The sequence below is a fragment of the Nakamurella sp. A5-74 genome (assembly GCF_040438885.1).
Taxonomy (GTDB): Bacteria; Actinomycetota; Actinomycetes; order Mycobacteriales; family Nakamurellaceae; genus Nakamurella.
In genome coordinates this window covers 341,293-398,963 of the sequence record NZ_CP159218.1, presented here as the reverse complement: position 1 = coordinate 398,963, position 57,671 = coordinate 341,293, and the positions used below count along the sequence as shown (strand labels likewise).

Here is a 57,671-nt window from a genome sequence, read left to right as displayed (position 1 = left end):
GGAGCGCGAGTTCGGGTAGCCATTGCCTCCGAAGCATGCTGGCCAGCAGCGGTCCGACAGCTTCTGTTGGGTCGAGGGTCCAGTGGCCGGTGGTGTCGTCGCGTCCGAGTGGGTCGTTCCACAGCAGCGGGCTGTGGTCGAGCATGCCGTGTGCTCGTCCACGGACCGTGTCGTAGCCGTGGGTGTTGACGCCGAGCAGCACCCACACTGCCAGCTGGTCCGGTTCCGTTTCGATGGTGGAGAAGTTGATGCGCTGGCTGCCGCCGGGGAAGGTTCGAAGGTAGGTGGTGCCGTTGTGGAGGAATCCGGCGCGGCGCAGCAGCGGCGTGATGTGGGCGGCGAGCATGGTCGCCAGTAGCGAGTCGGTTTTCACAGTTCGGCAGTGTTGCTCGGGGGTGTGACAGAGCGCCAGTCAGTGCGTAGACGGACACGCGAAAGTCGGAGGCACGCATGAAAAGTGCCGCGAGGGAACGCTTATGCAACTGTGTCGCTTGACTTGTCGGCTAGTGATGCCACACTGGCGTGGAACATTCGGACCTACAGCGGGAGTTACGTCAGTGGCACAGCAGATCATCGAATACCTCACCTCGGATCTTTCCGGTGACGACATTCCCGCCGACTCGAATGGTGGAACGGTGGAGTTCACGGTTTCCGGTATCCCGTACGCGGTGGATCTGACCGAGGCCGAGTTGGAGACTTTCAACTCGGTGCTGCAGCCCTATGTCGACGCGGCGCAGCAACTGTCGCGGTCGGGTGCGCCGGTGACGCGGACACGGGTGGCGTCGTCGGGTGCCGGGAAACGGTCGAAGGAGCAACTCGCGGCGATCCGCACCTGGGCGAAGAAGAACGGGTACATCGTGTCCGAGCGGGGCCGAGTCGCGGCCCCGGTGTTGGAAGCGTTCGACGCCGCCCACTGATGTCCGACAGCGTGTGCCCGTATTGCGGCGGTGCGGTGCGGACCGGGGCTGCCCTGTGCAGCGAATGTAGGCGGCACCGACCCGCCGGGTGCACAGAGATCGTCCGTGTTGGTACCACCTACGCGGCTGGGCGTACGGCAGACGGACGCGCCGGGGTGTGGGACGTAGCTCGAGGTGGTCCCCCGGTCGAAAAGTTCCCGGACGACAAGGCCGGGTGGGCTGCGTTGTGGAAGTCGTTCGACAACGCAGACACACCCGCTCCTGTGCCCGCAGGGCGTTCGGAATCGGCGCGCTGGCTAAGGTTCGCGGTCACCGTCGTCGTCCTCGTGGTGGCGTACATCGTGATCCACTCCGTCGTCTATTCCGGGTGCCTGAACTCCCCAGGGCTGTTTGAGTGGGGTACCTGCTACAAGCTGTGAACTGGCGTCGGTTCGCCGCTGTCAGGTACCGGTTCGCCCGGATTGCTGGTCTAGCCATTCGCGGACCCACCGGTCTCCTTGGACCCCTGCAATTGCTCGGTCGAGGCGCTCTGATGGTCCGGCGTCGAGAAGCAGAAATAGGTCAGCGTGCGCGCCAGCTGGCCCGACCCAAGCTTGGTAGCCGGGCGTCAAAGGCTCGTTCTGCTCGAGATAGGCGAGCATGTTCGCCGGTGTCGACAGCTCCAGCAGTTTCGGGATCCATACTTCGAGTGTCTTCCGCATGACCCTGCCGGTGAGCGCTTGGCCGTCGACGTCGTGGTTGTCGCAGACCCACCGACTGAAGTGGTCGACGCCGTCCTCGACAGGTTCGGGCGGGGTCAGGCGCGTCCACCAACAGCTGTGGATGTTGTGTTTCGAGTCGGGGTCGACATCGTTCAGGTACCGCTGGCGGGACGCGGGGGTGATCCCTACTTCGAAAAAGAACCTGTAAGCCGCCCAATCGGAGGTGTCGCTGCCGACGATGGTGACGTAGGCGAGGTTGCCGTCGCCGTCGTCGCGCACCCACGATCGGCGGGCGTTCTTCTTGAATCCGTTCGCCTTCAGCAGCGGGGCGATCCACTCCCGAAGTATCAAGTCGATAGGTTCCGGCATGCTACCCAGTGTCCCTCAGCCTGTCCCGATGATGATGGCGGCACCTGCCGCGCCGGGCGGACCAGCCACGATGAACCCAAGGCCGATGAGCGCAGCCCCGGTGAGGAGCTCGCCAAACCCGGTCAGAACCGGCTCGCGTGGCGTCACCTTCACGAGCCTCGGTTCCGGCACGGGCTCCGGCGCAGGTATCGGAACCGGAACCGGGACGGGAACGGGGACCGGCGGGTCCGGTGAGATCGGCGGGCGTTCATCTTTAGGCTTTTCCGGCTTGAGGGTCCGTACCGGCGGCGGACGGCCCTTCTCCCACTCCTCGGTCGTGTAGATGATCGCGCCCGGTGTCGTGCCGTTCTTCACCAACAGCAGCTCCGGCGTCGGTCCGGCCCGTGGGGTGAACACTGTGGTGACCACATCCCTACTGATCCGCCATCCCGGCACATTCTTGTAATTATCATTAGTCGGTGATGCGTTTTGCTTGGCGATGTAATGAACGACTTCGCTGGACGCGAGCGTACTCAAGGTTTGTTCCATTGCAGGAGTGACGGGTCGGACGGCGGTGCCCTTCACTTCCCACACGTACCGCGTCTTGTTCTTGACGTCGATGTACACAATGTCGATGGAACCCTCTCTACCCGTGCCCTTCTTGCTTCCCCCTACAACCTCGAACTCCGTTTGCACGTTGTTTGGGTCTCCGCCCATCTCCGCCACCTCGTACCTGACTTGCTTCGCGGCGGCGTCACGGGCCTTGTTGTGACGCGAACCGTTGTCGATCCAAGGAGGCTCCCCCGGCCCCGACCAAGGCTTATTCGACCATTCGTTCTTCCACCCAGAGATAGAAGCGGACGGCACGGTGCGCACCGCGCTGAACTTGCTAGCCCAAGGCGCTGCCGTCCAGGTAGCGCGTCCGCCGAAGATGCCCAGCAGGCCGTCCACCACGACCGCCGATGACATGGCGGCTGTCCGCAGACCCGTTGCCACTCCCGCGCTGGGAGAACCTGTAAGCGCGGGCACCGACTGCAGCCACCGACCGGATCCGCCTGCCGTCGCGGTGACCGCAGTCCCTGCGATGCCGGGTTGGTTGGGGCGCAGTGTCTTGGCGACATCAATGCGGGCGCAGCAGTGACGTACAGCGTCGTCGTGCCGTTCGCGGACCTGCGCGGCCCGTGTGTGTAGCGCTTGAAGCGATTGCTGCGCGTCCGCTACCCGCATGCTTAGCGCCGGGGTGTCCGAGACGTAGGCGGGTCCGTCGGCCACCATCAGCGCACCGGCACCGGCCAGCGCGGCCCGGTCACGTTCGGCACCGTCCGCGTCTTGGGATGCGGTGACCCGCGTGCCGAGCGCCGCGATCTGTGAGCGGTCGTCAGCCGCCATCGAAGCGAGCTTCTTCAGCTCCGTCTGGCAGTCCTCCAACACCACCGAGAACCCGTTCAGCGCCTCCCCGACCCGACCCCAAGCGTCCCCCACCGTCTGCAACGTGGGTGCGATGCGGTCCGTCAGCCACGCGCCATGCGCTTCACCTTCGTCGCCGAGGAACGTCGCCGCCCGAACACCCGCAACTTCCGCACCGCCCGCTGTCGCGGACACCGCCGACTGCATCCAGCGCCCCGCCGACGCGCGCACCGCCAACGGATCACCACCCAACACGAACACCGCGCCGTCCATCCGAGCCTCCCCAAGTTCGACCACAAGGAGCATCTCAGAAACCCACGACAGCGGCATCCCGGCGTCCACAAACCCCAGGTCAAGGGGTGCAACGAACCTCAGTGGTATGCGTCCCGTCCCGGCAGTCAGGTGTCACTACTGCGCGTTGGACTGCTCGATCGCAGCCACAACGTCCTCGAGCGGCGCTGCCCGGCCCGCTAACTTACGGGTCACCGCTAGCTCGTGCTCCAACCACCGGGTGTAGCTGCCGATCTTCCGCCCGAACACGAACAGTGCCATCTCCACCTGCTCCGGGTGCCTAGACGCGGCAGCGGCAACGTCGCTGACCTTCACACAGAACGACTCGTAGTCCACTGACCGTGGTTCAACCGGTAGCCGATCGCCGGTCAGCGCTCGCCATGCCGTGCGTACCCGGTCGTCCAGGATCACGGCCTGCAGCTTCGACTTGTTCGCCGGGTCAGTGGTGAAGGCCAGAAACTTCGTGAAGAACGCCGGTCCCCAGTAGGGGACGACACGGACCAAGGTGCGGAAGGCGTTCCGCACATCCCCTGAGAACGAGCACTGCTGCGCCCTGACCAGGCGGTCGACTACCTCGCGGCGACGGGTCTCGATCCCGGCGGCAATGCGTGGGATCCGTCGCCGATCCGAACCCGACCCCCACACCAGGACGTTCCAGAACAAGTTCAAGACGTTCTCGTCGGTCGGTGCGCGCAGCGACAGGTCAGCGAGCCGCCGCAGCTCAGAACGATCCAACGTGTCCCCGTCGGCGGGCAACGTCACCGGATACGACAGCCCGGCCAGCGTTGCGTCCCAGTTAGACACTTTGACGAGCTGCGCGGCTGCCTCATCGCCAGGCGAACCGGTTACACAGGTGAAGAGACGATCCAGCTGATCGCTATTCAAGTTCGACCGCCTCCAACAAATCCGGGTCCGCTTCCGTCGGAAGTTTCGCAACCCGCTCCCGTAGCACTTCAGCTTCAACCTCAGAGAGTCCGAATATGGCAGGGGCCAGCTCATCCAGGTCTTCATCATACTTCGCCGTGTCATGGCCTGCCGAGGCCGCTGCAGCCGCGCCCCGAGCAATGTTGACCAGCTGCCTATGATCGCTCAAGTCAGGGTCGAACCGAGGAATTGCAAGATTTTCCATCACTGAGGGAAGGCCAAAGCTCTTCCCTGTTCCGTAGGCCATCGAGATGGCAGATGCCACCGCACTGTTCATCATCGCGCAGAAGTAGTGAGCCTCGTCTTCAGACTCGACCGAAACCACGGAAACCACATGCTGAGTTTGGGGGAGTTTGTCACCCAAGAACTCATCATCGGACGCCGTGACTACCGCCGCACTGATGCGGGGTACCATTTGCCGCCAAACCACTCGATGCTTTGACAAACTGGCAGTCTGGAAGTTGTACACAGAGTAGAAGGGATCGCCGTCTTCCAACGAGAAATAGCGACGCATCCCAGACCGCTGTTCGAGCAGGCCTTCAAACTTCTTGAGATACTTGTAGGTCAGCGGGTGTTCGGTCCGCATCAAAGACTCCGGTATGCCGGTCTTCGCAGCGGCGTCCTGCGGTATGACGATGTACGCACTTGGTGTCGCCTTCCAGCGCTTGATATCCCGCGATCTGATCAACGGGTAGACAAGATCGGGCTCCACGACTGCTTGAACCCTCAAAGGGGCATGCGCTTGGTCCTTTGCCACATCGCTTCTGTTTTCCACACGGAGCATTCCTGAGCTGGTTGACCCGGAAGGAGCAACCCAGAAGACTCCGTTCGCCCAAGTGCATACGCCGATGAACGCTTTGTAAGCGGACTTGCCGATGGCTGGGGTGAGCGCTTTGAAGACCTCCGGGGTGGAGGTGAACCAAGGCCCGAGTGGGTCTGCCGCATTCACAGGGTTCGCTACGCCGGTTTCTAAATCGCATCCACCTTCGACTTCTGAAAGTGTGCCGGACATCGCAAGACGGGATCGGCGAGTGGTGCGGGTCCAGGTGACGTACTCGACGGGGTACTTGGTTGGGTTTCCCTTTCGGATGACCATGACGACTGTCTTGGTGCTAGCGCCTTCGAAGGGTTGCAACGCTGAGAGATCGTGAACAACCTTGACGGACAGATTCGCGCCGTCCGATCCGATCTTGAATCTCCTGAACCCTTCGCTGGCCTTCTTGCCCTTCAGGAGGCTCTGGGTTACAACAAATCCGAGGGTGCCGCCAGATCGCAGGTAGGCGTCACATGCTCGGTAGGTGAACAGGGCTGCCAAGTCTTTCTTGCCTCCTCCCATTCGGGCCTGGGCGCCAGTTAGGGTGAAGAGACCGTACTGGGTCCACAGCGATTGAGTTGCCTTCCTGTAGGACAGGGACAGGGACTGCCAGTTCACCCAAGGGGGGTTGCCCACGACAAAGTCAAAAACTCCGCTAAGTAAGGGCGCGAACGCGTTTCGGATAATTCGGGGCCACACGCCATCTCGGCCTTCGACCTTCAGTTTTTGGATCTGCACGAACAGGGCCACGAGAAGATCTCGTTCTGGCTCGCTGAGACCTGCCAGTTGCCGTTTGATCAGCTTGCGAAACTCTGAAGGTTCGTAGTCACCGTTCAAAGCGTCTTCGAGCAGCGCTGTGGCAGTCGGCAGCAGTCCGTCGGATAGAAGCGATGCTGGGATCTCGAACGTTCCGACACTTGTGCTCAGAGTGTAGGTTTCACCCAGTAGACCGAGGTCCGTCGTGGTTGGCGCGAGGACCGAGTCGCACAGGTAAACAGGGATCTCGAACCGATCGAGGTCGCGGACTTGATCACCCAACGCCAGCAGATAGTTGGTGCGGGCTGCGATCACAGCGAGCGGATTAAGCTCGAAACCTATTACATCTGCGAGGAGATCGGCGATAGGTTCTCGTTCGGACGCTGGGGTTGCGTTACGTTTAGCGACACGCCGGTTGACTACCTGGATCAGGAAACTGCCTGTTCCGCACGCAGGGTCGAGAACTCTTGCTTTCTGCCCGTCGTAACCGGCGTTGTTTAGGGTCAGTTCGACTAGCCAGTCCGGCGTGTAATACTCGCCGAGATCGTGACGAATCTCCTTGGGCACCAAATACTGGTACAACTTCTTGAGAAGATCTCTCGTGGGTGCGGGGTCCAGGACACCGGTGGCAGGCTCAAATGTCGCCATCGAGCGAGCCATGTGACGAACACTGTCGGCCAGGTCCGCGTCCCAAAGCTTCAAGTACCAGCCGAAGAAGTCGGCTTCGAGAAAGTTTTGCAGCATGTAGTGCGAAAAGATCTCACCTGATTCAACGGCTCCCATCATAGCCCTAGTCGTTTCGTCGTCAGCGACGGCGAGTTTGTCGATGAACGACTCGATCAAGGATTCGCGTTGCATGGAAACCAGTTCCGCAGCTAGAAGCTTCATGAGGATGGCGTAATAGGTATGGATAGCGAATAGCAGGGGGCAGTGTCATAGCGTCGTAGCAACGTCCCTGGTCAGGGGGTGGTGACTGGCGGGGGCGGGCGCGGATGGCACGGCGGATGGTGACGATCGAGGATCGGGTGGTGATCGCAGCTGGGTTGAAGGCGAAGCTCACGTTGACGGCGATCGCTGCTGAGCTGGACCGGTCGGTGTCTGTGATCAGCAGGGACATCCGCCGGCATCGGGTCGGCCCGGCCGGCTACGGCCCTGTGTCCGCGGACTCGACCGCACGGCTTGCACGTTCCCGGCCACAGCAGCGCAAGATCGATGCGGATCCTGTCCTGGCGGCACGGGTGAGGGCTGATCTGCGGCACTCCCGGACGCCGCGGCAGATCGCCGGCCGGTTGCATCTGGAGGCCGGCGACGCAACGGTGGGGCTCATGGGTTCTTCCCCGGACGCGCAGGGCCGGCTGGTGTCGCACGAAGCGATCTACCGGTGGATCTATGCGCTGCCCAAGGGTGAGTTGGCCCGGCAGGGGATCATGTTGCGCAGCAAACGATCTGCCCGGCAGCGGCGCCGCCCGGTCGGGGAACGCAGCTGGGATCGAATCGTCGGAATGGTGTCCATCGACGACCGTCCCGAACACGTCGCCGACCGTAAGGTACCCGGTTGGTGGGAGGGTGACCTGATCGTCGGTAAGGGCGGGAAGTCGGCCGCTGCAACGCTTGTCGAACGCACCACCCGATACACCCTGATCCTCGGCCTGCCGCAGGGGAAAAAAGCTGATGGCCTGGCCGACGCTTTGATCGATCACCTGCAGGGCCTGCCGAACTTCATGCGGCAGGGCTTGACCTGGGACCAGGGCACCGAGATGGCCCGCCACGCGTCGGTGACCATCGCCGCGGACCTGCCGATCTACTTCGCACACCCCCACAGTCCATGGGAACGACCCACCAACGAGAACACCAACGGCCTGATCCGCGACTACCTACCCAAGGGCGATCACATCACCAGCCACCAGCCCTACCTCGACGCCATCGCCGCTGAACTCAACGAACGACCCCGAGCCGTCCTCGGATACCTCACCCCACGAGAAGCCTTCGAACGCCTACTCCTAGCCAACGTTGCTTCCACGGGTTGACACTGCCGGGGCTTGAAAGTAGCCGTCGCTGTTGGAATGGCGTAAGCCGAACATAGCACTTCGAGGTGCTTCCCTGCCTTCCCCAGGTCGTCGCCGTACACAATGCCGAAAATCCTATCCCACTCGCGATAAAGGGTGGACGGCAGGGGTTCAGCTCTGTTCGCGCTAAAGACTTCAAAGAGGTGCCCGACGAGTTTCTTCGCGCACGGACCGGATGGCCCAAACTCCTTCGACAGACCCTCAGCTGTCAACCGGCTGCGGTGGGCGGCACGCAGGTACACGAAAAACTTCTGCAGTGCCGGAGCGTCAATCCAGTATGGTCCGTCGATGACCGGTTTGGCGATCTGTCCGGGAGCAGAAGTGAACTCGTCAATTGGCAGCACGCCCTGCATTTCATCCAGCTGGATCGGCTGTGTCTGCGCTTCGCTGGTTTGGAACCGGAGAAAAAAGATCTGATGCCCGTCGATTCCAACCCCGACAACCCGTTGCAAAACTGCCGGATCGTCGCTGTTAGCCACCTCGGCGCGAAGGTACCTATCGAGTTGATCTGCGGCGTGGTCGACTCCACTCTTGCGGGATAACGCCCCGACAGCCTCGTACTCGATCACAACCCGTCCGTATACGGCGTCAGAACGCCCCCCGTGATCTGCGTAAGAACGTTCGTACTTCGGAGTTGTAGACATTCCGATCTTTGACAGTGCGGCCTGCAAGAGGGTCTCCCCTGCTATGCGGAGGTCTTCCTCTGAGCTCGCAAGTTGTGCGGCTTCGTGCAGCCCGTCGGCGTACTCCTGCGCAACCTCCGTACGGATCGTCGCTACGCCGCCGAATACTTCATCCCCACCGCTCTGTGTCATGAGTCATGACCATAGCCGGATCGAGACCCGGAACGGAGGGTTGGAGGCGCGATGCGGTGTTGCTGAACCCGCATTCGGTGTCCGGGGGCACCTGAGCGGGGTTGCTGCCAACGGTGGTCGTGTTGACGCCAGTGCCGGTAGGAGCAGACGACGGGGGTGCGACCGTGTCGACCCGGTGGTACCCCCGTCGTGTCGCTACTTGACGTTGGCGGTGAAGGTGAGGGGCTTGGGGTTGTATGTCTGTGGTTCGTTGTTGATGCCGGTCTCGAAGTAGGTGAACTTCGTCGTGAGGGTGCCGTCGATGGTGGTGGTGTCGGCGGGCACGGGGTAGGTGAGCGCAACGTCCCGGTCGGTGTTGGCGGCGTCCGCGTTGACGGCGGTGACGGGTTTGCCGTTGGCGGTGACTTTCCAGCCGGTGGTGTCGAGGGTGATTTCCCCGCCGTGCTCAAACTCGTGGTTCACGACCATTTCGGCCCACATTTGGCCGTCGGGTGCCCACCCTGCGGTGGGGTCGTAGGGGGTGAACGCAACACTTTTGACGGTGAGCGTGTAGCCGATGGTGTTGGGGGCGGATTCGGATTTGTAGGTGGCGGTGAACTTCGGGGCGGACTCGTTGACGGCGATGACCGGGTTCTGCAGGTACAGGCCGGGCAGTTCGGTGGTGCGGGAAGCGGCGGTCAGGTCCAGCATTTGGGGGTGCCCGTCCTGGTCGACGGTGAGGGTCGGCTTCGCGCCCGTGGGGACGCTGAAGGCGAGTGTGGTTGACGCGGCAGCTTCGCCGCTGTTTTCCGGGATCAGCTTGCCGGTCAGATCCGTTTTGGTGTCCCCGACTTGCAGGGTAACGGTGACAGCGCCGGGTTCGCCGTCACCGGCGAGGTCACCCAGCGCAGTGATCGCTGTCGAAGGTTGCGGGTCGCTGCCGAGGGTGACGAACATCAGCTGCTGCCCGGCGGCGGGCACATACGTTTTCCCTTCGGTCACGTCACCGGACAGTGCGGTCGTGACGCCGGTGAGCTGATCGAGGTTGCCCGCCGCCGTCACGGTAAACGTCCGCGTCGGGGTGATGATCGTGTTCTTCGACATGTCCACGGTCACCGGGTCCACCGGTTTCACGGCGCTGGCGTCCACAACCGCAACGGTCCCGGCGGGCGCTTCCGGCTTCGGCGGTTCGGGTAGCTGGTCGGCGTCGGCAGCTGGGGTGGCGCCGTCCGGGCGGTACAGCGTGCCCTCCGGTCGCGTCGCCCCTTCCTTCGCCGGGCTTGCCTCCGTCAGACCGGTGGTGGCGTTGTCCACCCGTGCGGTGAACATGTCCCACACAGCACCTTCCGCCGTGTCGGCGCGGCGGATCGGGCCGCACGCGATCAGCTCCATGAACGACCCCGCCTGGTCGGTGACGAAGTAGCACCGCGCCGTGTCTGCCACGTTCGCGTCGGTCTTGGTCAACTGCGCAATCGATGATCGCCACTGCTGGTCCGTGTCCGCCATGTAGGCGCCCGCCCCGGTTACGGACCCGGCGCCCACCTTTAACGCGTCCGACGACGGCGCAGGGTTCGAGGACACAGACGCGACGGTCGCCTCGGTACCGCCCGGTGGAGGCACGGGTTGAGCTGGGTCGCTGGTGCACGCGGCAACAGCAAACAGGGTGATGGCGGCGGCGATGACCGCACGGTTGGTGCGCATGACGAGGCTCCCCTACGTGTTCCGGGCAGGGGCAGATCCCGATGGTGTGGTGGCTCCGCGAATCCGACGGTTCGGGTCAGCGGGGTGGTGTGTGGCCCCCGGTGTGACTTGACGCAAGGCGCATCAGTGTTGCGCTTGCGCTACTGACCATCTGTAGCGCAAGCGCAACGATCAAGTCAACATGCCCACCGACTCGTCTCGTCTCGACGCCGACCAGCTGCGTAGGCGGGATGCTCGCCGACGGGCATTGGGGTTCTGGGTTCGGGTCTTGCGGACGGACGCCGGTTTGACGCAGGAGCAGCTGGCCCACGCGTCGGGTCTGGACCGGACGACGATCGTCCACTTGGAAGCCGGGCGTCGTCCGCTGCTCACCGACCGGTTGTGGGACTTGACGGCGGCGCTGAACGTCACGCTCGCTGAGTTCTTTGAGGCTGTCGATCACGATCTGGGCGTCGATGTGCGGTCGCGGGCGCCAATCACACTGGCGATGTTCGACCGACCCGCCGTTGAGGGTTCGGAGTGACCGAACGCAGCGGTCGGCAGGGATTGGGGCACCTTTGATGCCGAGCCTGATCCTGCGTGACGCAAAGTAGTTTCGGGTTTTCACCTGTTAGGCGAGAGCACCGCTCTCCCGCTACGCTGTATATACATTCACCGATCTACTCACAATCATTGCAGTGCAATAGGTCTCAGCGGTTCGGAAGTCACGCGTGCGCCGAAAACCGCAGACACTAAAGAGTTTCGCCCTACGCGATCGCACTGAAGCGCCGATCAGAGACGCCGCAACTCCTGATTTCCAGGCTTACCGTTGCCGTGACCACATCACCCGGCAACAGGAGAACTATCAATGTCAACCCGCTTTCGCGGGCAACGACATCCGTCTCACGAACTGAAGGCCCGGCCCCCGCGACGTAGGACTCGCGGTGGGGACCGGAACCAACAGCACTTCACCGGCAACGGCAGTGCCTACGGTAACTCTCCTTCAGCGTTTAGGAGGCAGATTCGTGCCCACTTCATCGACCTTTTCCCGGTCCGGCCACAACTGCAGACCGAGCGCCTGTTCAATTGCGGCGAGCGCCGGTACGTCCAAATAGGTCTCGCCCGACAACGCGCGGCCGATGGTCGTATGCGCGATGTTCGCGCGGCGACCCAGATCGCGGTTGGTGATCTTCTGGCCTTCCAGTTCGGCCTTGAGTCGTCGGGCGACGTGTTGGGCAACGACAGCGCCGGGCGGTGCGTCGTTGACAAGTTTGCCGGTCGGCCAGGTGCCGGACGCCAGGTAGCTGGCGGGCGCGGCGACCGTCCGGGTGGGCATGACGCGATCGTATCGGTGCTGGCCGCGAGACCATCCGACTTGACAGATCGGGGATTCCAGCTAGACAGTGGTGCGGTACCGCACCATCTGCCAAAGGGGTCTAAGCCGTGCGTCCGATCCACATCCGAGGTGTCCTTGTGACCACCCCGGAGGAGGTCGTCGCGCAGTACCGACCCAACGGGGTCGACCCCGAGACGTGGCAACAGATTGGGCCGTTGGTCCGTGAGGTCGTGACCCGGACCGGGTTTCGCGCGCTGAGCACCTACATCCGTGCGATGAGCGTTGCGACCGGGCTTGTTGGATGGGCGCAACGCGAGGGCATCGATCTTGACATCGAGTCGGTGTTCTCCCCGGCCACGGTTGACCGGTACACCGCCGTCGGCATGCCGCAGTACACCGACCGTGCACGATCAACCCGACGGGCAATGCTCCGCACCGTTGCACGCGCCGTGACGAAGAAGGCCCCGTGGGAACCGAAACCGGAAACGTTGGCACGCAACACCATGCGCGCCCCGTACAGCAACACCGAGATCGATCGGCTGTGGGAGATCGCGGGGCAGCAACCCGACGGGCAGCGGCAGCGCAGCGCCAAAACGCTGTTCACACTCGGTCTCGGCGCCGGTCTCACTCCGGTCGATCTGCTCCACGTCACCGCCGCCGACGTTCGCCGCGAACACCGGGCCGTTGTTGTTCGTACCCCCGGCGAGCTTGGCCGCGACGTGCCCGTCCGCGCCCGGTGGGCACCCGAACTGCTGAAGTTGGCCGACCAGTACCCGGACGGGCCGCTGGTCGGGCCGCTCGGCACATCCCGGAACCGGCTCAACGTCCTGCTGTCGAGGATCGTCCGTACCCCGGACATGCCGAACCTAAGCGTCCACCGACTGCGCACCACCTGGATGATCCACGTTCTCAACTCCGGCACCCCGGTCTCGGAGTTCATGCGCGCCGCCGGATGGTCAACCGGATCACGGCTCGGCGAACTACTCCCCTACCTGACTGTGCGGGAACCCGAAAAGTCGTGGCCGCAACTGGCGGGCAACCATGACTGAACCCCTCGTGCAGGCCCACCGCGCCGTCTGGAAGTACCTGTCCCCCACCGCCGCGTACCGCCGTGCCGTCGCCGTCATCGACCGCTCCGGGCTGCTCCCGATCGTGGAACACAACCTCAACGCGACCACCGGACGGCCACGCACGTTCACCGCCCGCGCGCTGCTCGTAGGGATGACGCTGCACGCTGTCACCGGCTCCAGGACGATGGTGATGACCGACATCGTGGGCACTCTGCGGAACCTTGGTCCGTCACAACGAGCCGATCTCGGTGTCGGCGCCGACGTCACCTACCCGATGCTGTGGCACGCCTTCGCCAAGATCGCCGCCCAACTTGATGACGGCGGGCTGCGCGTCCCCGGCAGCGACGACCGTCTCACCGTGCAGCAGTTCGCCGACCGACTCCTCGCCGCGTCCCTGCCCGCCAACTACAACCTCACTGGCTCCGCTGCCATCGACGGAACCGACCTCGAGGCGTGGGCACGTCGCCGATCCTGGGCCAACAAGAAGGACCTGCCGACAGCCGGAACCGAGATCCCCGACGGGACCAACCTCGGCCCATCGAAGCCGGTCAACGAACCGGGCTGGCCGATCTGGGATGACGACGGACGCCCCCAAAACTCCTGCGACCCCGAGGCCCGCGACGGTTATCGCTCCGGTCACAACGGACGACCCGGCGACATTTACGTCGGCTTCGAGCTTCACCTTGCAACCCAGATCCCCACCATCGGCGGCACGGTCGTACCGCACCTCGTCACCGGCATGACGCTGACCCCCGCCGGATCACACCGTGGCGAAGCCGCCGTCCGCACCATCGACGGCATGACCGCCGCCGGAACCACCACCACCGACCTGTGCGTCGACCGGGGCTACAACTTCTGCCTCCCTGAAACGTTCGCCTACCCCATGTGGGCCAGAAACGTCGACGTGTGGGGCGACCTGCACCCAAACCAGCGCGGTCAACGGCCCGGACCGATCCCCGGCACCATCTGGATCGACGGCACCCTGTTCACCGAAGCGTTGCCCCGGCTGCTGCGGAACCTCACCCCGCCCGGCGCGTACGCCACCACCGCCGAGGCCGAGGCCGCGCAGGCCGACTTCGACCGGCGCCGCGCCTACGCGTTCACCCCGCTCACCAAACGCGACCCCGACGGGTACCAGCGTCTCAAGGGACCGGCGCTTGCCGGGCAGGTCCGCTGCCCCAACGTCCCCCAGTCGCTGCGCCTCGCGCACACCCGCCCCACCACCCACTGCTCACAGTCCACGCCGTGCGCGTGCGGCAAAACCGTCACGATCACACCCGACCAGTCACCCCGCGAACGGATGCCGCAACCCTGGGGCACCACCGACTGGGCAGCCGCCTACTATCGCCGGTCCGCCATCGAATCGACTAACGCCGAACTGAAGAACCACCGCCTCGACATCGGCAAGGGCTTCACCCGCGTCTTCGGCGTTGTCCGCAACACCCTGCTGTGTGCGTTCGCGTTCGCTGGGATGAACGTCCGCCTGCTCCGCGACTGGCATGCCATCCGGCACTTGTCCGACCCGTGGGCCGTCGCCCTCGGTGAAGCTGACCTCGGTGACGGCGCCGCCGCTCTCCGCGCGAAGAAGACCCGCGCCCGACGACGCACCCGGACCCTCCCGGAACTCCTCGGTGAACCGCCACCCGACATCCGGGACGGGACTGGAGGCCCGTCATGACGACACTGCACCGCACCACCTGAAAACCGGTCTCACAGCCGTACCCGGAATCGCCCGCCAACCCAGTTGGCGGGCGATTTTCGTTCCCCGGACCAGCCTGTCCCTGGTCAGGTCGGCCCTACCATCCGGTCGATCGCCCCTGGACAACGAGAAACCCCGCCGGGACGGATCCCGGCGGGGTTATCTGACGATGCTCGGCCGACTTGGCTGAACATCCCGTGGTGGGCAAGGGGGGAGTTGAACCCCCACATCCTTTCGGATACACGGACCTGAACCGTGCGCGTCTGCCATTTCGCCACTTGCCCTGGAGACGGGAACAAGGTTAACACGCAGTGACAGCAGGACCCGACCGCTCACGATGCGCTCGGGCTGCGTCCGGAATGTCGGCCCGACGGCCGAGGTTGCAGCTGTCAGAACGCCGCCCAGCTCGGGCGGGAGCGCAGCGGAAGGCAGCCATGCAGATCGAGATCTTCTCCGACGTCGTGTGCCCGTGGTGCTACGTCGGCACCCGGCGACTGCAGGAGGCGCTGTCCACCTTCCCGCAAGCGGACGACGTCACCATCACCTATCGCAGCTACCAGCTCGATCCGAGCTCGCCGCAACAGTCCGAGCAGACCCTCGACGAGATGCTGGCCGCCAAGTACGGCCGCACCCTCGCGGAGGCCCAGGCGATGAACCAGCAGATGACCGATGTCGCCGCGACCGTCGGCCTCGAGTTCCACCTCGACATCGCGCACCCGGCCAACACGTTCGACGCCCACCGGCTGCTGCACCTGGCGCTCGCCCACGGCAAGCAGCTCGAGCTGAAGGAGCGGCTCCTGCTCGGCTACTTCTCCGAAGGACTGCCGGTGGGTGATCACGAGGAGCTCGCCCGGGTGGCCGTCGAGGTAGGCCTGCCCGCCGACGAGGTCAGTGCGGTGCTGGCCGGCGACCGGTACTCGGGCGACGTCCGCGCCGACATCGAGCTGGCCCGCAGCTTCGGTGCCACCGGGGTCCCGTTCTTCGTCGTCGACCGCGCCTACGGGGTCAGCGGCGCGCAGGAGTCGACCGTCTTCACCGACGTCCTGCAGCAAGCCTGGAAGGCCGCCCACCCGGTCCCGCTCGTCACCACCTCCGGTGACGCGCCGGTGTGCGCCGACTCCTCGTGCGAGGTCCAGCAGGGCTGAACGCGCTGGGTCGCCGTCGGCTCGGGCGGCGCGGTCGGGGCCGGTAGCGTTTGAAGCACCATGAGCGCAACCCTCCAGGCCATCAACTTGTCCGCCGGTCACGGCGGCCGGGTGCTGTTCGACGGTCTCGACCTGGTGGTCGCCCCTGGTGACGTCATCGGCCTCGTCGGCGCCAACGGGGCCGGCAAGACCACCCTGCTACGCCTGCTGGCCGGCGAGGACGCCCCGCTGGACGGCCGGATCAGCGTCAGCCCACCCACCGCCACCATCGGCCACCTGCACCAGGAGCCGGAGCGGCGGGAGGGCGAGACGATCGCCGCGTTCATCGCGCGCCGCACCGGCGTCAGCGCAGCCCTGGAGGCGATGGACCGGGCCGCCGTCGCGCTCGCCGAGGGGACGCCGGACGCGGACGATGTCTATGCCGCAGCGCTGGAGCGTTGGCTGGCACTGGGCGGCGCCGACCTGGAGCAGCGCATCGGGTCTGTCGCCGCCGACGTCGGTCTCGCGCTCGACACCCCGGCGGACCTCGACCGCCCGATGACCGCACTGTCCGGCGGGCAGGCCGCCCGCGTCGGCTTGGCGGCGCTGCTGCTGTCCCGGTACGACGTGCTGCTGCTCGACGAGCCGACCAACGACCTGGATCTCGACGGGCTGGCACTGCTGGAGAAGTTCGTCCAGGGCCTGCGGTCGCCGGCCGTGATCGTCAGCCACGACCGGGAGTTCCTGGCGCGCACCGTTTCCGGGATCGTCGAGCTCGATCTGGCGCAGCACTCGATCGGCATCTACGAGGGCGGGTACGACGCCTACCTGCACGAGCGGGACGTGGCCAGACGTCATGCGCGGGCGGAGTTCGAGGAGTACGACGACAAGCTCGGATCGCTCAAGGACCGCGCCCAGATGCAACGGAACTGGATGGCCCAGGGTGTCCGCAACGCCCGCCGGAAGGCGCCGGACAACGACAAGATCGGCAAGGCGCACCGGCTGGAGAGCAGCGAGAAGCAGGCGGCCAAGGCGCGTCAGACGCAGCGGATGATCGAACGGCTCGACGTGGTCGAGGAGCCGCGCAAGGAGTGGCAGCTCCAGATGACGATCGGCGCTGCCCCGCGCTCCGGAAGCGTGGTCGCGACGGCGAACGCAGCCGTGGTGCGCCGCGGCGCCTTCACCCTCGGACCTGTTGACGCGCAAGTGGATTTCGCGGATCGGATCGTCATCACCGGGAGCAACGGCTCCGGCAAGACGACGCTGATCGGCGCACTGCTGGGCCGGATCCCGGTGGACGCAGGCAGTGTGTCGCTCGGATCAGGTGTGCGGATCGGCGAGATCGACCAGGCCCGCGGGCTGTTCCTCGGCGACCAGCCGCTGGCGCGCGCGTTCGGCGACGCCGTCCCGGACTGGCCTGATGCCGAGGTGCGCACACTGCTCGCGAAGTTCGGCCTCACTCGCGACCACGTCCTGCGGCCTGCCGGTTCGCTGTCGCCGGGCGAGCGGACGAGGGCGGCGCTGGCCCTGCTGCAGGCCACCGAGGTCAACCTGCTGGTGCTGGACGAGCCGACGAATCACCTCGACCTGCCCGCCATCGAGCAGCTCGAGCAGGCGATCGACAGCTTCGACGGCACCCTGCTGCTGGTGACCCACGACCGGCGGATGTCGGCCGAGGTACGCGGCACCCGGCGCTGGCACCTCGATGCGGGACGGCTGACCGAATCCCGCTGAGGTCCGGCCGGGCGGCAGACCAGCCATCGAATCGGCACGAACGCGTGCTGGATCGCTCGGCTCGGCGTAAAAACGCCGAACGGATGGACGGGGGAACGCAGAAGACGGGTGCCCGGATCACTCCGGGCACCCGTCCTGGGTACTGCCGTGCGGTTCAGCCGCACGTGGTCAGCCGCACGTGGTCAGCCGCGCGCCTGACCGTGTGGCCCGAATCCGCGACCGGCGAACCCGCGACCGGCACCGGGTCCGAACCGCGGGCCGCGGCGTCGACCACGGACGAGGCCGACGATCAGCATGATCACCAGCACCGGCACGATCAGGTGCAGGGCCACCGCAATGACGCCGACGACGATGCTCACCACCAGCATCAGCGCAGCAACGCCGACCACCGCAGCGATGACCGCTCCGACGGGTGAGCGGCGGGCCGCCTGCCGCATCCCGGAACGCGTTGCGGCAGATCGAATTCCGCCGGCCAGCGATCCCGCGCCGGCCATCGGCCCGCTGAACGCGGACTGGAACGGGCCGGCGAACGAGCCGCCGAACTGTCCACCCCTGGCGTATCCGGAGCCACCGGGCAGGTCGCCGAACACCTCATCGATCTCGTCCAGATAGGTTGCGCGGTAGGCCTTCTGGACCCGCTCGTCGTACTCGTCGGTGGTCAGCCGACCACTGCCGACGTGCTGCGCCAACAGGTCGGCGGCTTCCTGACGGTCGGTGTCGGCCGCCCGCATCCGTGTATTCATCGCTCGTCCTTCGTCTCGTCGTGGCTCACTGCACCATCGTGGGCACCGTCTTCGGCACCGTCGTGCGCACCGTCACCGGCACCGTCGTGACCCTCGGCCGCATCCGGGAGCTCGCCCGTCGCAGCCGTGGCACCGTCTTCGCCGAGCACCTTGTACAGGTCCGCTCGGGTCCGGGCGAGGATTTCCCTGGCCTGGTCCCGCTGCGTCGCCGTACCGGTGGTGCACACGTGGAAGAACGCCGTCGCCACCCCGAAGATCAACTCTCCCAGGTGGTCTCCGCCCTCGGCCGGCTCCGGGGCGACCGATGCCCAGAGCTGGGCGATCTCCTCGGACTTGGTCGCGACGTAGGCCGAGCCTTCGTCGGTGAGCTTGAAGACCCGGCGGCCGTCGACGTCCTCGGCGCGAATCAGCGCCTCGTCCTCGAGTTGCTGCAGCGTGGGATACACCGAGCCGGGGCTGGGCTTCCAGCTCCCGCCGGAGCGGGTCTCGATCTCCTGGATCATCTGGTAGCCGTGCCGGGGTTCCTCGGCGAGCAGTGCGAGCACTGCCAACCGCACCTCACCGCGACCGCGGCGCGGTCCGCGCCCGGGCCAGCCGCCGCCGGGTCCGCCGAACAGGCCGGCAAACTGCGGGCCGAAATCTCGTCCGAAGCCCTGACCGAACGGGCCGCGACCGCGACCGCCCCGGGGGCCACCGCCGCGCGGACCACCTCGGTGGCCACCACCGCGAGGACCGCGGTCGTCGTCAGCCCAGGCGCCGAACGGGCCGTCCGACGGCGGACGACGGCGGTGGCCGCGCTCACCGGCGTCGCCGGGTACTCCTGGCTCGTCGGTCCGGGCGGCGCGATCCCCGCCGAAGCCGTTCTCACTCAGGAACTGCTTGATCATCTGGGGCAGCTCTGCCGGGTCGAAACCCTGACGACGCCCCTGCATCCATTCACTCATGGTGTGTCTCCTTCTACGTCCGGACCTCACGGTTCGGAGCTTGTTGGTCGAATCGCCGGGTTCCGCAGTGATCAGCTCCGGTGCCGCTCGTTCCGCTGGTCGTGCTCGGCACTGCTGCCGTCGATCTGCGGTTCGTAGCTGTTCGGCGATAGTTCAACGATATATCGCAAGTCTCTGACCTGCCAGGACGGACGGCAACTCTCAGGGAAATCTCAGGGTTCTCCCCGAAGGTCCCCCGGCTGCACCGCGGCTCGCGGAGGCCGGCACGTCCTGCGGCACAGCTGCCGCAGCGGGATCACCCGATCCGGGTGCGGCGTGGGGTTCGTTGCGACAACACTGCTGGTCGGCGAGCTCGGGGCAGTGCGCCAGCGGCCCCGGGAAGCCCCTCACCGGCACCGCCGGCGCCCCCCAGCGGGACGATCCGGCCACGACGGACCTCCTCACCACTACCATCGAGCCTTGACGTGCGGCGGTCCGCGCCAGCACAGCCGCCCGTCCGACCGACAGCCGATCAACGCGAGGAGAGCAGGTGACGACCCGGTGAGCCTTCTGCAGAACTTCGAGCGACGCCTCCAGGGCGCCGTCGCCGGCACGTTCGCCCGACTGTTCGGCGGCTCGGTCCATCCGACCGAGGTGGCGGAGGCGCTCCAGCACGAGGCCGCTGACCACGTGCAGCGCCAGGGCAGTGCGTCGGTGGCGCCGAACCACTACGTCGTGCGGATGGGCCCGTCCGATTCCTCCGACATCGGCGATGCCAAGAATCGCGTCGCGGGCGCGCTCTCGGGGATGATCGACGAGTATCTGACCGAGCAGGGTTGGCAGACCTTCGGTGACGTGGTGGTGACGATCGAGGAATCGCCGGCGCTGCACACCGGACAGTTCAAGATCAGCTCCGAGGTCGACCCGGACGTCGACCGACATGGCAACAGTCGCAGCCGCAGCACCCGTTCCAGCAGCACCGAGCACCGCGACACCAAGAGCAGTGACACCAAGAGCAGTGACACGAAGGACGGCACCCGACTCCCGGGGCACCCGCAGGCGAACCACCGACCGACAGGAGTGGCACAGATGAGTCAGCACCCGGACTCGGAGCGGCCGTACCCGGAGCAGTCCCGGCCCGAGGGTGGAGCCGCTCCCACCCCTGACGGCTACCAGCAGTACGGCCAGCCCGCCCGGGACCAGGGCCAGCAGCAGTACGCACCGCCCGCCCAGGGTCAGGATCCGCAGCAGCACGGCCAGTACCCACAGCAGCCGGCACCGGTGTACGGCCAACCGCCACAGCAGGGCCACGAGCAGTACGGCGGGCAGGGCGGCCCTGACCCGCAGTACGGCCAGTACCCGCAGCAGGGTTACGACCAATACGGCCAGCCCGCCCAGCAGGGCCACGGCCAGCAGCCCGGCCACGAGCAGCAGAGCCACGGCCAGCAGGGCTACCAGCAGCCCGGCCATGAGCAGCAGGGTTACGACCAGTACGGCCAGCCGGCCCAGCAGGGCTACGGCCAGCAGCCCGGTCACGACCAGCAGGGCTACCGCCAGCAGCCCGGGTACGATCAGTACGGCCAGCCCGCCCAGCAGGGCTACGGCCAGCCCGGGTACGACCAGCCCGCCTACGGCCAGCAGGGCTACGGCCAGCAGGGCTACGGCCAGCAGGGCTACGGACAGCAGGGCTACGGCCAGCAGGGCTACGGCCAGCAGCCGGGCTACGGCCAGCCGGATTACGGGCAGCCGGGCTACGGGCAGCAGGGCTACGGGCAGCCGCCCGCCGCCCCGGAGGCCTACCAGCCGCCCGACTCCTATCAGCACTACGGCCAGCCTGCGGCACCCGCCGACCAGGGCCAGGCCTACCCGCAGTACGGCGGCGCCCCCGCGGATTCCTACCAGCAGTACGGTCAGCCCGCAGGGGCCCCGGTCGGCTACCCCGGCGGCCAGCAGCAGTACGAGCAGCCCGCCGCCGTCGCCGACGCCACCGCCGTGCTCACCGTCGACGACGGCTCGCACCGCTCCTACCAACTGCAGCGTGGATCGAACATCGTCGGACGCGGGCAGGACGCCTCGTTCCGGCTGCCCGACACCAGCGTCAGCCGTCGGCACATCGACATCTACTTCGACGGCCAGACGGCGGTGCTGCACGACCTCGGCTCGACCAACGGTTCGACCGTGAACGGTTCGTCCGTGCAGACCTGGCAGCTCGCCGAGGGAGACGTCATCCGGATCGGTCACTCGACGGTCGTCTTCTCCACCCGCGGGTAAGGCGGAGAACAGAAGTGCCGGCACTGATTCTGCAGCTCACCCGGGTGGGCTTCCTGCTACTGCTGTGCCTGTTCGTGTGGGCGGCGATCCGGGTCATCCGGGCCGACCTCCGCACGGCGGGCGGAGCGGTGACCAAGGCGTCGGCCCGCGGCGAGCGCAAGGCAGCGAAGCAGGCGGAGAAGCAGGCAGGACAACAGTTCCGTGGCGCCGCCCCGCTGCCGCCTGCCACCCTCGTGGTGACGGCCGGGTCGCTGTCGGGTACCCGGCTGCGCCTGGGTGAGGCGCCGATCCTGATCGGTCGCGCCGACGATTCGACGCTGGTGCTCGACGACGACTACGCCTCGACCCGGCACGCCAGGATCAGCCGCGAGGGCGCGACCTTCTACCTGGAGGACCTGGGCTCGACGAACGGCACCTACCTCGATCGGCAGCGCATCAACTCGCCGATGGCCGTTCCGGTAGGGGTGCCGATCCGGATCGGCCGGACCGTCATCGAGTTGCGCCCATGACCCATCGGCTGCGCTATGCCGCGCGCAGCGACCGCGGTCTGGTCAGGGCCAACAACCAGGACTCGGTCTACGCCGGTGATCGGCTGCTGGTCGTCGCCGACGGCATGGGCGGTCACGCCGCCGGCGACCTCGCGTCCAGAGTGGTGGTCGCGGCGTTCACCGACCTGGATTCCGACACCCCCGGCGACGACCTCACCAATCCACTGCACCAGGCGGTCCGGTCGGGCAACGAGGCGATCGCCGAACTCGTCGACGAGGATCCCGACCTCGACGGGATGGGCACCACCGTCACCGCCATGCTGTTCGACGGCGACCGGATGGCGTTGGCGCACATCGGCGATTCACGCGCCTACCTCTACCGCGACGGGGTGCTCCACCAGCTCAGCCACGACGACACCTTCGTCCAGTCGCTCGTCGACGAGGGCCGCATCACCGAGGAGGAAGCGACCCACCACCCGCAACGCAACCTGCTGCTGCGGGCGCTCAACGGCTCCGATGCCGACCCCATGTTGTCGCTGCGACAGATCCACGTCGGCGATCGCTACATGCTGTGCTCGGACGGGCTGTCGTCGGTGATCGCGGCCGAGGCCATCGCGGACGGCCTCGCCGAACCGGACGCCGACACCGCCGCCGACCGTCTGGTGGAGCTGGCCCTGGTGGCCGGCGGCCCGGACAACGTCACCGTCATCGTCGCGGACGTGCTGGAAGTCGGAGCGCGCTCCACGATCCCCACCGGGGTGTACGACCCGGAGGCAACTGGTCCGATGCGGCCGCTGCACGAGACGCAGCGAATGCCCAGAGTGCCGCTGTCGCCGCTGGAGGAGGCGAGGCTCGGGGTTCCGCCGGGTCGGTCGGACGACGAGGACGACCTCGACGACGACACCCCCGAGGACGAGCAGGACGACGAACCGTCACCGGCGGCCCGGCGCCGGAAGATCCGCTTCCGCCTGGCGCTCGCCGCGGCGATCGTCGTCGCGCTCGCCGCCACCGTCGCCGGACTCGTCGTCTGGGGTCGCGACCAGTACTACGTCGGGGTCGCGGACGACGGCACCGTGGTGGTCTATCGCGGGCTGAACGGCAACATCCTGGGATTCACCTTCTCCGACGTCGCGGAGACCTCGTGCGTGGTGGACCCGGCGGCCCCCGGCACGCCGTGTGGCCCGTTGTACGCCGACGACCTGCAGCAGTCGGCCAAGGACCTGGTCAACGCCGGTTCACCCTCGGGCGATCTGCTCGCTGCCAGGGACGTCATCGGGCAACTGCGGGCGCGGCTGCTCCCGCTGTGCACGGAGCCCACCGGGGACATCCCGTCCTCCTCGAGCGGCCGGCCGAGTACACCGCCCGCCAGCACGCCGCCGTCGACCACCGGCCCCAGATCATCCGGTGAATCCTCCCGCAGCAACACCCCCCGCAGCAGCACCTCCCGCAGCGCGACGGGCGACACCCGATCGAGTGGCGGTGGACCCCGCGCGTCGACGTCCACCCGCCCCACCGATCCCAAGAACCGGTTGCGGGCCGGCGCCACGGCGATGAGCACAGCCGCATTCGACGAGCCGGCACCGGCCGCTGCCGGACGAGCCGTCGACCGTGCGCTGCGGTCGGTCGACGAGCTGCGTCGCGCCGAACGGCAGGGGGTCGGGACCACCGCCTCCGCGGAGTCCACCCAGCCCACCAGCACGCCGGCCAGCACGCTGGATCCGAACGTGCCGGGGACCCCGCCCCCCTGCCGGGTGCGCCGATGAGCAGTGCCCCCATGACTCCCCCGCGCGGCACCCGGCTCGCCCGGACCGGCCGCGCCGCGGAGCTCGGCCTCCTGGTGTTCGCCGCCGTCATCGTCACCTCGGCGATGGTGATCGTCGAGCTGAACCAGAACCGCAGCCTGACCTGGGACCTCGCCTGGTACGGGGGCGGATACCTGCTCTCGCTCGTCATCACCCATCTCGCGGTGCGCAGGTTCGCGCCCTACGCCGACCCGGTGCTGATGCCCGTCGCCGCCCTGCTCAACGGCATCGGGCTGGTGATGATCCACCGGCTGGACCTCGGCGCGGTGGTCAAGGCCCTGGCCGACGACAACGACGCGCCCTCGGCACAGGCGCCGCTGCAGCTGGTCTGGACGGGGATCGCGCTGCTGCTGTTCATCATCGTGCTGGCGCTGGTCCGCGACCACACCGTGCTGCAGCAGTACGCCTACACGATCGCCCTGGTGGGGCTCGTGTTCATGGCGTTGCCCGCGGTGCTGCCATCGGCGGTCGCACCGACGATCAACGGCGCCAAGATCTGGTTGCGGATTCCCGGGGTGCTCTCCATCCAGCCGGCCGAGTTCGCCAAGGTCGCCCTGATCATCTTCTCGGCCGCGTTCCTGACCAGCAAGATCGGCGTGCTGCGCACGGCGGGCAAGAAGTTCCTCGGCCTGCAGCTGCCGCGCATCCGCGACCTCGGTCCGGTGATCGTCGCGCTCGCCGTGACCTTGGCGATCCTGGTCCGCGGCAGCGACCTCGGCACCTCGCTGCTGCTGTTCGGCACCCTGCTGGTGATGATCTACCTGGCCTCCAGCCGGGCGTCCTGGCTGATCATCGGGCTGCTGGCGTTCGCCGGCGGCGCGACCCTGATGTACCAGCTGTTCTCGCACGTCCGGGTCCGGGTCGACATCTGGCTGCACCCGTTCGCCGACCCCAGCGGCAGCAGCTACCAGCTGGTCCAGTCGCTGTTCGGGCTTGGCACCGGCGGCATCTTCGGCACCGGTCTCGGCGGCGGCCGGCCGAACACCGTCCCGTTCGCCAGCAGCGACTTCATCATCGCCGCGCTGGGTGAGGAGCTCGGCCTGGTCGGGCTGACCGTGATCATCGTGCTCTACATGATCCTGACCGGCCGCGGGCTGCGGACCGCGATGGCGGTCAAGGACACCTTCGGTTCGCTGTTCGCCGGCGGGCTGGCGTTCTCGCTGGCGCTGCAGGTGTTCATCATCGTCGGCGGCGTCACCCGGTTGATCCCGTTGACCGGGCTCACCACCCCGTTCCTGTCGTACGGCGGCTCCTCGCTGCTGGCGAACTACATCATCCTCGCCCTGCTGATGCGCATCTCGGATTCCTCCCGGCGACCGGCCGAACCGGTGAGACCGAAACCGGCGCCGCTGATCGAAGCGCGCACCGAGATGGTTCCGGTTGCCAAGGACGGTGCCTCGTGAACAACCGTTCCGTGCTGCCCACCCACCGACCGCTGCGTCGGCTGGGCAGCGTCATGTTGGTGATGCTGAGCCTGCTGCTGCTCAACATCGGCTACATCCAGGTCGTCAAGTCCGACGAGTACCGCTCCGATCCCGCCAACCGCCGCACTGCGGTCGAGGACTTCAACCGGCAGCGCGGTCAGATCGTCGCGGCCGGCGGCGTCGTACTCGCCCGCAGCGCCGCATCCACCGACGAGTACCGCTACCAGCGCAGCTACCCGGGGGGTGCCGCCTACGGCAACGTCACCGGCTTCCTGTCGCTGAACTACGGCAGCGCCGGGCTGGAGAGCACCTACAACTCGGTGCTGTCCGGAGATGACCCCGGCCTGTTGGTGGACAACGTGTCCGATCTGTTCACCGGTCGCGATCCCCGCGGCGGCAACATCGAGCTGACGCTGGTGCCGAAGCTGCAGCAGCTCGCCTACTCGATGCTCACCCAGAAGGGCTACGTCGGCGCGGTCGTCGCCATCCGGCCGAAGACCGGCGAGGTTCTCGCGCTGATCACCTCGCCGTCCTACGACCTCAACAAGCTCGCCTCGCACAGCCCCGCCACCCAGGGGGCGGCCTACCAGCAGTACGCCTCCCAGACGGCACCCGGGGTCAGCGTGAACCGGGCCACCGAATCGGTCTATCCGCCGGGCTCCACGTTCAAGCTGGTGGTCGCCGCGGCTGCGCTGCAGAACGGTTTCACCCCGACCAGCGCCGTCACCGGGGTCCCGCAGATCACCCTGCCGGCGACGAACGGCGCCACCCTCTCGAACTTCGGCGGCGAGACCTGCGCGGGCCGCGGCGGCAGCGACGTCAGCCTCACCGATGCCCTTGCGCACTCCTGCAACACCGCCTTCGCGCAGGTGGCGATGAAGCTCGGCGCCGACACCCTCAGGGCGCAGGCGCAGGCCTTCGGGATCGGCGAGAGCTGGGACCTCGCCGGCACCCAGGTGGCCACCTCACGCACCGGCCCGATGGTCGACGCGGCGTCCGTCGCCCAGTCCGGGATCGGCCAGCGGGACGTCGCCGAGACGCCGCTGCAGAACGCGGTGATCACCGCAACCATCGCCAACGGCGGCACCAGGATGCAGCCGTACCTGGTCTCCCGGATCACCAAGCCCGACCTGTCGCTGCTGCGGCCGGCCACCGAACCGGTCACCGTCAACCAGGCAGTACCGCCGGAGATCGCGAACCAGGTGCGCGACATGATGATCGCCTCGGAGAAGAACATCAGCGTCCAGGCGCCGGCATCACTCAAGATCGCGTCCAAGACCGGCACCGCCGAGTACGGCACCGACCCGAAGGCCAACCCGCCGCACACCTGGTACACCGCCTTCGCCCCGTACGACGATCCGCAGATCGCCGTTTCGGTGTTCGTCTCGGCGGGCGGCGACAAGGGCCTCGCCGCGACCGGCGCGACGGTGGCAGCCCCGATCGGGCGGGCGATCATCGCCAAGGCGCTGGAGGGACAGGGCTGATGGCACTCACACCAGGGCTGCTGCTGTCCGAGAGGTACCGGCTCACCGAGCGCATCGCGGTCGGCGGGATGGGCGAGGTGTGGGCGGCCGACGACGGCCGGCTCGGCCGCCGGATCGCGGTGAAGATCCTCAAGTCGGAGCTCACCAGCGACACCGAGTTCGTCGACCGGTTCCGCACCGAGGCCCGGATCACCGCCTCCCTCAACCACTCCGGGATCGCCTCCGTCTACGACTACGGCGAGGTCGCCTCGATCGCCGGCGGTCCGCGGGACACCGCGTTCCTGGTGATGGAACTGGTCTCCGGGGAGCCACTGTCGGCGGTGCTCGCGCGCCAGACGAAGATCTCCGTGCCCCGGGTGCTGGACGTGTTGGAACAGTCCGGTCGGGCTCTGCAGGTGGCGCACCTGCGCTCGCTGGTGCACCGGGACATCAAGCCGGGCAACATCATGGTGACCCCGGCCGGTCAGGTGAAGATCACCGACTTCGGCATCGCCAAGGCGGCCTACCAGGTGCCGATCACCCAGGGCGGGATGGTGATGGGCACCGCCCAGTACCTCTCGCCCGAGCAGGCGGCCGGCCACGACGCCGTCCCCGCCTCCGACATCTACGCACTGGGCATCGTGGCCTTCGAGTGCCTGGCGGGCGAGCGCCCGTTCCAGGCCGACAGCCCGGTCGAGATCGCCTCGATGCAGGTCAACAACGCGCCGCCGGCACTGCCTGCGGACGTGCCCCCGATGATCTCCGCACTCGTCACCCGGATGTTGGCGAAGGATCCACGGTCCCGCTTCGCCGATGGTGCGGCGTTGGCGGAGGCAGTCGCGCAGGTACGTGCCGGACGCACGGTCGCCGGGAACGCTGCCGCGCCGACGACGACCGTGGTCGGTCCGCTGTCCGGTCCGATCGGCGCTCCGGGGCCTCGGGCCAGTGCCGCGCACGCTGCCCAGGCGGTACACGATGCACAGGTCAGGATCAGCCACGGTCTGGCTCCGATGCCCCGCCGGGTGGCCCGCCGGACCGGTGTCTCCTGGGCGATCGGACTCACGATCCTGCTGCTCGCGGTCGCCGCCGGCTGGTACCTGGCGCACCGGGCAGGGACCGGGGGTGCGGCCGCCGGAATGGTGCTGCTCATACCCGCCGGACGTGCCGGTTGCCGGATCCGGACGATCGACCTGGGACAATCCTCCATGGGGTGGGCCGGAATCCGCTCGGAACAAGGTCGGAGCGACCACGAGACAGGGATGGGCGAAGCACCACGATGACGGGACAACTGTTCGGCGATCGGTACCAGGTCGGCGACACGCTCGGTTTCGGCGGCATGTCGGAGGTCCACCGTGGCCGCGACCTGCGGCTCGGTCGGGACGTGGCGATCAAGGTGCTGCGCGCTGACCTGGCCCGTGACCCGTCCTTCCAGATCCGGTTCCGGCGTGAGGCCCAGAACGCCGCCTCGCTCAACCACCCGGCGATCGTCGCCGTCTACGACACCGGCGAGACCACCGGCACGAACGGCACCGACAAGGTGCCCTACATCGTCATGGAGTACGTCGACGGCGAGACGCTGCGCGACCTGCTCAAGCGGGAGGGACCGCTGGCTCCGAAGCGGGCGATGGAGATCGTCGCCGACGTGAGCGCCGCGCTCGACTTCTCGCACCGACACGGCATCGTGCACCGCGACATCAAACCCGCCAACATCATGATGACGCGGGCCGGCGCGGTGAAGGTGATGGACTTCGGCATCGCCAGGGCCGTCGCCGACGGACAGTCGTCGGTGACCGCCACCGCCGCCGTCATCGGCACCGCGCAGTACCTCTCGCCGGAGCAGGCCCGCGGCGAGGCGGTCGATGCCCGCAGCGACGTCTACTCCACCGGCTGCGTCATCTACGAACTGATCACCGGCGCACCTCCGTTCGTCGGGGATTCCCCGGTTGCTGTTGCCTACCAACACGTCCGGGAGGACCCGAAGCCGCCGAGCACCGTCCGACCGGGGTTGCCCCGGGAGATGGACGCCATCGTCCTCAAGGCGCTCAACAAGAACCCGCTCAACCGGTACCAGACGGCTGCCGAACTGCGCGCCGACCTGGTGCGCGCCCTGTCCGGCCAGGCCGTCCAGGCCCCGCGGGTGATGGACGACGCCGAGCGCACCGAGATCCTCGGCAGCTCGCGCGGCGGACCCCAGCGGGTCGGCACCGGGGTGTCCGCCACACCCCCGATCCTGGCCGCTCCGCGGAGGTTCACCGAGCAGTGGGAGGACGACGACGACGACGAGTCCTCCCGGACCAAGAAGATCTGGGGTTACGTCGGCATCGGCGCGATCTGTCTGGCGCTGCTGGCCGGTGCGATCCTGCTGACGGTCAAGTTCACCTCGGGACCGCGGCCGATCGCGGACGTCACCGTGCCGGATCTGAAGACCAAGACCCAGGCGGAGGCCGCCAGGATCCTGACCTCGTACAAGCTGCAAATTGCGGTCGATCCGAGTGCCGTCCCCGGCGACAACGCCGACAAGGGCAAGGTGGTCTCGCAGAACCCGTCCGGCGGGACTCCCCGCCAGCCGGGCTCCACCGTCACGGTGAAGATCGGCGCCGGGGTGCTCAACGTGACGGTGCCCAACCTGTCGGGACTGTCCACCTCGGAGGCGACGAAGGAGATCCAGGGGCTCGGTCTGGTCACGGCCGTGAAGAAGGTCGAATCGGAGACAGCTCAGATCGACCTGGTGCAGAGCCAGGATCCGGAGAAGAACGCCAGCGTGCCACCGGGATCGAAGGTGACCATCAGCGTCGGCGCCGGACCCACCCTGGTGGTGTTCCCCGACGGCCTCGTCGGACTGCAGCTCAGCGACGCGGAGGCCAAGCTGAAGGCGCTCAAGCTGCAGGTGAAGCCGAACCTGGTGGACGGCGTCGAGCCGGCCGACCAGGTGGTCGCCGTGCAGGAGTTCAAGGCCGGCGACAAGGTTTCGGAGAACCAGATCGTCACCCTCGACGTGTCCAGGAGCAGCCTCTTCGTGATGCCGGATGTGAGCACGAACCGGCCCAGCCCGGAGGATGCGCGGGCTCAACTCGCCGCAGCCGGGTTCTCGAACCAGCCCGCCACCGAGGAGCAGGAGACGTCCAACGCCGCCGAGGTGGGCCGGGTGATCGGGCAGACGCCTGCACCGCAGACCAAGCTCAACAAGCTCGACACCACCGTGAAGCTGACCATCGGGATCGAGCGGACCTTCGAGGTCCCGCCGCTGGTCGGCGAGTCTGCGGACGCCGCACGCTCGGAGCTCGCCGCGGTCGGGTACGACCTGAACCAGCTGACGATCAACGAGTCGAGCGTCCCGGCACCGCCCGGTCAGGGCAGCTTCGTCGCAGCGCAATTGCAGACCGACGGTTCGGAACTGCTGGTGGGGTCGAACATCCCGGTCTCGACCCCGATCACCCTGACGCTCTACGCGCCGGAGCCGCCGCCCAGTTCGCAGAGCGTGCCGAGTTTCCCAGCCCCGTCGTCGGGTCAGCCCTCGCAGAGCGACCCGTCACAGAGCAGCCCGTCACAGAGCGGCCCGTCGCAGAGCGGCCCGTCGCAGAGCGGCCCGTCGCAGAGCTCCGGCGCACCGGGACCGGGCGGCTGATCCCGAGCCGCCCGCTCGCGCCGCGACCGCCCGATCGGCAGAAATGCGTGCTCCGGACGTCCGTTCGGCGTTTTCACGCCGACCCGATGCTCAGGCCCCGGTAGCGGATTCCGGCGCGCTCAGGTCGTCGGTCGGCGCGGCCGTTGAGGAAGGCACCTCGAGCATCGCCTTGGCGCGCCGGGCCTCGAACATCGACGCGTCGAAGCCCTCGTCGGGATCGGACGCCAGCCTTTCCTGCAACCGCGCCGTCACCGGCCTCATGTGAGGTGCCGAGCGAAGAACCTGGCCGCGTCGTCCCCGGCGAACTGCGGGACGCCGGTGTGCCCGCCCATGTTCGCCTGCAGCGTCTTCTCCTGGGACCCGAAGGCGTCGAACAGGTCCAGCGCCAGCTGCCGGTCGTTCCCTTCGTCATCCCACTGCAGCAGAACACGAATCGGAATCGTCACCTGGCGGGCCTCGTCGAACATGATGCCGGGAACGAAGCTCCCGGCGAAGAGACCGGCTGCCGCAATGCGCGGTTCGATCCGCGCCAGCCGGACACCGATGGCGATCACCCCGCCGGAGTAGCCGACCGGGCCGCGGATCTCGGGCAGGGCGAGGAGTGCGTCCAGGGTGGTCTGCCACTCCGGGACGGCCTTCTCCACCAGCGGGATGATCAATCGGTCGACGATCTCGTCGACCGGCTCGCCGGCTGCCAGCGCCCGGCGCAGATCGGCGCGGGCCTGCTCGGCATCGGCCGATCGGATCCGGTCGCCGCTCCCGGGGAGCTCGATGGTGGCCGCGGCGAAGCCGTTCGCCGCGGAGTGCTGGGCTCGTCCCACCAGCCGGGGGTACATCGCGCGCAACCCACCGGGATGGCCCAGCAGGATCAGTGGCGACGGTGGAGACGGGGGTGTCCACAGGATGCCGGGAATCTCGCCGAGGCTGAACTCGCGTTCGAGGACGCCGTCATCGAGGGTCTTGTCGGAGCTGAAGTGCATGGTCGTGCCTTTCGGGATGCTCGTTCGAACGGCGCTCCCGGACGACCTGTCGCCCGACCGTGGTCCTGGAGGGGAGCACCCAGCTGGATTCGTTCACGGGTACCACCTCCTCGTTCTCTCGCGCGGCCACCGGCAAGCTATCAGCGGGGCGTCCAGCTCGGCCAGCACAATTCGTCGGTGGTGCCGGCCAGCCGACAGGAGCTCGGCCGGATCAGGGCTCGCACCGGGGTCCTACCCGGGATGGCGCCGCTCGGCTCGACGCGATCGACCCGCTCTGTCTCACCGACCGTGCCGCCAACAGCGTGCAGGGGTTCTGCACAGCTTCCGGCCAGCTGATTCCTCGGCCGGGCTCAGGCGGCACTCAGACATCTCCCACGCTGGGGCAGCACGGTGGAACACATGAGCGACCAGCACCCCCACACCGATCCCGAGCAACCGGGATCCCCCGAGAACATCTCGTCGCACCCCTCGTCGGACGGCCAGGCGCCCAGGGTGTCCGCACCGTACGACCAGGGGAGCGAGTCTGCGCCCGCCGCGCCGTACCGGGCAGCGGAGGCCACCGATCCGGCCTTCCGGACTGCGCCGACACCCGTCGCCCAGCCCACACCCGTCGCCCAGCCCGCGACCTGGGCGCCGGGACAGCCGAACACCAGCCCGGGCGGCACCGATGCCCAGCAGATCGGGTACGGCTACCCCCGTGGCGAGCAGGCGCCTCAGGGCCAGGGCCAGGGCCAGGGCCAGGGCCAGGGCCAGGGCCAGCAGAACCCCCCGCACGACGCCCAATGGTGGTCGCGACCGAGCGGAGCCCTCTCCAGGCCCTCGTGGCAGCAGAGTGACTCAACCCGATCGCAGTACGCAGGCACCGGGACGCAGCAGTACCCGGCCGGCTTCGGTCAGGGTCCGCTCGCGCCGGGACAGTCCTATCCGGCCGCCGGTGGCGGCACTGCTCTGGCCACCAAGCCCCGTACCGGTCGCAAGGCCACCGCGATCGGCGCCGCGGTCGTCCTCGGTCTCGGTGCGGCCTTCGGGGCCGGGTACTGGGGGTCGCAGCTGGACCAGCCCGCAGCCGCGGCAGACAGTTCTTTGAGCCAGCTCGCCACCTCGCCCACGGTGTCGGTGGAAGCGGCAGCCGACGGCAGCGTGCAAAAGGTCGCCGCCGCTGTCCTGCCGTCGGTCGTGTCGGTCGTGGCCGTCGGCCAGTCCGAGAGCGGCGAGGGCTCCGGCGTCGTCTTGACCGCGGACGGACTGATCCTCACGAACTACCACGTGATCAACGGCGCCACCGAGCTGACGGTCCGCTTCAACAACGGCAGCACCGCCAAGGCGACCGTGATCGGCGGCGATGCGACCGACGACCTGGCTGTCATCAGGGCGACCGGCGTCTCCGGCCTGACCCCCGCAACGCTCGGGTCGTCCTCGTCGCTGGCCGTCGGTCAACCGGTGGTCGCCATCGGCTCGCCGTTGGGCCTGTCCGCCACCGTCACCAGCGGCATCGTCTCCGCGCTGAACCGGCCTGTCCGCACCGCGTCCAGCCAACAGCAGCAACAGCAGCCGCAGCAGCAGCAGCAGCAGCAGCAGGACCCGTCGAATCCGCAGGGCCAGACCGGCCAGAGCACCTCGACCGCCCAGGACACCGTGTTGAACGCCGTCCAGACGGATGCGGCGATCAACCCCGGCAACTCCGGCGGGCCGCTGGTCGACATGAGCGGTCGGGTGGTGGGCATCAATTCGGCCATCGCCTCACTGTCGAGCACCCAGACCAGCCAGGGCGGCAGCATCGGTGTCGGCTTCTCGATCCCGATCGACCAGGCCAAGCGGATTGCCGACGAGATCATCAAGAACGGCTTCGCGACCCACGCGGTGCTCGGTGCGAGCGTCCGGGATGCGAAGTCGGCCAACGAGCTGATCTCCAGCGGCGCCCTGGTGGCTGCCATCACCGGCGGCGGAGCAGCTGCCAACGCCGGGCTGAAGCAGGGCGACACCATCACCGCTGTCGGTGACCAGCAGGTCGACTCGTCCGATGCCCTCATCGCCGCCGTGCGATCACAGACTCCGGGCGCCGCCGTCAAGATCACCGTCCTGCGGGAAGGCAAATCCCAGACGGTGGAGGCCACGCTGGGCAGCGCCAAGGCCAACTGAAGCAGGCCGACCACCGACCCCGGTCGGTCCAGGTTCCCCGACAGCCTGGAGCGCCGACCGGACAGGAGAACCCCTTCCGCGATCCCCGCGCGGTTGGGGTTCTCCGCTGTCGAGCGCCGCCCCGGGCGGCGATCAGCGCGGGTGTTCAGCGTGCGTGTTCAACGCGGGTGTTCAACGCGGGTGTTCAACGCGGGTGTTCAGCGTGCGACGGCACCCAGTCGGAGTCGCTCGACGTCCTGCGCCAATGGAGCCACCCTGTCGATGGCCGACGGATCGCCGCACACCGCAAGCCAGTTCGCGAGCATGAGATGGCCGCCCTGGGTGAGCACGGATTCCGGATGGAACTGCACACCTTCGATCGCATGCTCCCGGTGCCGCAGCGCCATGATCACGCCGCCGAGCGTCCGCGCGGTGACCTCCAGCTCGTCCGGGACGGTGCCCTCCTCGACGGCCAGCGAGTGGTACCGAGTGGCGGTGAAAGGCTCTGGAAGGCCTTGCAGCACACCGACATCCGCGTGGGTGACCTCGGAGGTCCGGCCGTGCAGGAGCTCCTCCGCGCGGTCGACCACGCCGCCGTAGACCTCGGCGATCGCCTGCAGCCCGAGGCAGACGCCGAACACCGGCAGCTTCCCGGCCGCCCAGCGGATGACGTCCTCGGTGACCCCCGCATCGGCCGGCGTTCCTGGCCCGGGAGACAACAGCACCCCATCGACGCCGAGCGCCTCGATCTCGGACGCGGTGATGGCATCGTTGCGGACGACGATGCACTCGGCGCCGAGCTGCTCCAGGTACTGGACCAGGTTGTAGACGAACGAGTCGTAGTTGTCGATCACCAGGATGCGTGCCATCGGCCCATGATCCCACCTGCGATGATCGACAACCTTCGGCGGTCGCGCATCGGTGGTCCAGCAACTGCGGTGGAGCGCACTGGGACCGGTCGTTGACCTCACCGGATCTCGACTCGTTCCTCGCTCGATCACCGAGAACTTCGGCGGTCGTGAATCGACGGGATCTCGTCGCGCTCGTTTCTGTCTTGCTCGATCACTGTGCCTCTCGTGTCAGCTGCCCACCTGGACCCGGTCGAACGGCAGGATCGGCTCGATCCAGGGGAACACCACGAAGAACAGCAGCGCCACGACGGCCAGGAACAGCACCAACGCTTCGAGCACTCGCACCGAGGTCGGCCCCGGGAGGTGCCGCCAGATCCATCCGTACACGGCGTATCACTCACTCTCGGCGTCGAGCTCGGGCGGCCGGAACCCGGCCGACTTGGCGTAGGAAGCGACCAGGGTGCCGTGGATGATCATCCGTTGCGCATCGGAGAACTGTGGGTGGCAGGTCGTCAGGGTGATCAACCGCTCGGCGTCGGTCGGGACCGCGTCGCTGTTCGAACCGGGGACCGGGAACACCACGGCGCCGTCGGTGGGCTGCACGATCGTCCGGCCGAACACCTGCGCGTACGCACCGGCCGGTTTCGGAACCCCCGTGCAGTGCGCATGGGCGGCGACATTCCAGGTAGCAGCTTCATCCTGCATGGGCAGCACGCGGTAGACGAACCAGTCGTCCTGCGTCTGCACGACGATCGAGTCGCAGGCCTGCACGAGGTCGAGATCGTTGAACGGCGACCCCTTCGAAACCCGGTGTCCCGCAACGGCGAAGTTGCCCGGCTGCCCCGGGTACTGAGTGCCTTCGTAGTGCCCGGGGCCGACGTAGAGATCGTCAGGATTCGTCCCCTCGATCACGGTGAACACGTAGTCGGTGCCGAACGACGGCACGTAGATCTTGGCGAATCCTTCGCCCACCACCGTGTCGTAGCGCTTCGTCCTGGTCGCCGGATCGACCTGCTCACCGGGCGCCACGGGGGTCACCGGGGTCACCGGAGTCGCAGAAGCGGACGGCCCGGGCACGGTGCTGCCGCCCGATCCCGGCACAGTCACCACCGCGGGACCGCTGCGCTCCCACCGGGTGTCGAGCTGTTCGGTGGCGGCGGCCTGTTTGCGGGCACCGACCCAGTCGGTCACAAAGACCTCGTAGACCACCAGCAGTACGAGCACCAGGCCGACGGTGATCAGCAGCTCACCGACCCCCCGGACGATCCACCGGCCGACCGACAGCGGTGGCGGCGGGGTGCGGGTCGCCCGTCGGGCGCTCGCCCGCTCGGTCCGCGCGGCGGCGCTCACGGGTCCGGCTGCATGCCGGCCGCCGGAAGACTGCTGATCGAGCGCGTCCTGGAGCATCGACCGACGGTCACCGACTCCGTCCGGACGTTCGGGGGCGTCGGTTCCGTCGGGCCGATCGCTCATCGGACCGGCTGGGCCGCGGTCAGCGACACGACTCCCTGGTATCCGGGCAGGACGACCGTCGGTACCGACTCCACCTCGTAGTCGAGGCCGAACCTGCTCACGTACTGGCGGAACAGGTTCACCCCTGGCGCCTCCTCGAGGGCTGCCTGCATGTCGTCGGCGGGACCGATGGCCGTCACGACGAACGGCGGCGAGTACGTGCGCCCCTGCAGCAGCAGGGTGTTGCCGATACATCGGACGGCAGAGGTGGCGATCACCCGCTGGTCCATGATCGTCATCGCCTCGGCGCCGCCGGACCACAGCGCATTGACCACGGCCTGGACGTCCTGTTGGTGCACCACGAGGTCGTCCGGATTCACCCCGGCCGGGTAGTTGCCGTCATCATCGCGATGTGCGTCATCCAACGAGACCCGGACCGCAGGACCGGTGACTGCGTCGAGCTGGGCGTTCGATCGCTGGGCATCGGCGGCGACGCGCGCGACCGAGACCTCCGGGGAGACGTCCTGGGCAGCGGCCGCATCGATGTTCCCCTGCAAGGTCCGGGCCCGCGCGTCCGCGCCCGCGAGCCTGTTCTCCTGGTCGCGGACCACCGAGCTCAGGTCGGCCGAGATGCTGCGCGTGTCGTGGGCGGTGAAGTAGCCGCGGACGGCGCCGAGCAGGATCCCGGCGATCAGGCACACGAACCCCACGGCCGCCTGCCACCCCCGAGAGCGCGGTCCGGTCCGACTCCCCGGTCGTCTGTTCGGCGCTCCCACGGTCGGCAGCCTACCGGCGACCGGCCGGCGGGGTCCGCGATCCACCGCTCGGGAGCGGGACACCGCTGATGGGAAGTACCCTCAGGGGATCACGGTCCGTCATGCGCGACCGTCACCTGCGAATCGAACCAGTCGCCATCAGCCCGGCGACGTGGCCGCACCAGCGGCCACGGCTACACAGGAGGAACTGTGCCCAAGTCCAAGGTGCGTAAGAAGGCCACCACGGCCACGGCCACGTCCTCGCGCGCGACGCAGACGGGGTCCGGCGGCGCCGGTGCGGTCACCGCGACAACCAAGCGCGTGAAGGTCGCCGGACCATCGAGCCCGGTGTACATCGGCATCATGCTCGGCCTGATGCTGCTCGGCCTGGCCTGGTTGGTCGTCAACTACCTGTGGGGCCACTCGATCCCGTTCATGGCGTCGCTCGGCAGCTGGAACTTCCTGATCGGGTTCGTGCTGATGATCGCCGGCCTCGTCATGGCGATGCGCTGGCGCTGACCACGCACGGTCGGCGGACGTCCAGCCGGCCGACGGGGTCGAATCACATGCCTGTCATTCATCCCCAATGTGGAAAACTGCTGTGGACAACTCGCTGACACCGGCGGCCTCCACCTGGGGGTTCCGTCCTTGGCTCGCCGCCGTCGGCGCGCTCCTGATCGCGATCGGTGCGGGACTGGCGTTGCTCACGTCCGAAGGCAGGGACCGGATCGTCGCCGGTGCGGCAGCGGTCGTCGGGATCGTCCTGGTGCTGGTCGTCCTGCGGTTGCGGCACCGCCTGGTGGTCGACCGGGTCGGGATGACGATCCGGCGGTTCGTCGGCACCGACGTCATCCCGTGGTCTGAGGTGCTGGACATCCGGTCGGTCGCGCACCGGCGGATGGGCTCCCGGTCGTCGCTGCTGGAGCTGGACCTCATCGACGACGGGTTCCTGGTCTTCAGCGCCACCGAGCTCGGCGCACCCACGGACGACGTGGCCCGTCGTCTGCGGGCCTGGCGCAGCGGGAACCCATTACCGGAAAGCGACGACCTCGGATTCTGAGGCACGGACGAGTCGGCGGTGTCCGCGGCCCCCACGATCGCGGCGCATCCCCGATGGTCACCTGCTGCCCGGTCCGGGCGCTTCGGTGACACTCTGGAATGCGGCTGGCCGGGAACCTGCGCAGGCGGTCTCAGCCCAGCAACTTCGCGCGCATCCGCGCGGTGTCCTCGTCGGTCCAGCCGGCCTCGGCGAGCGCCGCCAGGACGCCGCCACGCCGGCGCAGCGCGTCCAGCACGCCCTGCATCGTCTCCGGATGCGTCAGGTGCGACGACATCGGGCGGCCGCTGAGGTTCTCCCGATAGGTGGGCGACGCGATCAATCGGGCGACGATCTGCTCCATCCGGTCGCTGCTGGCGGCGTAGTCGTCGATCACCGCCTGCTCGTCAGCACCGGCGATCAGCAGTGCCAGCGCGACGATCGTCCCCGTGCGGTCCTTGCCCGCGGCGCAGTGCACCAGGGTCGCACCCCGGGCGCCGGCGATCACCCGGAGCGCGGCGAGCACCGAGTCCGGGCGATCCTTGAGATACGACAGGTAGTGGCCCGCGACAGGGTTCTCGTGCTCCTCGGACGACTCGAGTCCGACCCACGGCAACGCTTCCGACCGCACGCTCTCCCCCGGCCGACCGTCGGTGTCCTTCCCGACCGTCACCGGCTCGGGCGCCGGTCCGGTCGAGCTCTCGGGTGGGTGGAGCTCGTCCTCGATGAACAGGGTGTGGTGGTGGATCGTCACCCCGGCGACTCCGGACATCGGCCCCGGACCTTCACCCCGTACCTCGACCCCCGTCCGGAGGTCGACCACGTCGGTCAGACCCCGCTCCGCGAACAGAGCCAGATCCCGCTCGCTGAGGTCCTGCAGGTTGTCCGATCGCAACAGCCGATCGGTCGCGATCCTTCCGCCGTCCGTCGTCGGGATACCGCCGACGTCCCGCAGATTGACCAGTCCGTCAGCCTCGATCCAGTTCGGTGTCGCCATGACGCCGAGGGTACGCAGCGGGAATGTCCGTCCAGCCACCGAGTCCGGTGAACTCCTGCCGCTGCCAGACCCGGGTGGTGCCGATCTCCCCGAGGAAATCCTCGTCGTGGGACGCCACGAGCACCGCACCCCGATAGCCCTGCAGCGCTTGGGCGAGCGCGGCTGAACTGGCCAGGTCGAGGTTGTTGGTCGGCTCGTCCAACAGCAGCAGTTGCGGAGCCGGATCGGCGAGCAGCACGCCGGCCAGCGCCACCCGGAAGCGCTCGCCACCCGACAGCGATCCCAGCTGCCGATCGATCTTGGTCTTGCCGATCAGGAACCTGGCCATGGCCGCGCGCACCTGCTGGGGATTCAGGGCGGCGTTCCTGCTCCGCATCCAGTCCAGCACGCTCCGCTCGTCGGGCAGTTCGATCCGCTGGGCGAGCGACCCGACCGGAACACCCACCCGGGTCCGGAGCAACTGATCGACCCCGCCGGCAGCACCGAGCACCGCCCGCAGCAGGGTGGTCTTGCCGCAGCCATTGGGTCCGATCAGCGCGATCCGCTCGGGGCCGCGGACCAACAGATCGACCGCCCCACCCGACTCGGTCGACGGTTCGGACCGGTCGGGCCCGACCCGCTCCGCAGCCCAGCGGATGCGCAGCACGGTCCGGCCGGCCGGAACGACGGTCTGCGGCAGGTCGACCCTGATGACGTCGGGTTCCCGGGCGATCGTCTCGGCATCCTCGAGCGTCGATCTGGCCTGCTCGACCTTGCCCTCCATCTCGATCCGGAGCCGACCGGCGGAGACCTGCGCCTGCATCCGGCGGCCGTGCGCGACGATCTTCGGCACCCGCTTCTCGCGTTCCGCCTTGTTGGCCGTCCTGGTCCGGCGATCGAGCTTGATCCGGGTGTCCTGCAGCTGGCGTACCTCCCGGTGCACCGCAGCGTCGGCGTCCCGGACGGCCCGCCGGGCCGAATCCTGTTCGGCGGCAAGCTGTTCCCGGTACTGCGTCCACCCGCCGCCGTAGCACCGGATGGAACTGGGCCGGACGTGCGGTACGGCCGCCGACAGCTCGGCAATGCTGTCGACGTGCTCCAACAGCGCCCGGTCGTGGCTGACCACGATCAACACCCCCGGCCAGCGCCCGAGCGCGCGGTACAGCTGCTGACGCGCGTCCCGGTCGAGGTTGTTGGTGGGCTCGTCGAGCAGCGTGACATCCGGTGGGCGCAACAGCAGGCCGGCGATCCCGGCGAGGGTGGCCTGCCCGCCGGACACCGTGCCGACGGGCCGCTGCAGGATGCCGGGCTCGTCCAGGCCGAGTGCAGCGAGCGCGGCCTCGGAGCGTTCCACGATGTCCCAGTCGTCGCCGACGGTCTCGAAGTCGGCGACCTCGGTGCTGCCCTGCTCGATCCGAGCGAGCGCCGCGAGCACCGGTGCGACACCCAGCAGATCGGCGATCATGCGATCGGTCCTGGCAGTGAGCTGTTGCGGCAGATCCCGTACCTCGCCGCGGACCGAGATGTGCCCAGCGGTCGGGATGAGGGTGCCTGCGATCAATCTCAGCAGCGTCGACTTGCCGCTGCCGTTGTCGCCGATCAGACCGGTGCGGCCGGCGGGAAAGGTGACGTCGAGGGAATGCAGCACGTCGCCACCGTCGGGCCAGCCGAAGCTGACGCCGGTACAGACGACGGAGGGGACGGAGGTGTCCGGTGAGCTGGACAGGCTGGGATGCGATGACATGAGGTCTCCTGCAGGAATGGGGGATGCTTCATTCCATGGCGACCTGGAACCCACCCACCGGCGTCACAGCGCGGTGGGCGAAGACGGTCGCGACCTCACAGCCTCAATGCACGCACTCCTCGCAGGCGGGGATGGGACGTCTGCGACCGTACGCCCGGTCTGCGGACCCCGCCATCGCATTACCCCGCCCACCTTCGCGGACGTGACGGTCATTTACCGCCCACCTTCGCGGAGCTGACGGTCATTTACCGCCCACCTTCGCGGAGCTGACGGTCGTTTACCGCCCACCTTCGCGGACGTGACGGTCGTCTACCGCCCACCTTCGCGGACGTGACGGTCATTTACCGCCCGCCTTCGCGGACGTGACGTCATTTACCGCCCGCCTTCGCGGACGTGACGGTCATTTACGGCGGACATTCGCGGACCCCACGGTCGCCATCGCGACCGCGCTGAGCAGCGTCGGTCGAAGTCGGTCAGTCGGTCGACAGGCAGTAGACGCCGGCGCCCTGGCGCCCGTCCTCGAGGTAGGCGCAGGACGGGCTGGGGGTGATGCTGCCGGCGCGGAAGAAGATCACTGCTGCCAGGACCACCAGCACCGCGACCGACGTCGCCACCTGCACCTTGCTCCGGATCGCCGGGCGCGGGTAGACCATCGCCGCGCCGACCGCCGCACCCACGACCAGCCCACCGAGGTGTGCCTGCCAGGAGATCTGCGGGATGGTGAAGGTGATGATGAGGTTCACCGCCACCACCGACACCAACTGGGTCATGTTGAGCCGCAGGCGTTTGAAGGTGACGACCAGCGCACCGAGGATGCCGAAGACGGCGCCGGATGCACCGGCGTTGAAGTCGGACGCACTGCCCAGCGCCATCACCGCGGCGGACCCGCCGAGCAACGACAGCAGGTAGACGACGAGGAACCGGACCCGGCCGAGTACCTGCTCCAACGTCGGCCCGATGAAGTAGAGCGACATCATGTTGACAACCAGATGGATCAGGCCGAAGTGCAGGAATCCGGCCGTCAACACCGCCCACCAGTTCCCGGCACCGACGTTCCCGGGAATCATCGCGAGTTCGAAGAAGATCCGGCCACCCTGCGGCTCGTTGAAGGACCCGGCATTCACTGCGGTGACGATGTAGACCAGCACGTTGACACCGATCAGCACCGAGGCGATCAGCGGCGGCACCCCGACGGGAGCCCCGGAGACCGTCATCGGAACCCGCCCCGTGGCACGAGCTTCCGCGACACAGACCCTGCAGTGCTGGCCGACCGACGCCGGAGTCAGGCACTCGGGACAAGCGGGCCGACCGCACCGGCTGCAGCCGACCGCCGTCGGGCGATCGGCGTGCCAGGTGCAGGTGGTCTGCGGAAACCCCTGCGGCGCAATGCCTCCCGCCTGCCCGGGGACCTGGCCCTGGGAGTACTGACTGTGCGGGAACTGGTTCTGCGGGTACTCACCCTGTGGGTACTGCTGGTACTGACCCGGCGGATACGGGCTCTGCTGCTGGTACGGATCCTGCGGGTGGTGACCAGGGCCACCGGATGCACCGAACGGCCCCGACGAGGGTTGCTGGTCGGGGCCGTTCGGGGGGTACGTCATGGTGTCAGGACTCGTCCGTCAGGCGGATTCGTCACCCTCGACGGTGATCGAGTTGATGACGATGTCGGTGGTCGGCTTGTCGAAACGATCGACCGAGGTCCCGGAGATCGTGTCGATGATCTTCTTGCCCTCGGGGTCGGTCACCTCACCGAAGATGGTGTGCTTGAAGTTCAGGTGCGGCGTCTTGCCGGTGGTGATGAAGAACTGCGAGCCGTTCGTCCCTGGCCCGGCATTGGCCATCGCCAACAGATAGGGCTTGGAGAAGCTGAGCTCCGGGTGGAACTCGTCGGCGAACTCGTATCCGGGGCCACCGCGGCCGGTTCCGGTCGGGTCACCGCCCTGGATCATGAAGCCGTCGATCACCCGGTGGAAGACGGCACCGTCGTAGAACGGGCCGGTCTTGCCGCCCTGGGCGTTTTGGGTGCTGTACTCGCGGGTGCCCTTCGCCAGACCGACGAAGTTCGCGACCGTCTTGGGTGCGTGGTTGGGGAACAGCTCGATCGGGACATCGCCGAGGGAGGTGTGCAGGGTTGCAGTCAGGGTGCTCACCCCTTCGATCCTGCCAGAGCTCGGAACAGAATGCCGACCGCCCCACTCGCCGGCGTTGACGGGATCGGCGACACTGGGCCTGACGGTGCCGCCGACGTAGCCGACGCCGCTGCAGATCAGGAGTCCGAGCCGATGTCGCCAGGACAGCCCCTCACGGGTCACCTCGTCACCGAGACACTTCCGTTCGACGGCGGACGGCAGGTCACTGCCTACGTCCCGCCGGCTCCTGCCGAGGCCATCGTCTTCGCTGGTGACGGCCAGCTGATCGCCTCCTGGGGCGACGTCCTCGAGGTCACCGACCTGCGACCGACGATGATCGTCGGCGCGCACCGACTCGACGACGAGACGCTCCGGCTGCAGGAGTACTCGCCCGGTGAGAGCAGCGACGCATTCACCTTCGATCCCGCACTGTTCGCGGCCCACGAGAGGTTCTTCGTCGAGGACGTCCGCAGTTGGGCGCGGGATCGCTTCGGCATCGCGCTGCCGGCCGATCGCACGGCGGTGTTCGGTGTCTCGGCGGGCGCGGAACTTGCCCTGGCCATGGGAGTGCGCCATCCCGAGATCTTCGGTGCAATCTTCGGCGCATCGCCGGGCGCCGGATACCGGCCGCCCACCGAGTTGCCGTTGCCGGTGCCCCGGTGCTACCTCGTCGCCGGCGTGGACGAGCCGTTCTTCCTCGACAACGCGACCCGCTGGGCGGATTCGCTGCGCGATGCCGGGGCGGATGTCGTGCTGACCGAGCGGGCCGGCGGGCACGGCGATGCGTTCTGGAAGGCCGAACTGCCCCTGATGGTGGCGTGGGCGTTCGGCCGCTGAGGGCCTGTCGAGCAGGATCGCGGGAGGTGGATGCGCGGCCGACGGGCAGCACCGCTGGTCGAGCGACGGAGGAGTCGAGACCCTGCCAGATCTAGAGCTGCAGGTTCCCGATCACGGCCTCGACGATCCGACGGCTCTTGATCGACTGGGCCTGGTTCGTCCAGGCGACCACCGCCGAGGTGCCCTTGCTGACGCCGTAGACCGACCGCGCATCCGGGTACTGCCTGGCGCCCGTCGGTAGCCCGAGGTAGCCGCCCGTCCAGCCGGTGGGGTCGTCCGCCGGGGAGGAATCGGCGATCGGGATGCGTTCGTCCACCGCCGCGGCGGCCGAGGCCGCGTCCGGGGTGCGGAACACCCGGACCGCGGCCAGCCAACCACCGTCGGAGCGGGTGAACACACAGATCGGCGCGGGTGACGTCGCGATCAGCTCGCCGGGACCGGTGCGCTGCCCGGTCAGTTCGGCAGCGGCCTCTGCAGTGAAGTACGGGCAGTCCCCGCTGATCGGCGCCGGGAGCGCCGTGGTGGGGGCCGTGACGGGGGTGGCGCTGCCAGTGGCAGTACTGCTCGGCACCGACCTGGTCGACGCTGTGGTCGCGGAGGGGGCAGTGGTCGCGGAGGGGGCACCGCTCGGGGTGGCGCCGCCGGTGGTGATGGTGAGCGTGGTGAGCGGCGGCAGTGTGCTGATGACCGTGCGCGTGGTTGTCGCGGCCTCGGGCGCGGCGGAGGTGCAGCCGGTGAGCGCAACCGCGGCAGCAGCGACGACGACCATCACGTTGCTGCTGCGGTGAGGTCGGGCGATCACCCGCCCAGTCTGCCCGCGGCGCACCGCCCGTTTCCCGCATCCCGCGTCGAAACGGGCGTACCGATCGAGCGCTGCGTGCGACGGATCGGTCTTCACAGAGTGAAGGTGCCCCGTCCGACCTCCGTGACCAGCCCACCGACCCGGATGACGCCGCCCGTCAGACTCAGGCGCAACTCCGACGGGCGGCCGACCTGCGCGCCCTGCCGCACCGTCCAGGTGCCCTCGCTCACGCCGTTCGCGAGCAGCCAGCCGCCGAGGTTGGCACAGGCCGATCCGGTCGCAGGGTCTTCCCGGAAACTGCCGGACTGACTGAACAGCATGCGCGCCTCGATCCGCCCCTCGCCGGCCGGAGCCCACGCGTAGACCATCGACTCGCCGTCACGACGACTCGCGTGCCGCGCCATCAGCGCCGGATCCAGTTCCAGGGACCGGACGTCCTCGACAGCGCGCAGTGGCACCACGAGCTGCCGGGAGCCGGTGTCGACCCACAGCGGTGCGCCGGCGAACGCTGCCATCGGAACTCCGATCGCAGCAGCCAGCTCCGCGATCTCGGCGGCGGGCGTGCTCGTCGGAGGATTCGCGGTCAGTGTCCACCGGCTCGACATCGGGTTCGGACCGGTGTCGGCCGGGTCGGCGGTGACGGGGATGTCGCCGGCAGTCATCCGCAGGACCACAGCGTCGCCACCCCCGGTGAGTTCACGCACGACGTGGGCGGTGCCGAGGGTCGGGTGGCCTGCGAAGGGCATCTCGTAGGTCGGCGTGAAGATCCGGACAGCCGCAGTCACTCCCGGCCCGTCCGCCGGCAGCACGAACGTGGTCTCCGAGAGGTTGAACTGGAGCGACAGCGCCTGCTGCTGCTCGCCGGTGAGATCGCGGGCATCGGTGAACACGCAGAGCGGATTGCCGGTCAGTGGAACGTCGTCGTGAGCGTCGGGTAGCGCGAACACGTTCAGCAGCCGGAAGTCGAGAGCCATGAGCGCATCTTTCCCCGTCGACGATCCAGGGCTGCGACCGACTCCTGCACCCGGACCCGGCGGGGCGCTCGGTCCTCCACCGAGGCGAGCTGGCCCTACTAGGCTCTGCCGGTGGGGAAGGGTCAACCGCTCGGGCGTGCTGTACGGAACGTCGTGGTGGCGAACGTCAGCTCCAGTCTCGGAGACGGTGTTGCCAGGGTGGCGGCCCCGCTGCTGGCGGCGCGGCTGACCGACGATCCGCTTCTGGTGTCAGGGATTGCGGCCGTCGCGATGTTGCCGTGGCTGTTCTTCGCCATCCCGGCGGGGATCCTCCTGGACCGCATCGACCGGCGTAGGGCCATGACCCTGGCCAACGGGGTCCGAACCCTGGTCGCTGGGCTCCTGCTGACGCTGTCCGCAACGAACACGTTGACCATCTGGTGGCTCTACCTCGTCGTGTTCACCTACGGGGCGTTCGAGACGATCTACGACGGAGCTCTTCGTGCCGTCCTGCCGTCGATCGTCGCGAGATCGGATCTGCCGCGAGCCAATTCCCGGGTCGAAGCCGGCGAAATAGTCGTCGAGCGGTTCTTGTCCGGTCCGCTCACCTCTGCATTGTTCGCCGTGTCGGTGGTGGTGCCGTTGGGCGTCAACACGGTGTCCTATGCGGTTGCGGCGGTGCTGGCCGTGTTCCTGCCGACAGCTGCCGCCGGAGCTCATCGCATCGATCCGACCGGTGCGCCGCAGGTTGCCTGGTACCGACAGTTCGCCGATGGGTTCCGCTTCATCCTGGGCAACCTGATGCTGCGGAAGCTGTGGTTGATCAGCATCGCGGTCGGGCTGTTGTTCTCCGCGGCGACCGCGACGACGGTGCTCTACGTCCTCGACCGGGTCGGTCTGTCGGAAGGCTGGTACGGCGCATTCCTGCTCTGCGGCGCACTGGGGTCACTGCTGGCCGCCGGTCTGACCAGCCGCCTGAAGGAGCGATACCGAGCCGGTCCGGTGATGGCAGTGGCGCAGACCGTTTCGCTACTGGCGCTCGTCCTGATGGGAGTGTTCCCGACGATCGGCGTGGTCGCCGTGGGCTACCTCATCTCGGCCGGCGGCACCACGGTGTGGAACATCCTGGTGATGTCCCTGCGGCAGGCCGCGATCCCAGGTCGCTTGCTGGGGCGGGTCCACGGCACCTGGCGCACTCTGCTGTGGGGCACCATGCCCCTCGGATCGCTGCTGGGAGGGGCGCTGGGACGGGTCGACCTGCGCGCACCGTTCCTCGTCGCCGGGGGAATCGCCACGCTGATCACGCTGGCAGCGTTCCGCTTCCTGTCCCGCCTCCCGAATCCTGAAGAACTCACCGACCTGGATCCGACCGACGCGGGCCCACCGAACACCGGTCGGGTCTGACCGACTCGCTCCGCCCCGCCAGGACGACGACAGTGCGCGCCGCTTGTCGACGCGGGAGGCCCGGTCCGTCCCACCCGCCGTCGCGGCCCGGCTCACCCGGGCGAGACGGTGAACTCGTTGCCGTCGGGGTCGGCCAGTCGGTGGGTGCGCCCGACCGGCGTGCCCATCACGGTGGCTCCCAGGACCTCCAGCCTCGTTACCTCCGCGACGAGCTCGGCCTGCGGGGTGACCAGCTCGAAACGCTGCCTGCTCACCCGGGGTTCCGTCGGCGCTTCCTCGCCGCCCCAGGAGATCTTGGTACCGCCGTTCGGGGACTGGACGGCCGTCTCGGCGCCGGAGTCCCAGACGAGCGGCCAACCCAGCGCCGCCGACCAGAACACACCGACCGCGCGCGAACCGTCGCAGGCGACCTCGCCGAGGAAGCCGCAGTCCGCGACCCAGGAGTTGCCGCCCTCCAGCACACAGAACTCGTTGCCGTCCGGGTCGGCCAGCACGACGAAGTCCGCGTCGGGGGGATTACCGAGATCCAGCTCCGTCGCACCCAGTCCGAGCGCCGAGACCACGGTGTCCTGCAGCGGCACGTCGTCACCGGTCAGGTGCAGGTGCAGTGGGTTCTGGCCGACCTCGACCGTCTCCGCGGCCACGAACCGCAGGGTGACCTGATCCAACGCACCCGGCAGCAGCAGAGCCCCGGCATCCCGGACCACCAGGCGATCCAGCAGCCGAGCCCAGAACGTGGCCGGCCGTTCAGGATTGACCGAGTCGAACGCGAGGGCACGCAATCGGGCGGTCATGGCCGGGATGCTAGCTCGGCTCCCGCGTCCCGGCACCCGAGAATCAGTAGGCTGCAGAGCGTGCTCCGGGATCCCCCGGAGGAGTCCTGAGTCGGTCGGAGTCACCCCGCATGGTCGCCACCCAGCGCCGCAACACCTCGCAGCGGGCTGCGATCCTCGCTGCGCTGGCCGGGACCGACGAGTTCATCTCCGCCCAGGATCTCCACTCGGTGCTCCGCGGTTCGGGCTCGACGATCGGCCTCGCCACCGTGTACCGGGCGCTGCAGGACATGGCGGGTGGCGGCGACCTGGACACCGTCCGACGCGATTCCGGGGAGATCCTCTACCGGCAGTGCGGCGATGCCCAGCACCATCACCACCTGGTGTGCCGCACCTGCGGCCGCACCCAGGAGGTGGAAGCGCCGAGCGTCGAGCGCTGGGCCCGTGCGGTCGCCGCGGAGTTCGGTTACGCCGACATCAACCACGAGCTCGAGCTGTTCGGGGTGTGTGCCGTCTGCACCGCGGCCGACACTGCCTGATCGGCTCATGTCACCACGCAGGCCCCGCGTCCGGTCATTTTTCTGCGCCGTCCCTGGTTGGGACGGACGCAGTCGGTCACCGGCCAACTAGGCTCAGTTCTCATGCGCCCCCACGCTTCGAGCACGTCCCGCGGCCGGACCCACGGCGCTCTTGCGAAGCTGGCCGCAGCGGTGTCGGCGATCGGCATCTGCGCCGTGCTCCTGCTCGCCGGCCAGCAGACCGCAGCAGCATCATCGGCCTCCGGCGTCCAGCTCACCGCCGCAACCGGGGATCGCGGGAACGCAGCGCATCGCGTGGCGTCCGCGCAGCTGGCCGCGGCCTCGGTGACGATCGTCGACGACGCGGACGTGCTGAGTTCGTCGGACGAGTCACGGATCAGGTCGGCGGCGCGCGAGCTCCCGAGTTCGGTCCGGCTGTACGTCGCGACCTCCGACATCCGCAGCGGTGAACTCACCGGTTGGCTCAAAGACGAGGGTTCGCGGGTCGGGTGGACCGGCAGTGGCGCTGCCAGCACGGCCCTGATCCTCGCCGTGGCACCGGATGTCCGGAAGATGGACGCCCACTGGGGATCGTCGGTCGGTCTGGATGCCTACGAGGAGGACGTCTTCTCCGCGATGTCGTCCGACTTCGCCGACGGTGACTGGGCCGGGGGTCTGATCAGCGGCATCGAGACCGCGAGCAGGGGCCTTTCCGGTGACCTGTCCCCGGGGTCCGTCGGCGGCAGCAGCACCAGTGGCAACAACAGCAGGGGCAACAACAGCAGGGGCAACAACAGCTCGGGCAACGGGTGGTGGCTGATCCTGGGACTGCTCGCCCTGCTCGTCCTGGTCGTCGTCTTCCGGAAGGTTCGCCGCGGCATCACCGAGCGTCGCGCGGCAGCCGCGGAGAAGACCCGGCTGGACGGCGTCCGCAGCGAGAACCTCAGCACCACCACCGATCTGCGGACCCGACTGGACCAGGACCAGCTTTTGGTGCCGTCCATCCCGGACAGTCCTCTGCAGGACCAGCTCGAGCTGGATCTCACCGGTGCGCAATCGGATCTGCGGTTCGCCGACGCGATGGGCGATCCGGACGACCAGCAGAAACACCTGCGCACGACGGCCGCACACGTCGACGCTCTGGACCGTCGGATCGCCCTGCTGCGCAAGGCACCCGGCTGGGAGGTCGCCTGGTCGCAGGAGGTCGAGGCGGCCCGCACGCAGCTCCGCGACTGGGAGTCCGGGGTCAGTGCGGTCAAGGCGCTGGGCGCGGCACCGGTGACCGGGGAGGTCTCGGGCCAGCCCGCGCAAGAGCTGAACCGCATCGAGAACGAGGTCCGGACCCAGGCAGTTGCGCTGGAAACCGGGCTGGGCCAGGTGATCACGCTGGATCGCGCGGTCCGCACCAAGGTGCAGGACATCTCCACCCAGCTCGACGCACTCCAGAAGGCGGCGCAGGCCGCTGAGCGCAAAGCGGAGGCCGACCGGGTCGCCGCCCAGCGCGACCAAAACGGTGGCGGCTGGGGCTCCGGATCCGGTGGTTCGGGTTCGAACTGGACGAGCTTCTGGTTGGGCAATGCGATGGGGCGCAGCAGCTCTCGCGGCTGGGGTGGTGGCTGGAGCGGAGGCGGTGGCGGATGGGGGTCGGGCGGCGGCCGCTCCCGGACCTTCGGCGGCGGCAGCTCGCGCAGCTTCGGCGGTGGCGGGTTCTCCCGCGGTGGTGGCGGGTTCTCCCGGGGAGGTGGCGGAGGTGGCGGGTCGCGCAGCTTCTGATCGCCTCCGCGGCGCAGTACGGCAGGGTGGACGTTCGCGGTGACCAACCACGACGACCCGCGGACCACCGGTGAAGACCGGCACCAGCCCGCGGATGCTGCGGCCGAGCACCCGGTTCCGTCGAACCCTGACGGGATGGATCAACGGCTGCCCGACCTGGTCGAGCTGATCGTCGAACTGGCTTCCGGGAACCTCGCGGCGCGCCTGGCTCCCTCGTCGGCCCAGGACCCGATCGACGCCGTCATCACCGGGATCAATCTGCTCGCCGAAGAACTGCAGGACGTCTACTCGGGGCTGGAGGCCAGGGTCGAGGAGCGCACCGAACTGCTCCGGCGCGCCCAGAGCGAACTCGAGCGCCTCGCCCTGCGCGATCCGCTGACCGGCTTGGCGAACCGTTCACTGTTCGCCGAGCGCGTGGGCCAGGCGATCGACACCTCGGCCGGTCCGGCAGCTGACCAACCGGCCGTCATGCTGCTCGACCTGGACGGCTTCAAGACCATCAACGACTCCCTGGGCCACACCGCGGGTGACGCCGTCCTCGTCGAGGTGGCCCGGCGGCTCAACTCCGTCGTCCGAGAAGTCGACACGGTCGCCCGGTTGGGTGGTGACGAGTTCGCGATCGTCATGCCGGGTGTCGGATCGGCGGCCGCGGTGGAGATCGCCGACCAGGCGCTCGAGGCGATGAAGGTTCCGTTGACCGTTCACGGCCGCTCGGTCTGGGTGCATGCGAGCATCGGTGTCCGGATCGCCGAGTACGGGGACAGCGCCGACCTGCTGCTGCGCGACGCCGACACCGCCATGTACGAGGCGAAGACCAACGGCCGGGCCCGGGTTCTGGTCTACGAGCAGGCCATGCACCATGCGGTGCAGCGTCGGCTACGGGTGGTCTCGGAGTTGGGGACGGCCATCCACAACGGCCACCTTCGCTTGACCTACCAGCCGATCATCGCGCTGCCGAGCCGCCGGCTGATCGGGGTCGAGGCGCTGGTCCGCTGGCACCATCCGCACCGCGGGTTGATCATGCCCGAGGAGTTCATCCGGATCGCCGAGGAATCCGGCCTGATCGTCGACCTCGGACGGTGGGTCTCCCGGACGGCGGTCTCCCAGGTGGCCGCCTGGCTGCCGCTGATCGGAGATCGCGAGTTCCGGATGCACCTCAACGTCTCTCCGGTGGAACTGCGGAGACCGGGTCTGGCGGAGTTCGTGGCCAACACCCTCAGCACCTATCAGGTCTCCAGCGACTTCATCGCGTTGGAGATCTCCGAATCGGTTCTGATGAGCGAGGATCCGGTCGGAGCCGACGCCCTTGCCGATCTGCAGGCGCAGGGAATCCAGCTGCAGATCGACGATTTCGGCACCGGCTACTCATCGATCTCCTACCTGCGCCGGCTGCCGATCCACACCGTCAAGGTCGATCGCAGCTTGATCTCGACGATCGTCGAGGACCCGGTACAGCGCCGGTTCGTCGGCGCGATCTTCCACCTCGTCGAGTCCGTCGGACTGTCGGTGGTCGTGGAGGGCGTCGAGACAGAGCAGCAGGCAGAAACCCTGGTGGAGCTGGGTTTCACCCGCGCCCAGGGGTACCTGTTCGGCGTGCCGCAATCAGCCGAGGCGATCACCGCGCTCCTCGAGACCGAAGCTGCCACGCCGCCATCGCTGACCTGACGGTCGTTTACCCGCCACCTTCGCGGACTCCACGGTCGTTCACGCGCCACCTTCGCGGACTCCACGGTCGTTTACCCGCCACGTTCGCGGACGCCACGGTCGTTTACGCGCCACCTTCGCGGACTCCACGGTCGTTTACCCGCCACCTTCGCGGACCACACGGTCGTGTACGCGCCACATTCGGACCACACGGTCGTCTACGCCCCACGTTCGCGGACCACACGGCCGTTTCCCCGCCACCTTCGCGGACTCCACGGTCGTTTCCCTCAGAAGAACTCATCCAGCAGCCGGTAGAAAGCGATCCGCTCAGGATCCACCCGTGCCGGCTCCAGACCGGTTGCGATGACATAGGTTTCGACGAACAGCTCGGCGCAGCTCGGTCCGAATGCGGGGTTGAGCTCCGGGTCGGCCAGGCTGCGAGTGGCCAGCGCCAGGTCCTTGTGCCGGTCGGCGACTCCGAGTCGGCCCACGTCGACGATCCCCGTCGGCCGGAAGGTCTCCGGATCGACCAGCACGTTGGGCAGGCAGGCATCACCGTGGCAGACGACGAGGTCCGCCGACTCGGCCGTGGCTGCGCGGGGAGCAGCCTTGATCAATTGCTGCAGCACCTGCGACGGAGGTAGTCCACCGCGCTCGGCGTCGAAGTCATCGACGTCCACCAGGCCGTCGGCGACGGCCGACTGCGCCCGCGGGACCGTCACCGACAACGTGCGGTCGAACGGGCACGACGCGGTCGGCACCGCATGCAGATCCCGCAGCAGCAGCGCCAATGAGCGGGTCGCGATCCCGGCATCGGATCCGGACACACTCGAGATCGGCACTCCCGGCACTGTCGCCGTGGTCAGCGTTGCCGTTGATGCTGAGCCGTTCTCGGTCCAGTCGATCACCCGGGCGGCCGGGAATCCGATCCGGGCGAGCCAGAACAGACGATCGCGTTCGGCGATCAGATCCGTCCGGGCCTGCACGCCACTGACGGACTTGCGATACCGCCGGCCGTCGGTGCTACGCAGTACGGACGCCCCACTCAGGCCGAGTCGGACGGCGACCCACCCGAAATCGGGCAGCGGCGCCTCGCTCGGGGGGAGGTCATCCATTCAGCCGACCCTAGGCCAGACGAGTATTCGGGTCGGAACGGCAGTTCGGCGTTGCCGTCAACACATCTCGATGGCTCGGCTCCCAGACTCCCCTGCAAGACAGTCGCTGTCGTCCTACCAGGCGTGATCGCTGAGCGCTGTAGAGGTGGTGAGGTTTCGGCAGCCCCCACCGAGCTCACCTCCCGGGTCGACCGCGTCGCACCGGCGGCGGATGAGATGCGTCGTCCTCGTGAGATCGCCGGGCCGGTTCGACCCTTGGTCTTCTTCGGGCGATGCCGACCCCGACCAACGACAGCACCCCGCCGACGAACGCCAGCCACGGGGGCGTCTCGGAGAGCAGCAGCCACGCCAGCAGGACGGTGATCAGCGGCACCAAGTAGGTCGTCACCCCCAATGAGGACGCAGACATCGCCGTGAGTGCCACCGCCCAGGAGGTGAAAGCGACGGCCGTCGGAAAGACCCCGAGGTAGACGATCCACCACAGGTTCCCAGCCGGCGCAGTGTCGATCACCGACACCAGCTGCCCGCTGAACGGCAGGCAGGCCACGGTGCCGATGAGGCAGGCGAAGAACGTCATGTCGAGAGCCGGAACCCGTGCCAGGACCGGCTTCTGGGTGATCACGCTCACCGAGTAGACCACCGCCGCGAGCAGCACCAGCAGCACGCCGAGCAGGTCGCCGCGGCCGTCACCGGACGACGTGGCGAATCCGATGAGGACGACGCCGGTGAAAGCCACTGCGAGCCCGATGAACAGTCCCCGGTGCGGTCGCTCGCCCAGGAACAGCACGGCCAGCACCGCGATGACGATCGGCGAGATCTGGACCAGCATGCTCGCCGTGCCTGCGTCGATCCGCTGCTCGGCGGCGTTGAGAGCCACCATGTAGACGCCGAACCACAGCACCCCGACGGTGACGACGGGCAGCCAGTCCCGACCCCGCGGCACCACCATCGGCCGGCGAGTCCTGATCCGGCGGACGAGCAGGAACAGTGCGAGCACGACGGTGCCGACTGCCGTCCGCCCCAGCGCCAGGGCGCCAGGTGGGACGTCCTGCAGGTGCCGGATCGCGACGAAGGCCGAGGCCCACAGCACCAGGGTGGTGCCTGCCATCACCAGCGGCAGGGCAGGTAGGCGGGTCGCCCGGGACGGGGCGGACATCGGTGTGCTCACCGGGCGAACCTATGCCCGCCCACCGACACTGTCGCGCGGGTTCCGGACATCGCATTCCGGAGCGCCCGCCGGCACCCACCCCGAGTTGCGTCCGGCTGACCTGAAGGCCGTCATCACCCCACCTCCGCCGACCCTGCCGGGCGCCGTCAGGTTCCGTAGATCGCCCGCCGCCAGGTGGTGTGCAGGACCGCGCCGACTTCGTTCTCCGGGACGAACGGCACCGTTCCGGTGAAGGTGGCCGAGAGCACCTGCTCGTTCATCGTGTTGAGCGCCGTCGACAGGTGCGCGGGATCGATGCCCCGCGGTGCGGCGCCCCGCTCCTGCTCAACGGCGATCACTGCGGCGACGTGGTCGACCCAACGCTGCATCGAATCCGACCAGAGCGCCTGGATCGCCGGGCTGGTCAGCCGCGCGGCGACGGTCGCCACCGTCACCCCACGGTGTTCCGAGAACACCTCGACGAACACGTTGATGGCGCGGGCGAAATCGGGCGACGGGGCGGCCGGATCGGGGATCACCTCGGCCCCACGGCGATCCACCTCGGCGATCACCCGATCGAGCAGTTGCAGCAGGACAGCGTCCTTGGAGGCGAAGTAGAAGTAGAAGGTCGGCCGGGAGATGCCCGCCGCCCTGGCCAGCTCGTCGATCGAGATCTCGTCGAGAGTTCGCTCTGCGAGCAGCGTCTCGGCCGCGGCCAGGATGGCCCGCTCCCGCTCGTCCCCGCTCATCCGTGCACTTCGCCGGCCGCGGGCCGCCGCTGGTGGAGTCATCTCCGGACTGTATCCAGCCCGAGCGCTATCAACACCGTGTTGAACGAATCGACAGGCTGTTGATAGTCTGGGTCCCCTGCGAGCATCGGAGCCCCGGATGTCGAACCGCCCTGACGTCGCCGACGTCGACGTGCTGATCGTCGGAGCCGGCCTGTCCGGCATCGGCGCCGCGTGCCACCTGCGGCGAGAGTCGCCGGACCGGACGTTCGCGATCCTGGAGTCGCGCGCCGCCTCAGGAGGCACCTGGGACCTGTTCCGCTACCCGGGCGTGCGGTCCGACTCCGACATGTTCACCCTCGGCTACTCCTTCCGTCCCTGGGCCCGGACCGAGGCAGTCGCGCAGGGCGGCGCGATCCGCAAGTACATCCGCGAGACCGCGCTGGAGTACGGCGTCGAATCCCACATCCGCTACCGGCACCGGGTCGTGCGCGCCGAATGGGACTCGGCGACCGCCGTCTGGACAGTCACCGCGGAGATCACCGACGGGTCCGACAGCACCCCGGCACCCGCAAACACCCCGGCTCCGGAACTGATCACCATCCGTTGCTCCTTCCTGTTCGTCTGCGCCGGGTACTACACCTACGACGCCGGCTACTCCCCCGAGCTGCCCGGGATCGCCGATTTCGACGGCACAGTCGTCCACCCGCAGCACTGGCCGGCGGATCTCGACGTCGACGGCAAACGCGTGGTCGTCATCGGCAGCGGCGCCACCGCGGTGACCCTCGTCCCGGCCCTGGCCGCCCAGGGGGCATCAGTCACCATGCTCCAACGCTCACCCACGTACGTCGCGCGGATCCCGTCCACCGACTCCTGGGTCGAGAAGTTGCACGGCAAGGTGCCGCGCCGGCTCGCGCACAGCATCGTCCGCTGGAAGCACATCGCCATCTCCATGCTGGCCTTCCAGCTCGCCCGGCGGCGCCCGGTGAAGGTGCGGGCCGCAATCAAGGGGGCCGCGAAGCGCCAACTGCCGCAGGGTTTCGACGTCGATCGACACTTCACTCCCCGCTACGAGCCGTGGGACCAGCGGTTGTGCTTCGTGCCGGACGGCGACTTCTTCAAGAGCATCCGTTCAGGACGGGCAACGGTGCTCACCGACACCATCGACCACTTCGACGGCGCCGGTGTCGTGCTCGGCTCCGGCGACCGACTGGATGCCGACATCACCATCACCGCAACGGGTCTCACGCTCCAGGCGCTCGGCGGGATGACACTCGTGGTCGACGGCGAGCCGGTCGTCGCGGCACGCACTCCGGCCTACAAGGGCATGATGCTCTCCGGTGTCCCGAACTTCGCGCTGACACTGGGGTACACCAACGCGTCCTGGACGCTGCGCGCCGATCTGGTGGCGGAGTACGTGTGCCGCCTGCTGAACCACCTGCGCGATCGCGGCTACCACACCGTGACGCCGCGGGCGAGCAGTGAGCTCCGGACCCAGGCCGAGCAGGGTGCGCTGCGCCCATTGATCGATCTCAACTCCGGGTACGTGCGGCGCGGGATCGACAAGCTGCCGAAACAGGGCACCAAGGCCCCGTGGACGATGCCGCACAACTATCTGCGCGACCTGAAGATGCTGCGACACGGCTCGCTCGACGACGAGGTCGAGTTCGGCCACGCGGTCGGCACCCAGCGGCCCGGCACTCGGCGGACCGAGGTCGACGGCCGGACGATCCGCTGCCGCGTCACCGGGACCGGCGCGCCGCTGGTGCTGCTGCACGGCATCGGCCGCAGCCTCGACGACTGGGACGAGCAGCACGAGAGGCTGTCCGGGCAGTACCAGGTGATCAGTCTGGACCTGCCTGGTTTCGGTTGGTCCGATCCGCTCCCCCGGCCGGCATCGGTGCGGGGGCTGGCCGACGCTGTCGCTGCACTGCTTGAGGAGTTGGGCGTCGACGGCCCGGTGCAGCTGGTCGGGAACTCCCTCGGTGGCGCCGTTGCGATGCGCTTCGCCGCTGACCGTCCGCAGCAGGTGCGGGCGCTGGTACTGGCGGACGCCGCAGGGTTCGGGGCCGAGGTCGCCGTGGCCTTGCGCGTCCTGGCGATCCGCCCGCTCGGTCGGCTCCTCTTGCGACCTCGCCGGTCCGCCGCGATCGACACGCTGAGGGGCTGCTTCCGTGACCGGTCGTTCATCACCCCGCAGCGGATCGACGCGACTCTCGCGCTGGCGTCCCGCCCGCACAGCGCGACCACGATGCTCCAGCTTCTCCGCGAGCTCGGCACCGTCCGCGGGATCCGTCCCGGATGGCGCCGCGACCTGCTGGCCCGGCTGGCTCCGCTGCGCATTCCCACCCTCGTGCTGTGGGGTGACAAGGATCTGATTCTTCCGCCGTCGCATCTCGAGGCTGCTCGAGAGGCTCTGCCGCACAGCCGGTTCCATCTGTTCCCGGACACCGGGCACTTCCCGCAGATCGAGCGCGCCGACGAGTTCGCGACACTCGTCGGGAACTTCCTCACTGACCACCGTGCCCAGCCAGAGCTCCAGGAGACTTCATGAAGTTGTTGTCCCGCAGCAGGAATCCCTACCGCTTCACCGGAGGAACCGCGATCATCACCGGGGCGGCCGGCGGGATCGGGGCAGCCGTCGCGCGACAGCTCGCAGCCCGCGGATCACACCTGGTGTTGCTGGACCGCGATGCGGACGGGTTGGCCAGGATGGTCGCCGAACTGCGCGGTTCGCGGCCGGCGCTGCGGATCGAGTCCGTCGAGATCGATCTCGGTGACGACGCCGCCACCCGCGCGGTCGGCGCCACACTCGCGAGCGAGCACCCGGAGACCACCCTGCTCATCAACAATGCCGGGGTGGCCATGGGCGGGAGGTTCGCGGACCTGTCGCTCGAGGAGTTCCACTGGTTGCTGGACATAAACCTCCGCGCGGTGATCACCCTGACCCATCACCTGCTGCCGGTGTTGGTGAGCCATCGTGGCGCGCACCTCGTCAACATCTCCAGTGTGTTCGGCATCATCGCGCCCGCCGGCCAGAGTGCGTACAGCACCAGCAAGTTCGCCGTCCGCGGATTCACCGAGTGCCTGCGCCAGGAGCTCGCCCCACAAGGAGTCGGGGTCACCTGCGTGTACCCGGGCGGCATCGCCACCTCGGTCGCGAAGTCCGCCAGGATCCCGGCGAAGCTGGCCGGTGCGGACACCGAGCGGGCGCGCGCCGGGATGGACAAGCTGCTGACGATCTCGCCGGACGACGCTGCGGCGCAGATCATCGCGGGGATCGAGCACCGCAAGCCGCGGGTGCTGATCGGCTGGTCGGCACGGATTCCCGACATCCTCGCCAGGGCCGCTCCCGGGTCCTACGACACGTTGCTGGCTCGGGTCCGTCGGAGCTGAGACCACCTGAGGCGGCACCCTGGGCTGAGACCGCCTGCTGCGCAACGCCCTGTCGTCGGGACCAGCCCGCTGCGGTACCGTGCGCCGGTGCTCCTCTCCTCTCGCCTCCGTCGCATGACGGCCGCGCTGATCACCTGTGG

General features: G+C 68.1%; 51 protein-coding genes, 1 tRNA gene and 1 pseudogene (2 of these 53 only partly in view). 27 read left to right on the top strand and 26 right to left on the bottom strand.

Annotated elements, in window-relative coordinates; genetic code table 11:
• On the bottom strand, positions 1-373 hold the 5' portion of the coding sequence (locus tag ABLG96_RS01815) for a hypothetical protein (RefSeq protein ID WP_353649721.1). Its footprint begins 200 nt before the window's first position; the window shows 373 of its 573 coding nt (coding positions 1-373); the start codon lies at positions 371-373; its stop codon lies beyond the left edge, outside the window.
• Positions 374-557: 184 nt separating this feature from the next.
• Here ABLG96_RS01815 and ABLG96_RS01810 point away from each other — a divergent pair, with 184 nt between their 5' ends.
• Positions 558-917: an Lsr2 family protein gene (locus tag ABLG96_RS01810; RefSeq protein ID WP_353649720.1), complete on the top strand. Its 360-nt coding sequence runs from the start codon at positions 558-560 to the stop codon at positions 915-917.
• A 440-nt stretch (positions 918-1,357) separates the two neighbouring features.
• On the opposite strand, the gene ABLG96_RS01805 is transcribed toward ABLG96_RS01810, so the two are convergent.
• From ABLG96_RS01805 to ABLG96_RS01790, 4 genes are all read right to left on the bottom strand, one after another.
• On the bottom strand, positions 1,358-1,987 hold the full coding sequence (locus ABLG96_RS01805) for a hypothetical protein (protein WP_353649719.1): 630 nt from the start codon (positions 1,985-1,987) through the stop codon (positions 1,358-1,360).
• 15 nt (positions 1,988-2,002) lie between these two features.
• Positions 2,003-3,646 (bottom strand): hypothetical protein, encoded by a 1,644-nt coding sequence (locus ABLG96_RS01800; RefSeq protein WP_353649718.1) that lies wholly within the window; start codon positions 3,644-3,646, stop codon positions 2,003-2,005.
• Between the two features lie 135 nt (positions 3,647-3,781).
• Positions 3,782-4,468 carry a hypothetical protein gene (locus ABLG96_RS01795; RefSeq protein ID WP_353649717.1) on the bottom strand — a complete coding sequence of 229 codons (687 nt, stop codon included), beginning with the start codon at positions 4,466-4,468 and terminating at the stop codon, positions 3,782-3,784.
• 73 nt (positions 4,469-4,541) lie between these two features.
• Positions 4,542-7,046, bottom strand: coding sequence for an N-6 DNA methylase (locus tag ABLG96_RS01790; RefSeq protein WP_353649716.1), 2,505 nt, complete (start codon positions 7,044-7,046; stop codon positions 4,542-4,544).
• Positions 7,047-7,162: 116 nt separating this feature from the next.
• Between ABLG96_RS01790 and ABLG96_RS01785 the strand changes: the two genes are divergently transcribed.
• Positions 7,163-8,185 (top strand): IS30 family transposase, encoded by a 1,023-nt coding sequence (locus ABLG96_RS01785; RefSeq protein WP_353649216.1) that lies wholly within the window; start codon positions 7,163-7,165, stop codon positions 8,183-8,185.
• Positions 8,186-8,367: 182 nt separating this feature from the next.
• Positions 8,368-8,766, top strand: a complete 399-nt coding sequence (locus tag ABLG96_RS01780) for a hypothetical protein (protein WP_353649715.1) — start codon at positions 8,368-8,370, stop codon at positions 8,764-8,766.
• 468 nt (positions 8,767-9,234) lie between these two features.
• Here ABLG96_RS01780 and ABLG96_RS01775 read toward each other — a convergent pair whose 3' ends face one another.
• Positions 9,235-10,719 carry a hypothetical protein gene (locus ABLG96_RS01775; protein WP_353649714.1) on the bottom strand — a complete coding sequence of 495 codons (1,485 nt, stop codon included), beginning with the start codon at positions 10,717-10,719 and terminating at the stop codon, positions 9,235-9,237.
• 181 nt (positions 10,720-10,900) lie between these two features.
• Between ABLG96_RS01775 and ABLG96_RS01770 the strand changes: the two genes are divergently transcribed.
• Entirely contained in the window at positions 10,901-11,242 is a 342-nt protein-coding gene (locus tag ABLG96_RS01770) for a helix-turn-helix transcriptional regulator (protein ID WP_353649713.1), read from the top strand.
• A gap of 459 nt (positions 11,243-11,701) precedes the next feature.
• Here the strand turns inward: ABLG96_RS01770 and ABLG96_RS01765 are convergent, their stop codons facing one another.
• The gene (locus ABLG96_RS01765) at positions 11,702-12,034 is read right to left on the bottom strand and encodes a helix-turn-helix transcriptional regulator (RefSeq protein ID WP_353649712.1); all 333 of its coding nucleotides are present in this window, start codon (positions 12,032-12,034) and stop codon (positions 11,702-11,704) included.
• A gap of 137 nt (positions 12,035-12,171) precedes the next feature.
• On the opposite strand from ABLG96_RS01765, the gene ABLG96_RS01760 reads away from it, so the two are divergent.
• Positions 12,172-13,083: a hypothetical protein gene (locus ABLG96_RS01760; RefSeq protein WP_353649711.1), complete on the top strand. Its 912-nt coding sequence runs from the start codon at positions 12,172-12,174 to the stop codon at positions 13,081-13,083.
• A complete protein-coding gene (locus ABLG96_RS01755; protein WP_353649710.1) occupies positions 13,076-14,782 on the top strand; it encodes a transposase in 1,707 nt (568 codons plus the stop codon). The genes ABLG96_RS01760 and ABLG96_RS01755 overlap by 8 nt, the downstream gene beginning before the upstream one ends.
• Positions 14,783-15,001: 219 nt before the next feature.
• Here ABLG96_RS01755 and ABLG96_RS01750 read toward each other — a convergent pair.
• Positions 15,002-15,087, bottom strand: a tRNA-Leu gene (locus ABLG96_RS01750).
• 150 nt (positions 15,088-15,237) lie between these two features.
• Between ABLG96_RS01750 and ABLG96_RS01745 the strand changes: the two genes are divergently transcribed.
• Entirely contained in the window at positions 15,238-15,948 is a 711-nt protein-coding gene (locus ABLG96_RS01745; RefSeq protein WP_353649709.1) for a DsbA family oxidoreductase, read from the top strand.
• 60 nt (positions 15,949-16,008) lie between these two features.
• Positions 16,009-17,661 carry an ABC-F family ATP-binding cassette domain-containing protein gene (locus ABLG96_RS01740; protein ID WP_353649708.1) on the top strand — a complete coding sequence of 551 codons (1,653 nt, stop codon included), beginning with the start codon at positions 16,009-16,011 and terminating at the stop codon, positions 17,659-17,661.
• Between the two features lie 182 nt (positions 17,662-17,843).
• On the opposite strand, the gene ABLG96_RS01735 is transcribed toward ABLG96_RS01740, so the two are convergent.
• Entirely contained in the window at positions 17,844-18,404 is a 561-nt protein-coding gene (locus ABLG96_RS01735; RefSeq protein ID WP_353649707.1) for a DUF1707 domain-containing protein, read from the bottom strand.
• On the bottom strand, positions 18,401-19,348 hold the full coding sequence (locus ABLG96_RS01730) for a PadR family transcriptional regulator (protein WP_353649706.1): 948 nt from the start codon (positions 19,346-19,348) through the stop codon (positions 18,401-18,403). Before ABLG96_RS01730 ends, ABLG96_RS01735 begins: the two co-directional genes overlap by 4 nt.
• A 540-nt stretch (positions 19,349-19,888) precedes the next feature.
• Between ABLG96_RS01730 and ABLG96_RS01725 the strand changes: the two genes are divergently transcribed.
• The 7 genes from ABLG96_RS01725 to pknB are packed head-to-tail and all read left to right on the top strand — an operon-like array spanning position 19,889 to position 30,400.
• The gene (locus ABLG96_RS01725; RefSeq protein ID WP_353649705.1) at positions 19,889-21,598 is read left to right on the top strand and encodes an FhaA domain-containing protein; all 1,710 of its coding nucleotides are present in this window, start codon (positions 19,889-19,891) and stop codon (positions 21,596-21,598) included.
• 14 nt (positions 21,599-21,612) lie between these two features.
• Complete coding sequence (locus tag ABLG96_RS01720; protein WP_353649704.1) at positions 21,613-22,107, top strand: FHA domain-containing protein; 495 nt, start codon at positions 21,613-21,615, stop codon at positions 22,105-22,107.
• Positions 22,104-23,849, top strand: coding sequence for a PP2C family serine/threonine-protein phosphatase (locus tag ABLG96_RS01715; protein WP_353649703.1), 1,746 nt, complete (start codon positions 22,104-22,106; stop codon positions 23,847-23,849). The genes ABLG96_RS01720 and ABLG96_RS01715 overlap by 4 nt, the downstream gene beginning before the upstream one ends.
• The gene (locus tag ABLG96_RS01710; protein ID WP_353649702.1) at positions 23,846-25,291 is read left to right on the top strand and encodes an FtsW/RodA/SpoVE family cell cycle protein; all 1,446 of its coding nucleotides are present in this window, start codon (positions 23,846-23,848) and stop codon (positions 25,289-25,291) included. Before ABLG96_RS01715 ends, ABLG96_RS01710 begins: the two co-directional genes overlap by 4 nt.
• Positions 25,288-26,796, top strand: coding sequence for a penicillin-binding protein 2 (locus ABLG96_RS01705; RefSeq protein WP_353649701.1), 1,509 nt, complete (start codon positions 25,288-25,290; stop codon positions 26,794-26,796). Before ABLG96_RS01710 ends, ABLG96_RS01705 begins: the two co-directional genes overlap by 4 nt.
• Complete coding sequence (locus ABLG96_RS01700; RefSeq protein WP_353649700.1) at positions 26,796-28,055, top strand: protein kinase; 1,260 nt, start codon at positions 26,796-26,798, stop codon at positions 28,053-28,055. Before ABLG96_RS01705 ends, ABLG96_RS01700 begins: the two co-directional genes overlap by 1 nt.
• Positions 28,052-30,400, top strand: coding sequence for a Stk1 family PASTA domain-containing Ser/Thr kinase (gene pknB / locus ABLG96_RS01695; RefSeq protein ID WP_353649699.1), 2,349 nt, complete (start codon positions 28,052-28,054; stop codon positions 30,398-30,400). Before ABLG96_RS01700 ends, pknB begins: the two co-directional genes overlap by 4 nt.
• A 90-nt stretch (positions 30,401-30,490) precedes the next feature.
• On the opposite strand, the gene ABLG96_RS01690 is transcribed toward pknB, so the two are convergent.
• Entirely contained in the window at positions 30,491-30,652 is a 162-nt protein-coding gene (locus ABLG96_RS01690) for a hypothetical protein (protein ID WP_353649698.1), read from the bottom strand.
• A 5-nt stretch (positions 30,653-30,657) separates the two neighbouring features.
• Positions 30,658-31,380 carry an alpha/beta hydrolase gene (locus ABLG96_RS01685; RefSeq protein WP_353649697.1) on the bottom strand — a complete coding sequence of 241 codons (723 nt, stop codon included), beginning with the start codon at positions 31,378-31,380 and terminating at the stop codon, positions 30,658-30,660.
• 399 nt (positions 31,381-31,779) lie between these two features.
• Between ABLG96_RS01685 and ABLG96_RS01680 the strand changes: the two genes are divergently transcribed.
• Positions 31,780-33,519 carry a trypsin-like peptidase domain-containing protein gene (locus ABLG96_RS01680; protein ID WP_353649696.1) on the top strand — a complete coding sequence of 580 codons (1,740 nt, stop codon included), beginning with the start codon at positions 31,780-31,782 and terminating at the stop codon, positions 33,517-33,519.
• A gap of 197 nt (positions 33,520-33,716) precedes the next feature.
• Here the strand turns inward: ABLG96_RS01680 and ABLG96_RS01675 are convergent, their stop codons facing one another.
• The 4 genes from ABLG96_RS01675 to ABLG96_RS01660 form a co-directional block, all read right to left on the bottom strand.
• Positions 33,717-34,367: an aminodeoxychorismate/anthranilate synthase component II gene (locus ABLG96_RS01675; protein WP_353649695.1), complete on the bottom strand. Its 651-nt coding sequence runs from the start codon at positions 34,365-34,367 to the stop codon at positions 33,717-33,719.
• A gap of 210 nt (positions 34,368-34,577) precedes the next feature.
• Positions 34,578-34,736 carry a hypothetical protein gene (locus ABLG96_RS01670; RefSeq protein ID WP_353649694.1) on the bottom strand — a complete coding sequence of 53 codons (159 nt, stop codon included), beginning with the start codon at positions 34,734-34,736 and terminating at the stop codon, positions 34,578-34,580.
• Between the two features lie 6 nt (positions 34,737-34,742).
• Entirely contained in the window at positions 34,743-35,756 is a 1,014-nt protein-coding gene (locus ABLG96_RS01665) for a class E sortase (RefSeq protein ID WP_353649693.1), read from the bottom strand.
• Positions 35,757-35,818: 62 nt separating this feature from the next.
• A complete protein-coding gene (locus tag ABLG96_RS01660) occupies positions 35,819-36,511 on the bottom strand; it encodes a DUF881 domain-containing protein (protein ID WP_353649692.1) in 693 nt (230 codons plus the stop codon).
• 255 nt (positions 36,512-36,766) lie between these two features.
• On the opposite strand from ABLG96_RS01660, the gene ABLG96_RS01655 reads away from it, so the two are divergent.
• Both ABLG96_RS01655 and ABLG96_RS01650 read left to right on the top strand, forming a co-directional pair.
• Positions 36,767-37,075 (top strand): cell division protein CrgA, encoded by a 309-nt coding sequence (locus ABLG96_RS01655; RefSeq protein ID WP_353649691.1) that lies wholly within the window; start codon positions 36,767-36,769, stop codon positions 37,073-37,075.
• 67 nt (positions 37,076-37,142) lie between these two features.
• Positions 37,143-37,616: a PH domain-containing protein gene (locus ABLG96_RS01650; protein ID WP_353649690.1), complete on the top strand. Its 474-nt coding sequence runs from the start codon at positions 37,143-37,145 to the stop codon at positions 37,614-37,616.
• A 130-nt stretch (positions 37,617-37,746) separates the two neighbouring features.
• Here the strand turns inward: ABLG96_RS01650 and ABLG96_RS01645 are convergent, their stop codons facing one another.
• From ABLG96_RS01645 to ABLG96_RS01630, 4 genes are all read right to left on the bottom strand, one after another.
• Positions 37,747-38,589, bottom strand: a complete 843-nt coding sequence (locus ABLG96_RS01645) for a tyrosine-protein phosphatase (protein ID WP_353649689.1) — start codon at positions 38,587-38,589, stop codon at positions 37,747-37,749.
• Complete coding sequence (locus tag ABLG96_RS01640) at positions 38,561-40,312, bottom strand: ATP-binding cassette domain-containing protein (protein WP_353649688.1); 1,752 nt, start codon at positions 40,310-40,312, stop codon at positions 38,561-38,563. The genes ABLG96_RS01645 and ABLG96_RS01640 overlap by 29 nt, the downstream gene beginning before the upstream one ends.
• Before the next feature lie 473 nt (positions 40,313-40,785).
• A complete protein-coding gene (locus tag ABLG96_RS01635) occupies positions 40,786-41,913 on the bottom strand; it encodes a rhomboid family intramembrane serine protease (protein ID WP_353649687.1) in 1,128 nt (375 codons plus the stop codon).
• A gap of 18 nt (positions 41,914-41,931) precedes the next feature.
• Complete coding sequence (locus tag ABLG96_RS01630; RefSeq protein ID WP_353649686.1) at positions 41,932-42,462, bottom strand: peptidylprolyl isomerase; 531 nt, start codon at positions 42,460-42,462, stop codon at positions 41,932-41,934.
• Positions 42,463-42,594: 132 nt separating this feature from the next.
• Here ABLG96_RS01630 and ABLG96_RS01625 point away from each other — a divergent pair, with 132 nt between their 5' ends.
• Positions 42,595-43,278, top strand: coding sequence for an alpha/beta hydrolase-fold protein (locus tag ABLG96_RS01625; protein WP_353649685.1), 684 nt, complete (start codon positions 42,595-42,597; stop codon positions 43,276-43,278).
• Between the two features lie 91 nt (positions 43,279-43,369).
• On the opposite strand, the gene ABLG96_RS01620 is transcribed toward ABLG96_RS01625, so the two are convergent.
• The gene (locus ABLG96_RS01620) at positions 43,370-44,080 is read right to left on the bottom strand and encodes a DUF2020 domain-containing protein (protein ID WP_353649684.1); all 711 of its coding nucleotides are present in this window, start codon (positions 44,078-44,080) and stop codon (positions 43,370-43,372) included.
• Positions 44,081-44,172: 92 nt separating this feature from the next.
• Positions 44,173-45,054 carry a PhzF family phenazine biosynthesis protein gene (locus ABLG96_RS01615; RefSeq protein ID WP_353649683.1) on the bottom strand — a complete coding sequence of 294 codons (882 nt, stop codon included), beginning with the start codon at positions 45,052-45,054 and terminating at the stop codon, positions 44,173-44,175.
• 111 nt (positions 45,055-45,165) lie between these two features.
• On the opposite strand from ABLG96_RS01615, the gene ABLG96_RS01610 reads away from it, so the two are divergent.
• Positions 45,166-46,437 carry an MFS transporter gene (locus ABLG96_RS01610; protein WP_353649682.1) on the top strand — a complete coding sequence of 424 codons (1,272 nt, stop codon included), beginning with the start codon at positions 45,166-45,168 and terminating at the stop codon, positions 46,435-46,437.
• A 92-nt stretch (positions 46,438-46,529) separates the two neighbouring features.
• Here the strand turns inward: ABLG96_RS01610 and ABLG96_RS01605 are convergent, their stop codons facing one another.
• Entirely contained in the window at positions 46,530-47,231 is a 702-nt protein-coding gene (locus ABLG96_RS01605; RefSeq protein ID WP_353649681.1) for a VOC family protein, read from the bottom strand.
• A gap of 110 nt (positions 47,232-47,341) precedes the next feature.
• Here ABLG96_RS01605 and ABLG96_RS01600 point away from each other — a divergent pair, with 110 nt between their 5' ends.
• From ABLG96_RS01600 to ABLG96_RS01590, 3 genes are all read left to right on the top strand, one after another.
• Positions 47,342-47,749 (top strand): transcriptional repressor, encoded by a 408-nt coding sequence (locus ABLG96_RS01600; protein WP_353649680.1) that lies wholly within the window; start codon positions 47,342-47,344, stop codon positions 47,747-47,749.
• Positions 47,750-47,851: 102 nt separating this feature from the next.
• Positions 47,852-49,501 (top strand): hypothetical protein, encoded by a 1,650-nt coding sequence (locus ABLG96_RS01595; protein WP_353649679.1) that lies wholly within the window; start codon positions 47,852-47,854, stop codon positions 49,499-49,501.
• A 39-nt stretch (positions 49,502-49,540) separates the two neighbouring features.
• The gene (locus ABLG96_RS01590; protein WP_353649678.1) at positions 49,541-51,166 is read left to right on the top strand and encodes an EAL domain-containing protein; all 1,626 of its coding nucleotides are present in this window, start codon (positions 49,541-49,543) and stop codon (positions 51,164-51,166) included.
• Positions 51,167-51,432: 266 nt separating this feature from the next.
• On the opposite strand, the gene ABLG96_RS01585 is transcribed toward ABLG96_RS01590, so the two are convergent.
• The 3 genes from ABLG96_RS01585 to ABLG96_RS01575 all read right to left on the bottom strand — a co-directional run bounded on the left by ABLG96_RS01585 (position 51,433) and on the right by ABLG96_RS01575 (position 54,198).
• Positions 51,433-52,260 carry an APH(3') family aminoglycoside O-phosphotransferase gene (locus ABLG96_RS01585; protein WP_353649677.1) on the bottom strand — a complete coding sequence of 276 codons (828 nt, stop codon included), beginning with the start codon at positions 52,258-52,260 and terminating at the stop codon, positions 51,433-51,435.
• A 175-nt stretch (positions 52,261-52,435) separates the two neighbouring features.
• Positions 52,436-53,428: a DMT family transporter gene (locus ABLG96_RS01580; RefSeq protein ID WP_353649676.1), complete on the bottom strand. Its 993-nt coding sequence runs from the start codon at positions 53,426-53,428 to the stop codon at positions 52,436-52,438.
• A gap of 146 nt (positions 53,429-53,574) precedes the next feature.
• Positions 53,575-54,198, bottom strand: coding sequence for a TetR/AcrR family transcriptional regulator (locus tag ABLG96_RS01575; protein ID WP_353649675.1), 624 nt, complete (start codon positions 54,196-54,198; stop codon positions 53,575-53,577).
• A 97-nt stretch (positions 54,199-54,295) separates the two neighbouring features.
• Between ABLG96_RS01575 and ABLG96_RS01570 the strand changes: the two are divergent.
• From ABLG96_RS01570 to ABLG96_RS01555, 4 genes and pseudogenes are all read left to right on the top strand, one after another.
• A pseudogene (locus ABLG96_RS01570) lies at positions 54,296-55,786 on the top strand (NAD(P)/FAD-dependent oxidoreductase); the annotation flags it as partial.
• Entirely contained in the window at positions 55,766-56,689 is a 924-nt protein-coding gene (locus ABLG96_RS01565) for an alpha/beta fold hydrolase (protein WP_353651350.1), read from the top strand. The pseudogene ABLG96_RS01570 and the gene ABLG96_RS01565, both read left to right, overlap by 21 nt.
• Complete coding sequence (locus ABLG96_RS01560; RefSeq protein ID WP_353649674.1) at positions 56,686-57,531, top strand: SDR family NAD(P)-dependent oxidoreductase; 846 nt, start codon at positions 56,686-56,688, stop codon at positions 57,529-57,531. Before ABLG96_RS01565 ends, ABLG96_RS01560 begins: the two co-directional genes overlap by 4 nt.
• 114 nt (positions 57,532-57,645) lie before the next feature.
• Positions 57,646-57,671: the beginning of a flagellar hook-length control protein FliK gene (locus ABLG96_RS01555; RefSeq protein WP_353649673.1), read on the top strand. Its footprint extends 529 nt past the window's final position; 26 of the gene's 555 nt are visible here — the first part of the coding sequence; the start codon lies at positions 57,646-57,648; its stop codon lies beyond the right edge, outside the window.

Bases quoted from the DNA above. Each gene is read 5' to 3' on its own strand.
- ABLG96_RS01805 (WP_353649719.1), bottom strand. From the start codon at position 1,987: ATGCCGGAACCTATCGACTTGATACTTCGGGAGTGGATCGCCCCGCTG.
- ABLG96_RS01800 (WP_353649718.1), bottom strand. From the start codon at position 3,646: ATGGACGGCGCGGTGTTCGTGTTGGGTGGTGATCCGTTGGCGGTGCGC.
- ABLG96_RS01790 (WP_353649716.1), bottom strand. From the start codon at position 7,046: ATGAAGCTTCTAGCTGCGGAACTGGTTTCCATGCAACGCGAATCCTTG.
- ABLG96_RS01785 (WP_353649216.1), top strand. From the start codon at position 7,163: ATGGTGACGATCGAGGATCGGGTGGTGATCGCAGCTGGGTTGAAGGCG.
- ABLG96_RS01775 (WP_353649714.1), bottom strand. From the start codon at position 10,719: ATGCGCACCAACCGTGCGGTCATCGCCGCCGCCATCACCCTGTTTGCT.
- ABLG96_RS01770 (WP_353649713.1), top strand. From the start codon at position 10,901: ATGCCCACCGACTCGTCTCGTCTCGACGCCGACCAGCTGCGTAGGCGG.
- ABLG96_RS01765 (WP_353649712.1), bottom strand. From the start codon at position 12,034: ATGCCCACCCGGACGGTCGCCGCGCCCGCCAGCTACCTGGCGTCCGGC.
- ABLG96_RS01755 (WP_353649710.1), top strand. From the start codon at position 13,076: ATGACTGAACCCCTCGTGCAGGCCCACCGCGCCGTCTGGAAGTACCTG.
- ABLG96_RS01745 (WP_353649709.1), top strand. From the start codon at position 15,238: ATGCAGATCGAGATCTTCTCCGACGTCGTGTGCCCGTGGTGCTACGTC.
- ABLG96_RS01740 (WP_353649708.1), top strand. From the start codon at position 16,009: ATGAGCGCAACCCTCCAGGCCATCAACTTGTCCGCCGGTCACGGCGGC.
- ABLG96_RS01735 (WP_353649707.1), bottom strand. From the start codon at position 18,404: ATGAATACACGGATGCGGGCGGCCGACACCGACCGTCAGGAAGCCGCC.
- ABLG96_RS01730 (WP_353649706.1), bottom strand. From the start codon at position 19,348: ATGAGTGAATGGATGCAGGGGCGTCGTCAGGGTTTCGACCCGGCAGAG.
- ABLG96_RS01715 (WP_353649703.1), top strand. From the start codon at position 22,104: ATGACCCATCGGCTGCGCTATGCCGCGCGCAGCGACCGCGGTCTGGTC.
- ABLG96_RS01710 (WP_353649702.1), top strand. From the start codon at position 23,846: ATGAGCAGTGCCCCCATGACTCCCCCGCGCGGCACCCGGCTCGCCCGG.
- ABLG96_RS01700 (WP_353649700.1), top strand. From the start codon at position 26,796: ATGGCACTCACACCAGGGCTGCTGCTGTCCGAGAGGTACCGGCTCACC.
- pknB (WP_353649699.1), top strand. From the start codon at position 28,052: ATGACGGGACAACTGTTCGGCGATCGGTACCAGGTCGGCGACACGCTC.
- ABLG96_RS01685 (WP_353649697.1), bottom strand. From the start codon at position 31,380: ATGCACTTCAGCTCCGACAAGACCCTCGATGACGGCGTCCTCGAACGC.
- ABLG96_RS01680 (WP_353649696.1), top strand. From the start codon at position 31,780: ATGAGCGACCAGCACCCCCACACCGATCCCGAGCAACCGGGATCCCCC.
- ABLG96_RS01675 (WP_353649695.1), bottom strand. From the start codon at position 34,367: ATGGCACGCATCCTGGTGATCGACAACTACGACTCGTTCGTCTACAAC.
- ABLG96_RS01665 (WP_353649693.1), bottom strand. From the start codon at position 35,756: ATGCTCCAGGACGCGCTCGATCAGCAGTCTTCCGGCGGCCGGCATGCA.
- ABLG96_RS01650 (WP_353649690.1), top strand. From the start codon at position 37,143: ATGTGGAAAACTGCTGTGGACAACTCGCTGACACCGGCGGCCTCCACC.
- ABLG96_RS01645 (WP_353649689.1), bottom strand. From the start codon at position 38,589: ATGGCGACACCGAACTGGATCGAGGCTGACGGACTGGTCAATCTGCGG.
- ABLG96_RS01640 (WP_353649688.1), bottom strand. From the start codon at position 40,312: ATGTCATCGCATCCCAGCCTGTCCAGCTCACCGGACACCTCCGTCCCC.
- ABLG96_RS01635 (WP_353649687.1), bottom strand. From the start codon at position 41,913: ATGACGTACCCCCCGAACGGCCCCGACCAGCAACCCTCGTCGGGGCCG.
- ABLG96_RS01625 (WP_353649685.1), top strand. From the start codon at position 42,595: ATGTCGCCAGGACAGCCCCTCACGGGTCACCTCGTCACCGAGACACTT.
- ABLG96_RS01615 (WP_353649683.1), bottom strand. From the start codon at position 45,054: ATGGCTCTCGACTTCCGGCTGCTGAACGTGTTCGCGCTACCCGACGCT.
- ABLG96_RS01605 (WP_353649681.1), bottom strand. From the start codon at position 47,231: ATGACCGCCCGATTGCGTGCCCTCGCGTTCGACTCGGTCAATCCTGAA.
- ABLG96_RS01600 (WP_353649680.1), top strand. From the start codon at position 47,342: ATGGTCGCCACCCAGCGCCGCAACACCTCGCAGCGGGCTGCGATCCTC.
- ABLG96_RS01595 (WP_353649679.1), top strand. From the start codon at position 47,852: ATGCGCCCCCACGCTTCGAGCACGTCCCGCGGCCGGACCCACGGCGCT.
- ABLG96_RS01585 (WP_353649677.1), bottom strand. From the start codon at position 52,260: ATGGATGACCTCCCCCCGAGCGAGGCGCCGCTGCCCGATTTCGGGTGG.
- ABLG96_RS01575 (WP_353649675.1), bottom strand. From the start codon at position 54,198: ATGACTCCACCAGCGGCGGCCCGCGGCCGGCGAAGTGCACGGATGAGC.
- ABLG96_RS01565 (WP_353651350.1), top strand. From the start codon at position 55,766: ATGCTGCGACACGGCTCGCTCGACGACGAGGTCGAGTTCGGCCACGCG.
- ABLG96_RS01560 (WP_353649674.1), top strand. From the start codon at position 56,686: ATGAAGTTGTTGTCCCGCAGCAGGAATCCCTACCGCTTCACCGGAGGA.